The sequence below is a fragment of the Anaerobacillus alkalidiazotrophicus genome (genome assembly GCF_001866055.1).
In genome coordinates, this window is the sequence record NZ_MLQS01000017.1 from 1 (window position 1) to 57,671 (window position 57,671).

Annotated in this window: 54 protein-coding genes, 1 other RNA gene and 4 pseudogenes (1 of these 59 running past the window's edge); 51 read left to right on the top strand and 8 right to left on the bottom strand. The window is 33.8% G+C overall.

The window, feature by feature from the left end; translation table 11 throughout:
* Positions 1–165: 165 nt before the first annotated feature.
* Together BKP45_RS10475 and BKP45_RS21580 are read left to right on the top strand one after the other, a co-directional pair.
* A complete protein-coding gene (locus tag BKP45_RS10475) occupies positions 166–1,380 on the top strand; it encodes an ISL3 family transposase (protein WP_071389646.1) in 1,215 nt (404 codons plus the stop codon).
* 119 nt (positions 1,381–1,499) lie between these two features.
* Positions 1,500–1,625, top strand: a pseudogene (locus BKP45_RS21580) (transposase); the annotation flags it as partial.
* A gap of 425 nt (positions 1,626–2,050) precedes the next feature.
* Here BKP45_RS21580 and secG read toward each other — a convergent pair.
* Positions 2,051–2,281 (bottom strand): preprotein translocase subunit SecG, encoded by a 231-nt coding sequence (secG, locus tag BKP45_RS10480; RefSeq protein WP_071389647.1) that lies wholly within the window; start codon positions 2,279–2,281, stop codon positions 2,051–2,053.
* Between the two features lie 276 nt (positions 2,282–2,557).
* Between secG and BKP45_RS10485 the strand changes: the two genes are divergently transcribed.
* The 5 genes from BKP45_RS10485 to ssrA all read left to right on the top strand — a co-directional run bounded on the left by BKP45_RS10485 (position 2,558) and on the right by ssrA (position 7,758).
* Positions 2,558–3,247, top strand: coding sequence for an alpha/beta hydrolase (locus tag BKP45_RS10485; protein WP_071389648.1), 690 nt, complete (start codon positions 2,558–2,560; stop codon positions 3,245–3,247).
* Between the two features lie 75 nt (positions 3,248–3,322).
* Entirely contained in the window at positions 3,323–4,069 is a 747-nt protein-coding gene (locus BKP45_RS10490) for an alpha/beta hydrolase (RefSeq protein ID WP_071389649.1), read from the top strand.
* Between the two features lie 62 nt (positions 4,070–4,131).
* A complete protein-coding gene (rnr, locus tag BKP45_RS10495) occupies positions 4,132–6,486 on the top strand; it encodes a ribonuclease R (RefSeq protein WP_071389650.1) in 2,355 nt (784 codons plus the stop codon).
* A 294-nt stretch (positions 6,487–6,780) separates the two neighbouring features.
* Positions 6,781–7,248 carry an SsrA-binding protein SmpB gene (gene smpB, locus BKP45_RS10500; protein ID WP_071389651.1) on the top strand — a complete coding sequence of 156 codons (468 nt, stop codon included), beginning with the start codon at positions 6,781–6,783 and terminating at the stop codon, positions 7,246–7,248.
* 157 nt (positions 7,249–7,405) lie between these two features.
* Positions 7,406–7,758: a transfer-messenger RNA gene (ssrA, locus tag BKP45_RS10505) on the top strand.
* Between the two features lie 88 nt (positions 7,759–7,846).
* Here ssrA and BKP45_RS10510 read toward each other — a convergent pair.
* Positions 7,847–8,110, bottom strand: a pseudogene (locus tag BKP45_RS10510) (recombinase family protein); the annotation flags it as partial.
* 665 nt (positions 8,111–8,775) lie between these two features.
* On the opposite strand from BKP45_RS10510, the pseudogene BKP45_RS10515 reads away from it, so the two are divergent.
* The 6 genes and pseudogenes from BKP45_RS10515 to BKP45_RS23555 form a co-directional block, all read left to right on the top strand.
* Positions 8,776–8,990 (top strand): annotated as a pseudogene (locus tag BKP45_RS10515) (nitroreductase family protein); the annotation flags it as partial.
* 203 nt (positions 8,991–9,193) lie between these two features.
* Positions 9,194–10,216 carry an ATP-binding cassette domain-containing protein gene (locus BKP45_RS10520; RefSeq protein WP_071389652.1) on the top strand — a complete coding sequence of 341 codons (1,023 nt, stop codon included), beginning with the start codon at positions 9,194–9,196 and terminating at the stop codon, positions 10,214–10,216.
* Positions 10,217–10,248: 32 nt separating this feature from the next.
* Complete coding sequence (locus tag BKP45_RS10525) at positions 10,249–11,055, top strand: ABC transporter permease (protein ID WP_071390129.1); 807 nt, start codon at positions 10,249–10,251, stop codon at positions 11,053–11,055.
* 375 nt (positions 11,056–11,430) lie between these two features.
* Complete coding sequence (locus BKP45_RS10530; RefSeq protein ID WP_084787828.1) at positions 11,431–13,677, top strand: glycoside hydrolase family 97 catalytic domain-containing protein; 2,247 nt, start codon at positions 11,431–11,433, stop codon at positions 13,675–13,677.
* A gap of 10 nt (positions 13,678–13,687) precedes the next feature.
* Positions 13,688–13,933, top strand: coding sequence for a substrate-binding domain-containing protein (locus BKP45_RS10535; RefSeq protein WP_071389653.1), 246 nt, complete (start codon positions 13,688–13,690; stop codon positions 13,931–13,933).
* Between the two features lie 209 nt (positions 13,934–14,142).
* A pseudogene (locus BKP45_RS23555) lies at positions 14,143–14,328 on the top strand (substrate-binding domain-containing protein); the annotation flags it as partial.
* A gap of 127 nt (positions 14,329–14,455) precedes the next feature.
* Here the strand turns inward: BKP45_RS23555 and modA are convergent.
* Positions 14,456–15,256 (bottom strand): molybdate ABC transporter substrate-binding protein, encoded by an 801-nt coding sequence (modA, locus tag BKP45_RS10540; RefSeq protein WP_071389654.1) that lies wholly within the window; start codon positions 15,254–15,256, stop codon positions 14,456–14,458.
* A 161-nt stretch (positions 15,257–15,417) separates the two neighbouring features.
* On the opposite strand from modA, the gene BKP45_RS10545 reads away from it, so the two are divergent.
* The 10 genes from BKP45_RS10545 to BKP45_RS10585 all read left to right on the top strand — a co-directional run bounded on the left by BKP45_RS10545 (position 15,418) and on the right by BKP45_RS10585 (position 26,078).
* Positions 15,418–16,380: a substrate-binding domain-containing protein gene (locus BKP45_RS10545; RefSeq protein ID WP_071389655.1), complete on the top strand. Its 963-nt coding sequence runs from the start codon at positions 15,418–15,420 to the stop codon at positions 16,378–16,380.
* A gap of 264 nt (positions 16,381–16,644) precedes the next feature.
* The gene (locus BKP45_RS10550) at positions 16,645–17,610 is read left to right on the top strand and encodes a C40 family peptidase (protein ID WP_245747431.1); all 966 of its coding nucleotides are present in this window, start codon (positions 16,645–16,647) and stop codon (positions 17,608–17,610) included.
* 194 nt (positions 17,611–17,804) lie between these two features.
* Positions 17,805–18,755, top strand: coding sequence for a cysteine synthase A (cysK, locus tag BKP45_RS10555; protein ID WP_071389656.1), 951 nt, complete (start codon positions 17,805–17,807; stop codon positions 18,753–18,755).
* A gap of 535 nt (positions 18,756–19,290) precedes the next feature.
* Positions 19,291–20,787 carry a multicopper oxidase family protein gene (locus BKP45_RS10560; RefSeq protein ID WP_071389657.1) on the top strand — a complete coding sequence of 499 codons (1,497 nt, stop codon included), beginning with the start codon at positions 19,291–19,293 and terminating at the stop codon, positions 20,785–20,787.
* A gap of 398 nt (positions 20,788–21,185) precedes the next feature.
* A complete protein-coding gene (mdh, locus tag BKP45_RS10565; protein WP_071389658.1) occupies positions 21,186–22,124 on the top strand; it encodes a malate dehydrogenase in 939 nt (312 codons plus the stop codon).
* Positions 22,125–22,200: 76 nt separating this feature from the next.
* Positions 22,201–23,910, top strand: a complete 1,710-nt coding sequence (locus BKP45_RS10570; protein ID WP_071389659.1) for an FAD-binding protein — start codon at positions 22,201–22,203, stop codon at positions 23,908–23,910.
* Positions 23,910–24,110 (top strand): 2Fe-2S iron-sulfur cluster-binding protein, encoded by a 201-nt coding sequence (locus BKP45_RS22990; protein ID WP_245747433.1) that lies wholly within the window; start codon positions 23,910–23,912, stop codon positions 24,108–24,110. Before BKP45_RS10570 ends, BKP45_RS22990 begins: the two co-directional genes overlap by 1 nt.
* An 80-nt stretch (positions 24,111–24,190) precedes the next feature.
* The gene (locus BKP45_RS10575; protein ID WP_245747463.1) at positions 24,191–24,835 is read left to right on the top strand and encodes a 4Fe-4S dicluster domain-containing protein; all 645 of its coding nucleotides are present in this window, start codon (positions 24,191–24,193) and stop codon (positions 24,833–24,835) included.
* Positions 24,835–25,713 (top strand): CoB--CoM heterodisulfide reductase iron-sulfur subunit B family protein, encoded by an 879-nt coding sequence (locus BKP45_RS10580; protein WP_071389660.1) that lies wholly within the window; start codon positions 24,835–24,837, stop codon positions 25,711–25,713. The genes BKP45_RS10575 and BKP45_RS10580 overlap by 1 nt, the downstream gene beginning before the upstream one ends.
* Positions 25,714–25,736: 23 nt before the next feature.
* A complete protein-coding gene (locus BKP45_RS10585; protein WP_071389661.1) occupies positions 25,737–26,078 on the top strand; it encodes a hypothetical protein in 342 nt (113 codons plus the stop codon).
* A gap of 196 nt (positions 26,079–26,274) precedes the next feature.
* Here the strand turns inward: BKP45_RS10585 and BKP45_RS10590 are convergent, their stop codons facing one another.
* Positions 26,275–27,273: a Gfo/Idh/MocA family protein gene (locus BKP45_RS10590; protein ID WP_071389662.1), complete on the bottom strand. Its 999-nt coding sequence runs from the start codon at positions 27,271–27,273 to the stop codon at positions 26,275–26,277.
* A gap of 241 nt (positions 27,274–27,514) precedes the next feature.
* On the opposite strand from BKP45_RS10590, the gene BKP45_RS10595 reads away from it, so the two are divergent.
* The 19 genes from BKP45_RS10595 to BKP45_RS10675 all read left to right on the top strand — a co-directional run bounded on the left by BKP45_RS10595 (position 27,515) and on the right by BKP45_RS10675 (position 43,689).
* On the top strand, positions 27,515–28,408 hold the full coding sequence (locus BKP45_RS10595; RefSeq protein WP_071389663.1) for a polyprenyl synthetase family protein: 894 nt from the start codon (positions 27,515–27,517) through the stop codon (positions 28,406–28,408).
* A gap of 30 nt (positions 28,409–28,438) precedes the next feature.
* A complete protein-coding gene (gene comX, locus BKP45_RS21590) occupies positions 28,439–28,597 on the top strand; it encodes a competence pheromone ComX (RefSeq protein ID WP_084787834.1) in 159 nt (52 codons plus the stop codon).
* Positions 28,598–28,606: 9 nt separating this feature from the next.
* Positions 28,607–30,925 (top strand): ATP-binding protein, encoded by a 2,319-nt coding sequence (locus BKP45_RS10600; protein WP_071389664.1) that lies wholly within the window; start codon positions 28,607–28,609, stop codon positions 30,923–30,925.
* 22 nt (positions 30,926–30,947) lie between these two features.
* Positions 30,948–31,592, top strand: a complete 645-nt coding sequence (locus tag BKP45_RS10605; protein ID WP_071389665.1) for a response regulator transcription factor — start codon at positions 30,948–30,950, stop codon at positions 31,590–31,592.
* 532 nt (positions 31,593–32,124) lie between these two features.
* Entirely contained in the window at positions 32,125–32,934 is an 810-nt protein-coding gene (locus tag BKP45_RS10610; RefSeq protein WP_071389666.1) for a hypothetical protein, read from the top strand.
* 57 nt (positions 32,935–32,991) lie between these two features.
* Entirely contained in the window at positions 32,992–34,335 is a 1,344-nt protein-coding gene (locus tag BKP45_RS10615; protein WP_071389667.1) for a radical SAM/SPASM domain-containing protein, read from the top strand.
* Positions 34,325–35,368: a zinc metalloprotease gene (locus BKP45_RS10620; protein ID WP_071389668.1), complete on the top strand. Its 1,044-nt coding sequence runs from the start codon at positions 34,325–34,327 to the stop codon at positions 35,366–35,368. Before BKP45_RS10615 ends, BKP45_RS10620 begins: the two co-directional genes overlap by 11 nt.
* A 3-nt stretch (positions 35,369–35,371) precedes the next feature.
* Positions 35,372–37,279, top strand: coding sequence for an ABC transporter ATP-binding protein/permease (locus BKP45_RS10625; protein WP_071389669.1), 1,908 nt, complete (start codon positions 35,372–35,374; stop codon positions 37,277–37,279).
* Positions 37,280–37,335: 56 nt separating this feature from the next.
* Positions 37,336–37,470: a hypothetical protein gene (locus tag BKP45_RS23310; RefSeq protein ID WP_281243153.1), complete on the top strand. Its 135-nt coding sequence runs from the start codon at positions 37,336–37,338 to the stop codon at positions 37,468–37,470.
* Between the two features lie 1,372 nt (positions 37,471–38,842).
* Entirely contained in the window at positions 38,843–39,601 is a 759-nt protein-coding gene (locus BKP45_RS10630; RefSeq protein ID WP_071389670.1) for a hypothetical protein, read from the top strand.
* A 10-nt stretch (positions 39,602–39,611) separates the two neighbouring features.
* Positions 39,612–39,926 (top strand): hypothetical protein, encoded by a 315-nt coding sequence (locus tag BKP45_RS10635; RefSeq protein ID WP_139193808.1) that lies wholly within the window; start codon positions 39,612–39,614, stop codon positions 39,924–39,926.
* A gap of 229 nt (positions 39,927–40,155) precedes the next feature.
* Complete coding sequence (locus BKP45_RS10640; protein WP_071389672.1) at positions 40,156–40,464, top strand: DUF1700 domain-containing protein; 309 nt, start codon at positions 40,156–40,158, stop codon at positions 40,462–40,464.
* A gap of 198 nt (positions 40,465–40,662) precedes the next feature.
* Complete coding sequence (locus tag BKP45_RS10645; RefSeq protein WP_071389673.1) at positions 40,663–40,920, top strand: hypothetical protein; 258 nt, start codon at positions 40,663–40,665, stop codon at positions 40,918–40,920.
* Between the two features lie 189 nt (positions 40,921–41,109).
* Positions 41,110–41,355: a hypothetical protein gene (locus tag BKP45_RS10650; protein WP_071389674.1), complete on the top strand. Its 246-nt coding sequence runs from the start codon at positions 41,110–41,112 to the stop codon at positions 41,353–41,355.
* A 211-nt stretch (positions 41,356–41,566) separates the two neighbouring features.
* Positions 41,567–42,235, top strand: coding sequence for a YIP1 family protein (locus tag BKP45_RS10655; protein ID WP_071389675.1), 669 nt, complete (start codon positions 41,567–41,569; stop codon positions 42,233–42,235).
* Positions 42,236–42,336: 101 nt separating this feature from the next.
* Positions 42,337–42,846 carry an HlyD family secretion protein gene (locus BKP45_RS10660; RefSeq protein ID WP_071389676.1) on the top strand — a complete coding sequence of 170 codons (510 nt, stop codon included), beginning with the start codon at positions 42,337–42,339 and terminating at the stop codon, positions 42,844–42,846.
* Positions 42,816–43,037, top strand: a complete 222-nt coding sequence (locus BKP45_RS10665) for a hypothetical protein (protein WP_071389677.1) — start codon at positions 42,816–42,818, stop codon at positions 43,035–43,037. The genes BKP45_RS10660 and BKP45_RS10665 overlap by 31 nt, the downstream gene beginning before the upstream one ends.
* Before the next feature lie 69 nt (positions 43,038–43,106).
* Positions 43,107–43,316, top strand: coding sequence for a hypothetical protein (locus tag BKP45_RS10670; RefSeq protein WP_071389678.1), 210 nt, complete (start codon positions 43,107–43,109; stop codon positions 43,314–43,316).
* Between the two features lie 109 nt (positions 43,317–43,425).
* The gene (locus BKP45_RS10675; RefSeq protein ID WP_071389679.1) at positions 43,426–43,689 is read left to right on the top strand and encodes a hypothetical protein; all 264 of its coding nucleotides are present in this window, start codon (positions 43,426–43,428) and stop codon (positions 43,687–43,689) included.
* Positions 43,690–44,241: 552 nt separating this feature from the next.
* Here BKP45_RS10675 and BKP45_RS10680 read toward each other — a convergent pair.
* A complete protein-coding gene (locus tag BKP45_RS10680; protein WP_071389680.1) occupies positions 44,242–44,868 on the bottom strand; it encodes a hypothetical protein in 627 nt (208 codons plus the stop codon).
* Positions 44,869–45,182: 314 nt separating this feature from the next.
* Between BKP45_RS10680 and BKP45_RS10685 the strand changes: the two genes are divergently transcribed.
* The 5 genes from BKP45_RS10685 to hepT all read left to right on the top strand — a co-directional run bounded on the left by BKP45_RS10685 (position 45,183) and on the right by hepT (position 47,959).
* Positions 45,183–46,106, top strand: a complete 924-nt coding sequence (locus tag BKP45_RS10685; RefSeq protein WP_084787836.1) for a TraB/GumN family protein — start codon at positions 45,183–45,185, stop codon at positions 46,104–46,106.
* Positions 46,107–46,347: 241 nt separating this feature from the next.
* Entirely contained in the window at positions 46,348–46,746 is a 399-nt protein-coding gene (locus BKP45_RS10690; protein ID WP_071389681.1) for a nucleotidyltransferase substrate binding protein, read from the top strand.
* Positions 46,747–46,750: 4 nt separating this feature from the next.
* Positions 46,751–47,065, top strand: a complete 315-nt coding sequence (locus BKP45_RS10695; RefSeq protein ID WP_071389682.1) for a nucleotidyltransferase family protein — start codon at positions 46,751–46,753, stop codon at positions 47,063–47,065.
* A gap of 95 nt (positions 47,066–47,160) precedes the next feature.
* A complete protein-coding gene (gene mntA, locus BKP45_RS10700) occupies positions 47,161–47,565 on the top strand; it encodes a type VII toxin-antitoxin system MntA family adenylyltransferase antitoxin (RefSeq protein WP_211272966.1) in 405 nt (134 codons plus the stop codon).
* Positions 47,555–47,959, top strand: a complete 405-nt coding sequence (hepT, locus tag BKP45_RS10705; RefSeq protein ID WP_071389684.1) for a type VII toxin-antitoxin system HepT family RNase toxin — start codon at positions 47,555–47,557, stop codon at positions 47,957–47,959. Before mntA ends, hepT begins: the two co-directional genes overlap by 11 nt.
* 175 nt (positions 47,960–48,134) lie before the next feature.
* On the opposite strand, the gene BKP45_RS10710 is transcribed toward hepT, so the two are convergent.
* Complete coding sequence (locus tag BKP45_RS10710) at positions 48,135–49,472, bottom strand: 6-phospho-beta-glucosidase (protein ID WP_071389685.1); 1,338 nt, start codon at positions 49,470–49,472, stop codon at positions 48,135–48,137.
* A 211-nt stretch (positions 49,473–49,683) separates the two neighbouring features.
* Between BKP45_RS10710 and BKP45_RS10715 the strand changes: the two genes are divergently transcribed.
* The 4 genes from BKP45_RS10715 to BKP45_RS10730 all read left to right on the top strand — a co-directional run bounded on the left by BKP45_RS10715 (position 49,684) and on the right by BKP45_RS10730 (position 54,840).
* Complete coding sequence (locus BKP45_RS10715) at positions 49,684–50,406, top strand: MurR/RpiR family transcriptional regulator (RefSeq protein ID WP_071389686.1); 723 nt, start codon at positions 49,684–49,686, stop codon at positions 50,404–50,406.
* A gap of 78 nt (positions 50,407–50,484) precedes the next feature.
* Positions 50,485–51,480 (top strand): LacI family DNA-binding transcriptional regulator, encoded by a 996-nt coding sequence (locus tag BKP45_RS10720; RefSeq protein ID WP_071389687.1) that lies wholly within the window; start codon positions 50,485–50,487, stop codon positions 51,478–51,480.
* Between the two features lie 171 nt (positions 51,481–51,651).
* Complete coding sequence (locus tag BKP45_RS10725; RefSeq protein ID WP_071389688.1) at positions 51,652–53,103, top strand: sucrose-specific PTS transporter subunit IIBC; 1,452 nt, start codon at positions 51,652–51,654, stop codon at positions 53,101–53,103.
* 252 nt (positions 53,104–53,355) lie between these two features.
* Positions 53,356–54,840: a glycoside hydrolase family 32 protein gene (locus BKP45_RS10730; RefSeq protein WP_071389689.1), complete on the top strand. Its 1,485-nt coding sequence runs from the start codon at positions 53,356–53,358 to the stop codon at positions 54,838–54,840.
* A 331-nt stretch (positions 54,841–55,171) separates the two neighbouring features.
* Here BKP45_RS10730 and BKP45_RS10735 read toward each other — a convergent pair whose 3' ends face one another.
* Both BKP45_RS10735 and BKP45_RS10740 read right to left on the bottom strand, forming a co-directional pair.
* The gene (locus BKP45_RS10735; RefSeq protein ID WP_071389690.1) at positions 55,172–56,845 is read right to left on the bottom strand and encodes a PAS domain S-box protein; all 1,674 of its coding nucleotides are present in this window, start codon (positions 56,843–56,845) and stop codon (positions 55,172–55,174) included.
* Between the two features lie 498 nt (positions 56,846–57,343).
* Positions 57,344–57,671, bottom strand: the final stretch of a protein-coding gene (locus tag BKP45_RS10740; protein WP_071389691.1) for a PucR family transcriptional regulator. It continues 1,322 nt past the right edge of the window; only the last 328 of its 1,650 coding nucleotides appear in the window; its start codon lies beyond the right edge, outside the window; its stop codon occupies positions 57,344–57,346.

Below are 57,671 nucleotides of genomic sequence, written 5' to 3' on the forward strand. Positions count from 1 at the left end.
GGCTCTATAATAATTGTTGGGGTATCCAAACAATTAGGTTAGTGGTGATATTCTTCTTTTTTGCTTCATGGGCGTAGCCCATGAAGCAAAAAAGAACACGCAACCTACCAATTCTTTTATACTTGAATTGACGAGAAACAAGTAAAAGATTGGGGTTGCGTGTGAGTGAATTTTATCATAGATTTGCCAGGATTGAAAGATGTGCTCATTAAGAAGGTTGAAGAGGTTGATCATGTCATACGATTTTTTGTGGAGGTGGAGCGTAAAGCTCAAAGGTGTCCTAGATGTAGGTCTATCACAAAACGAGTACATGATTATCGAATTCAACGTGTACAACACTTAAAGATGTTTGAGCGTTTAACACAGTTGTATTATAGGAAGCGCAGATATGTTTGTCGTTGTGGTAAGCGATTTGTAGAAAAAAACTCCATTGTAGAGCGTTATCAAAGAACATCGATCGAATGGAATCAAGCTGTTTCTATTCGGGCTATTAAAGGAAAAACGTTTAAAGAAACAAGTGAGATTTACGGTACTTCAGCTACGACAATCGTACGACGTTTTGATCGGATTTCAAAGAATGAGATTCGAAAGATAGAAGAGCTACCAGCGGTCATAGCTATTGATGAATATAAGGGAGATACAAAAGAAGGCAAATACCAATTAATCATCGCTAATGGTGAAACTCGTGAACCACTGGATATTCTACCAAACCGTTCGAAAAAAACANTTAAAGAGTACCTTAGAAAGCATGGTTCACAGGTAAAGATCGTCATTATGGATATGAGTTATTCATTTAAAGCAGCGGTTCAAGAAGCTCTTGGTCGCCCTGTTATCGTGGCAGATCGTTTTCACTTTTGTAGATATGTGTATTGGGCGTTAGATGGAGTAAGGAGACGTGTCCAAAAAACATTTCATGCCTATGATCGCAAGAAGTGTAAACGAATGAGGTATGTCTTTCATAAAGCAAATGATNTATTAACAGACGATGAAAGGTGGCACTTACACAGATATTTAGATATGTCAGATGAGCTAAGAAGCGCCTATGAATTAAAAGAAGCTTACCGTTTATGGTTTGATCGAGCAAAAAAGTTAGGTCCCGAAGACCTTAATCAAGTGAAAAATGAATTGTTTCAATTATACGAGAAGTTTCAAAAAGAGGGTATTTCGGAGTTGTCAAAGGTTGTACAGACGTTTAAAAATTGGCAGATCGAAATCTTAAATAGTTTTGTATACAAGTATTCAAATGGATTTTTGGAAGGGATAAATAATTCTACAAAAGTCTTAAAAAGAAATGCTTTTGGCTTTAGAAATTTTGATCGGTTCCGAGCGAAAATATTATTGTCACATCAGTATAAAAGAATAGGGTCTCATGTCGGATAGTAGGCTTTAGTATAAAACCCTTATCATTTTTCGAGGGAATTCCCTCGAAAAATGATAAGGCCACCAAGCGTAGCGCGGTAGCCTAAGATCTATCTACCCCAACATTTGACGTAGAACCNGAAGGGATAAATAATTCTACAAAAGTCTTAAAAAGAAATGCTTTTGGCTTTAGAAATTTTGATCGGTTCCGAGCGAAAATATTATTGTCACATCAGTATAAAAGAATAGGGTCTCATGTCGGATAGTAGGCTTTAGTATAAAACCCTTATCATTTTTCGAGGGAATTCCCTCGAAAAATGATAAGGCCACCAAGCGTAGCGCGGTAGCCTAAGATCTATCTACCCCAACATTTGACGTAGAACCAAAATTTCTAACTTGGAAACTGTCTAGCTTCAGCGCCCTATCGACTAGAAAGCTTCCTTCGTCTCGTCTACGATAAGTCGAGAACGAAAGTCTAACGACTTTCGACTCTCCTATATCTCACTCGACTCAGTCCAGCTTATTACGTCTAGAGCTGCGGCGCTTGCGCTTTTCTTACGGTGTTATACACTTTTCATGATTTATGTGGAGTTTTCCGATACAGTAGAAAAAGCATCTACATAGTGCAATTGGGTCCGTATCAAAAAAAGCCATACCACTTATCAATGCGTGGTACAGCTTTAAAGGTTTATTATGAAAAATAAGCAACCAAAATTGTGAAAATAAAAAACAAAACGGCCAAAATAACGGTAGACTTTTGAAGAACTGCATCAATTCCACGTGCTTTTTGCTTACCAATTAATTGCTCAGCTCCACCTGAAATAGCACCTGCTAAACCTGCACTGCGACCAGATTGTAGTAAAACAACAATGATAAGTAAAAGAGAAACAATTACTAATAACACTGTAAAAAACGCTTGCACGACATACACCTCCAACGTAAGTTCACATTATTTTAAATTTACCACAATAATTACGAATGTACAAGTCTGTCCCAGTAATATTATATATTAATGAAACAAAAACGGTGACACATACGTAGAACTAGAGTAAGATTGTTACAATTGCCAATATATTCTTAAACTATTTTTTGACCTACACAATCATCATTAAACTTCTTACATAGTAGACTCCGTAACGTATCTATTAAAAAGGTGAATGATCAAAGTATGCTACACTTATAAATAGTGGGTGATAAAATGATCGGTTGCTTATGTATTCATGGATTTACTGGAGAAGCTAAAGAAGTAGAACCCCTCACTAACTTTTTGAAAAAGAAAAGAAATTGGCTTGTTTACTCACCAACGTTACCGGGTCACGGTAGCAGGGATGGCTTAAAAAAAGCGACATTTAAGCAATGGCTCTATGCTGCAGAAGTTGCGGTTGAGGAGCTATTAAATCGTTGCCACAAAGTCTATGTACTTGGATTTTCTATGGGCAGTATGATTGCCACACATATAGCATCGAAATATCCGATTCATAAGCTAGTACTTTTAAGCGCCTCTGCCTATTACTTAAACCCGAAGCAAATAGTCGAAGATATGAAAGGCTGGATTATTGAAGGATGGCGAGGTGAGTTAAGAAGTGATGCCTTGTATAGGCTTTATCGGAAAAAAGTAAAAAACACACCATTGAAAGCTACTATAGAATTTGCCAAAATCGTGTATAATACTAGACCGATTTTAAAAAAAGTAATAGTTCCAACACTAATTGTTCAAGGCGAATGTGATGGACTTGTCCCAGCTAAAAAAAGTGCTGAATATATTTATGAAACAATAAGTTCGACTAATAAACAGCTATATTACTTTAAAAATTCAAAGCACTATATTTGGCTAGGAGAAGAGCGTGAAAAGTTATTATCAATCATTAATAATTTTCTTGAACAGTAGAACATACACGCGGACGGTAAGTCTGAAATAATCGAAGTTTCTACTAAAGCAAAGGTATGATGGAGGTTACATGAAATGAAAGCAATTGCGCCAAAACCATTCACTTTCACAGGAGGGGATCGTGCCGTCTTATTACTTCATGGGTTTACTGGGAGTTCCGCTGACGTTCGAATGTTAGGGAGACATCTTCAAAAAAAGGGCTATACGTGTCACGCCCCTCAATATAAAGGTCATGGTGTACCGCCAGAAGAACTTGTTCACACTGGGCCAGAGGATTGGTGGAATGATGTTGTTGACGGCTATCATTACCTAAAAGATAGAGGTCATGAGGAAATTGCTGTAGCAGGTCTATCTCTAGGAGGGGTATTTTCCCTTAAATTGGGTTACACTTTACCTATAAAGGGAATTATCCCAATGTGTGCGCCGATGCATATTAAGAGTGAAGAAGTCATGTATAGAGGTGTACTTGCTTATGCTGAGGAGTACAAAAGACGTGAACAAAAAAGCAATGAAGAAATTAGAGTTGAAATGGAACAGTTTCAAAAGACTCCGATGACTACTCTTAAATCCTTACAAGGTTTGTTGCAAGAGGTTCGTGACAATGTAGATATGATTTATACCCCAACATTTGTCGTACAAGCCCGACATGATGAAATGATTAATACTGAAAGTGCTACTATTATATTTGAAGAGGTCGAAGCTGAGTTAAAAGAATTAAAATGGTATGAAGAATCTACCCACGTTATTACGTTAGGGAAAGAAAAGGAACAACTACACGAAGATGTGTATAATTTCTTAGAAAAATTAGATTGGGGGGTCTGACCCCCACTGGTTTAAAGCTTTAAAGCGATGGGGGTCAGACCCCCAAAAAGGAGGTTAGAAACATGGATTATAAAAAAAGAACAGAACAGTTGCTAGCATTTATGCGAGAAGAGGCTTACAAGCCACTATCTGTCACAGAGCTAGAAGAAGCGTTCGGGATTGAAGATTCTAGTGAATTTAAAAATTTCGTTAAAGCATTAAACGAAATGGAACAAAAAGGTATGATTGTAAGAACGCGAAGTAACCGATACGGTTTACCAGAGAAAATGAATCTCGTTCGTGGTAAAGTACAAGCAAATGCAAAAGGCTTTGCTTTTGTTATCCCGGAAGATAATATGACAGAAAAAGATATTTATGTGACAAGTGCAGATATGAATAGCGCGATGAATGGTGATGTCGTTTTAGTACGACTTCATCCAAAATCTACAGGGGCTCGTCCGGAAGGGCAAGTTATTCGTATTTTAGAACGAGGGCTTACTCAAGTAGTAGGTACATATTCTGAAAACAAGCACTTTGGTTTTGTCATTGCTGATGACAAGCGGATCCCTAACGATATTTTTATCTCTAGGGAAGCTAACGGTGGAGCCGTTGACGGTCATAAAGTGGTTGTGAAAATCGTAAAGTACCCAGAAGGAAGAATGAGTGCAGAAGGGGAAGTTGTCACGATATTAGGTCACAAAAATGACCCTGGTGTTGATATTCTTTCAATCATTCACAAACATGGGTTACCGCAAGAGTTTCCAGAAGAAGTTATAGAACAAGCGAATGCCGTGCCTGATGAAATTGACCCTGAAGAAATTAAAGGTCGCCGTGATCTTCGGGAACAAACGATTGTTACGATTGACGGTGCAGACGCAAAAGATTTAGATGACGCTGTTAACGTAGAACGTCTTGATAACGGTAATTATAAGCTTGGTGTTCATATAGCCGATGTTAGTTATTATGTAAAAGAAGATTCACCAATTGATAAAGAAGCATTTGAGAGAGCTACTAGTTGTTATTTAGTAGACCGAGTAATTCCGATGATCCCACATCGTTTATCAAACGGTATTTGTAGTTTAAATCCAAAGGTGGATCGTTTAACCCTATCATGCGAAATGGAGATTGCACCTGATGGACAAGTGGTCGCACATGAAATTTTTCAAAGTGTAATCAGGACAACAGAGCGAATGACGTATACGGATGTACGAAAAATTTTACAAGATGAGGACGACGAAGTAACAAAACGTTATGAGCCACTAATTCCATTTTTTAAACAAATGGGTGAATTAGCTGATATTTTACGTAAAAAGCGTATGGAAAGAGGCGCAATTGATTTTGACTTTAAAGAATCAAAAGTGCTTGTCGACGAAGAAGGAAAACCAACAGACGTTGTTATTCGTGAGCGTTCAATTGCAGAACGCTTAATTGAGGAATTTATGTTAGCGGCCAATGAAACGATTGCTGAGCATTTTCATTGGATGAAAGTACCGTTCATGTACCGAATCCATGAAGACCCTGATGCTGAGAAGCTAACGAGGTTTTTAGAGTTTATTACGAATTTTGGCTATGTTGTTCGTGGAACTGCAAACACACTCCATCCAAGAGCGTTGCAAATGTTACTCGAAGAAGTACGAGGTGAGCCAGAAGAAACGGTCATTAATACTGTCATGCTACGTTCAATGAAGCAGGCAAAATATGATCCAGAGAGCTTAGGTCACTTCGGTCTTTCGACGGAATTTTATACACATTTCACATCGCCAATTCGTCGTTATCCTGACTTAATCGTTCATCGTTTAATTCGTAAATATTTAATCGAAGGAAGAACAGATGAATTTACAACAAGCCACTGGGCTGAAAAGCTGCCAGTAATTGCGAGTCATTCTTCTGAAATGGAAAGACGTGCGGTGGAAGCAGAACGTGACACAGACACATTAAAGAAAGTTCAATTTATGGAAGATAAAATTGGTGAACAATTTGAGGGAATGATCTCAGGTGTTACTAACTTTGGTATCTTTGTTGAATTACCAAATACGATCGAAGGGCTTGTTCATGTTAGCTACTTAACAGATGATTATTATCATTATGATGAAAAACAATATGCTATGATTGGTGAACGTACTGGAAACGTGTTCCGTATCGGTGATGAAATCGAAATTAAAGTTATTGGGGTCAATACTGAAGAAGCATCTATTGATTTCGAAGTTGTCGGTATGAAAGCAAGAAAAGAACGTGCACCAAAGTCAAAACCAAAAGTTATCGTAGGTGCTGGCAAACGTAAAGAGCGTGGCAAAGGTAATAGATCTGAAACAAAAAAACCAGATACAAATAAGTCTGCCGAAGACAAATCAAAACGCGGTAAAAACAAAAAGAAGAAAAAGTTTTATGAAAATGCTCCAAAAAACAAACGTAACAAAGGTAAGAAACGCAGTAGGTAAAAAACAAAGCCCCTTGTGGAATTCCAATTCCACAAAGGGCTTTGTTTAGTAAGGTTAACTCCTGTGAGAAACATAATAGAATGGATGGACTTGAGGTGGGTTTATTTTAATGATATTTTAAATCCAAATTGTATTACATAGTAGTCAATGTTCTACTCTTTTTTAATTTGATCCCTTATTAACCCCATCGATCCCTTGATATGTCAAAAGAAAAATGGTATTATTTCATTCTAGGACAACAAAGCTTAAAGCTTGTGTTTTCCTAGTCAAAGGTGTTGTAGAGGAGGTTCTAGTATGGCTAAGCTTGAGGGCAAAGTTGTTGCACAAAATAAAAAAGCTAACCACGATTACTTTATTGAAGAAACGTACGAAACGGGCATAGTGCTTACAGGTACGGAAATAAAGTCAATTCGAGCTGGGAAAGCTAATATTAAAGATTCTTTTGCTCGTATTAAAAATGGTGAAGTATTTTTATGGAATGCTCATATTAGTCCATACGAACAAGGAAATCGTTACAATCACGATCCTTTGCGAACACGCAAACTTTTAATGAAGAAAAAAGAAATTAGTAAACTGATCGGTACGACAAAAGAACAAGGATACACACTTGTCCCGTTAAAAATTTACTTAAAAAATGGTTTTGCGAAAGTATTAATTGGCTTAGGTAAAGGTAAGAAAAACTATGATAAGCGTGAATCTCTTAAAGAAAAAGATGCTAAGCGCCAAATCGAAAAAGCATTTCGCGAAAGGCAAAAACAATAATTACCATTTATGTCGAATGATCTTTGTGCTATAATTGTTTTTGTAAGAGAGAAACACCAACAATTAAATAAAGTTAGTTAAGCATACTTTGCACAAACTTTCTTATAAACAGTTGTCCAACAACTGTCTTACTCAGAGAATTATCTCTGAATCAAAAGGGGACGTTTTGGATTCGACAGGGATAGTTTGAGCTTAAGTTGCGAGTCGAGGGGGTCGGCCTCGTTAAAACGCCAACGCCTATAACTGGCAAAGATAATTACGCTTTAGCTGCTTAATATAAAGTAGCTGCTCCTCCCTCCATCGCCCATGTGGTAGGGGTCGGGGCTCAACTTAGTGGGATACGCCGGCTGTCCACCGTCTGAGGACGAAGGAAGAGATGAACCAGACTAGCATCAAGAACGCCTGTCACTAGGCAGATTTGATTGCGAAACTCGAATATAGTGACTACACTCGTAGAAGCTTAAGTGCCAATATTTCTGGACGTGGGTTCGATTCCCACCGTCTCCACCATACATACGAACATCAACCGAGTAGCCGTGTTAGGCTACTCGGTTGTTTTTATATTTTAAAGAAGTTTTCTGGCTCTATTTTCTTTTCAGGATACAAACTGAATCCCCATCTCTCCAAAGTGTTGAATAATAGTTAGGATATCTAATCTTTTACGTCCAAGATGAGAGATACTTTCAACAACAACCGTATCGCCTTTCTTACCACCTCAAACAACTGATATAAACCACTACGATCTTTAATGGTACCGGTGAACTTTTCCTTTATAATTTTTTCACAGCCGTATTCTGAAAGCATACTAATTTGTCGATCTAAAATTTGTTCGACAGTGTACACGAGTGTAACCAATAATCATATGCCACCCTCCAGAAAGTATGTTTATTTTACATAATAAGAATTTATAAATTTCTAACTTGGAAACTGTCTAGCTTCAGCGCCTACGAGCTCGGTCACTTCAGGCCCTTTCGGAAGCCAAAGAGCGACTTCTGTCAAAGGCCGCCCCAGTGAAGCTACTACTTGGATTACTTCGAAGCGGCTTTGCGACGAGCAAACGGAGTGGCACAGGAGCAGCTGCTCGTGACCAAGGCGCTTGCGCTTTTCTTGTTTTACTTCAGGTTTAATTGTTATAAAGGTATTTGGTAATATTTTTGGTAATCACTTTTGGTAATGAAGAAACTTAATAAAATCAGAGACTAGTAGCATGATAAGAGATTGTTACAAAAAATATGGTTTTTGGTAATGATATGTATTTAAATGACATAAATGTTATTCAGCAAACGGACCATATTCTTGAATAAGAGAAGGAATTATTCGTAAGTAAAATCGATCTATAAGTTATTCAATAACAGGGAGTTTAGTAAATAAGCTAGTTAATGAGAAGGGATTTTAATGGACATCAATCCAAAAATTGGTTATCCTAACAGCGGATCTGTTATCAAACAGAGGAATTATAAATCCGGTGATTGTCTGAAAAATCTGTTTACAAAATACAGAAAAGGAAGGTTCATTCACATGATGGGAATGGAGAGTAAAAAACAAGAAATTATAAAAACTTACCAGTTCGGTCATGCTTGCAAGGCATTTGATATCAACAAAAAGATTTCGGATGGAGATTTTCACTTTATTTTGGAAACAGGAAGATTGTCTCCAAGTTCATTTGGCTTCGAGCCGTGGAAGTTGTCGTGATCCAGGATGCAGCGCTTCGCGAAAAATTAGAACCTGTATCCGGAGGTGCCTAGGGACATCTACCCACTGCGAGCCATTTTGTAGTTATATTGGCAAGATGTAGTCTGGCTTAAAGAAGGTACTACTCCAGAAAAGGAATTAGAAAATGTTGATGACTAGGTTATGCTCTATATGAATAAATATATTAGGTTGTGATTGAACAGAAAAACAAGCAGGATTAAAAAGGAATGGAATTTAAGAAGGAGTGAAAAGCTTGAACAAAACATTTAATAAGTCACAAGAATTAGCAATTGAAGTAAAGAATCTTGTCAAAGAATTTGGTGAAAATCGTGCCGTAGATGGTGTAAACTTAACGATACCTAAAGGGACTGTATATGGTTTCTTAGGGCCGAACGGTGCTGGTAAAACAACTACAGTCAGAATGCTTGCTACACTACTTCCGCCAGATGGCGGCAGTGCAAGTATACTTGGTTATGATCTTGTAAAAGAAGCAGATGAAATTCGCAGTCGGGTAAGCTTGACGGGACAATATGCTTCAGTAGATGAGGTTTTAACTGGGTTAGAAAACCTTATCTTAATTGGTCGGCTCTTAGGTTTTTCAAGAAAGCAAGCAAAGGAGAGAGCGATGGAATTGTTGAATGCCTTCGGGTTGGAGGAGGCTGCAAATCGCCAAGTGAAGAAATATTCTGGTGGTATGCGGCGCAGATTAGATATCGCGGCAAGTATTGTCGTTACACCGGAATTGTTATTCCTTGATGAGCCAACGACAGGGCTGGATCCACGCAGCCGAAATCAAGTGTGGGATATCGTTCGAGCATTAGTTAACTCAGGAACTACTGTATTATTGACTACGCAATATTTAGAAGAAGCAGATCAACTTGCTGACAGGATTGCTGTCATTGATCAAGGTAAAATTATTGCGGAAGGAACGAGTGGGGAGCTTAAATCATCTGTCGGTTCAAGTACGCTACATGTTCGTTTACTAGACCCAAAAGAAAGACAAAAGGCAGAAAAAATACTTGCTCAAAAGCTAAATGTGCCTATTCTTTTTGCCTCTGATCCGACTGCACTTTCAGCACAAGTTTCGGACACGGAGAAGGCAACAGACGCATTAGGAGAATTGATTCGTTCTAATATTACGGTTACTGATTTTTCACTTGGTCAACCTAGCCTTGATGAAGTATTTCTTACATTGACAGGACAACCTCCTTTAGAAGAAGTTGATAAGGAGAATAAAACGGATAAAAATAAAAAAGTCAAGGAGGCAGTACAGTGAAAACATCCAATCAAACGACAGTAGACCAATCGATGACGGATAAAATCCAAAAAGTATTATCCGTACGTACACGTCCGCAAAGACCTAATGGTTTAAGATCTTCTATGACAATAGGCTGGCGTGCTCTTCTTAAAATAAAATACGTCCCTGAACAGCTTTTAGATGTTACTGCATTTCCAATCATGTTCCTGTTAATGTTCACCTACTTATTCGGCGGTGCTATAGCTGGCTCAACAAGTGAATATTTGCAGTTTCTTCTTCCGGGTATTCTAGTAATGACCGTTGTACAGATTACGATGTACACGGGGGTGGAATTAAACAATGATATTTCAAAAGGGATTTTCGATCGTTTCCGTTCCTTGCCTATTTGGCGTCCTTCTATTTTAGTCGGGATGCTCCTTGTGGATTCTGTCCGCTATACGTTAGCATCTGCGGTTATGATTTCCCTCGGTCTTATCATGGGCTTTCGGCCAGAAGGAGGAGCACTTGGTGTAGTTGCTACAGTGGCGCTTCTCATCTTATTTTCATTTAGCTTGTCTTGGATTTGGACGACACTTGGGTTAATTTTACGATCAGAGAAATCCCTCATGGGTGTAAGTATGTTAGTCATGTTCCCATTAACTTTCATCAGCAACGTTTTTGTCGATCCACGGACACTACCTTCCTGGTTACAGGCTTTCGTTGATGTGAACCCAATCTCACTGCTTGTAACAGCATCACGAGGTTTGATGCACGGTACGGCCACATTTGAACAAATTGGATGGGTAATTATAGCATCCGTAATCATTATGGCGATATTTGCACCTATTACGATGTATTTATATAAAAATAAAAAATAATGTGTTCGAGTAATTGGTAAATATGACTGGTATTACCGAAAAAACCTAGTGAGTTAATTCTCGCTAGGTTTTTTCGATTTAGTATTTAAAGTATTCTTATTATACAACTTCACTTAAAAAGGATCTTAATTCGTTCGGTCTTCCTCATTTATCTGAAAAGCATGCTCGATATAGGAGCGCTAGTTTGCACGAAGTTAGGAGCAATTTCTGCAATTCCGACTATAGATGAAGTTTCTGATTCAAAGGAACATAAACCGATGTCATCAAGTTAGGGTTACAAATAGTTACCGTAGTGTATATTATCGTTTTATAAGAATATATATTAATGTTGAAAAAGAAAAAGCGTGAAGGTTTAAAGGAGGTATTTGGAATAGGATGAATAATGATGGTATGATCATGTATCAAGTTCAGCCAGGAGAAACGATTTATTCAATCGCATGGAAATATAATGCCTCGGTTTTTGATATTATGACTTTGAACAGGTTATTATATCCTATTTTAGTTCCAGGTCAACTACTTCAAATACCTATTCGTTTTGTAAAACATGAAAGTCACCCATATCGTACAACAACGAGTTTTCCTGTTTCAAAGACAGAATCTTCATGTGAAGAAACTATATATGATCAATCTATCGATGGTACCTATTGTATATCTTCACCAGATGGAAAAGTTCAAGTTACTTTTATGCTACAGCAAGGTATTCCTTATTATCATGTACGATATTTCGATAAAGATATTATTAATCCTTCCGCACTTGGGCTTACTTTTAAAGATACTGAACCGCTCGATCATAACTTTCGCAGCGTAAATGTTACGTATGGCAGTTTTGATCAAAGTTGGACACAGCCTTGGGGGGAAGTGAAGGAAATTCGTAATCAATATAACGAACTTCGAGTCGCTCTTGAAAAGACCACTGAAACTCGCCTTAGAATGACCATAGCTTTTCGGGTGTATAATTGTGGGCTTGGTTTTCGCTATGAACTGCCTAAGCAAGAGGAACTTATTAATTTTAAACTAATAAACGAGGAAACTGAATTTGCACTTACTGATGATCATCAGGCATGGTGGATTCCAGCATACCAACCAGAACGTTATGAATACCTATATAGAAATACTCCCATTAGCTCTATCTCCAAGTCTTTCCGTGCTGTTCACACACCGTTCACCATGAAAACAGCAGACGGATTATATCTCAGTATTCACGAGGCTGATCTAAATGATTATGCCTCTATGACATTAATGCCTTATCAGAATCATACCCTAAAAGCTGATCTTGTTCCTTGGTCAGACAGTGTAAAAGTAAGAGGATCTTCTCCTTTAACAACCCCTTGGCGTACGATCCAGATTGCAGAAAAACCAGGTGATTTACTGACATGTTATTTGAATTTAAATCTTAACAAACCTAATAAGTTAGGAAATGTTTCGTGGGTAAAACCAGGTAAATATATTGGGATATGGTGGGGTATGCATCTTGGGAAATATACTTGGAGCTCGGGTCCTAAACATGGTGCAACCACTGAAAATGCAAAGAGATATATCGATTTTGCAGCTAAATATGGCATTCCAATGGTGCTCATTGAGGGGTGGAATATAGGTTGGGATGGTGATTGGCTAAAGCATGGAGAACAATTTGATTTTACAACCCCACATGAGGACTTTGATTTAGAAGAAGTAGCATCATATGCAGCGAAAAAAGGCGTAAAAATTATGGGGCATCACGAAACTTCTTCAGTTATTCAAAATTATGAACAGCAAATGGAAGATGCTTTTGCGCTTTATAAAGAATTAGGAATTGATTCTGTAAAAACAGGTTATGTAGGTCAGGATCCCGCGATTGAACGCCGAGATAATCAAGGAAACTTAATAGGGATGGAGTGGCATCATGGACAATATATGGTAAATCATTACAAAAAAGTAATAGAGACTGCAGCCAAATATCAAATCATGTTGAATGTCCATGAACCAATTAAGGATACCGGAGAAAGACGTACTTATCCAAATATGATGACACGTGAGGGGGCACGAGGGCAGGAATATAATGCCGGGAGTCCTGATGGAGGGAATCCACCAGACCACACGACGATCCTTCCATTTACGAGAATGCTTGCGGGTCCTTTTGACTACACACCTGGAATTTTTGATTTATTTTTTGACGAATATAGACCATATAATAGAGTGAAACATACTTTAGCAAAAGAACTAGCTTTATATGTTGTACTCTATAGCCCGTTGCAGATGTTAGCGGATCTCCCTGAAAATTATGAGAAAAACCTTCCAGCATTCAAATTTCTTTTAGATGTACCTGTAGATTGGCAAGATACGAAAGTATTAAATGGAGAAATAGGTGAATATATTACGGTTGCTCGTAAGGATAGAAATAGTGAGGATTGGTATTTAGGCAGCATCACGAATGAAATAGGGCGTATACTTGAGGTACCTCTCACCTTTCTTACCCCATCTAAAAAGTATATGGCTGAAATTTATGCTGATGGTGCTAATGCGGATTGGATCACAAATCCATATTCCCTTCATATTCATCAGTTACTAGTAGATAGCAATACCGTACTAAACATAAGGCTAGCTAACGGTGGTGGTCAAGCGATACGTTTTCAAGGTGTCTGAGACCCACCGAGTGAGAAATGAAAAGCTAAGTTTTAAGAACACCAATTCGGTGTTCTTTTCTTTTGAATCGCATATTGAAACTAGTAACTCAACAGAAGCAACTATTTCAAATGGAAAAAAAGAAGCATTAAAATTGCTCAACTTAAAAGATCCTCCAACGGCTATCTTTGCTTGTAATGTTTTATTGGCAATTGGAGTTATAGAAGCAGCAAGTGAAATGGGACTTCATATTCCAGCGGATTTATCCCACTCTTAAGGGGCAAGTAAGACCCCCACCTCAAAACTTAAGAAAATCGAGAAGTTTAGGTGGGGGATAAACTGCCCCTAAAGGTCCGATATAGAATAACTTTCATCAGCAAATGCTGATGATTAGTTATTCTTATGCCCGTGGTATAAGTTGAACTAACAATCAGTGGGGGATGAAGGAAAACCCCCACTGATTGAAGTTCAGCTTTAACTGTTGTTGGTTTTGATGATACTATACTTTCTAGAATTATTACTCCACGTATGACGACTATTTCACAACCGATTCAAGAAATGGGTAAGAAGGTTTTTGACATGTTACTAGATAAAGATTTTCAAAATCAGAAGGTACTTTTTTTACCAGAATTAGTTGTTAGGAATTCTACAGGAGAAATACGAAATAGATAATTACCCAGATTACCAAACGACCAAGATCTGTAAAGAGGAAAAGGTGCGTTGTGTATAACAGCGCCTCTTTGTCTTTTGTGAAAAAAGAGAGTTACGAAAAAGTAACTCTCAAAATGCATACTGTTGCTTATTTGTCGCCTGGAACAATAAAACCATAGTCTTCCATAATAGGTTTACCAATTGGTCCTTTAATAAAATTAATAAATTCTATTGCTAAATCTACTTCATTTGTGCGATTAATAACGGCGATGGATTGTTCAAGAGGAGCATGAAGAGCATCATCAATTAGATGAAAATTGACTTCACCTTCTTTATAGAGCGATAAAGCGATAATCCCTGCTTCAGCATTTTTTGTTTCAATAAAAGTAAGCGTTTCGGATATATTTCTACCAAAAACAAGTTTATGTTCTACTTGATCCCAGAGACCTGCAGTTTCTAGTGCTTGTTTGGCAGCTAGCCCATAAGGAGCATGTTCAGGATTAGCAATTGCAATCTTTACAACCTCTGGCTTTAACAAATCTTCTAATGTTTCGATTTCGATCGTCGTACTATCTGGTACAGTTGTAACACCAATTCTGCCGAATGCATATGTTGTTTGAGTGTCAGGAATAATTAAGTTTTTTTCGCGTAGGTTGTCCACAAAATCAATGTTTGCTGCCGCAAATATGTCAAATGGTGCACCGTGTTCAATTTGATCGGCTAATTGACCTGTTGATCCAAACGAAAAGGTAATTTTCGAATTTGTTTCTTCCTCAAATAATTTCCCTACTTCCGTGAAGGCTAATGTTAAGTCTGAAGCTGCAGCAACTGTTAACTCACGGACTTCATCATTTATTTCTTCTGATAATTGTTTTTCATTACAACCACTACTAAATAAAACAAGTAGGATGGTAAATGATATAATAAAATAAAAATTTATATTTTTCATTAATAGATTCCCTTCATTTATAATTAGTTATATCTAGTTATAATTATATATATCTAGTTATAATTATATATATCTAGTTAATGCTAGGCAATGGAAGGTGTCATAATATATTACCTTAAATATATCTATTAATCGTTCACGACTAAAAGGAGGTTTTTTAGTTGGAGAAAAAGTCATATACTACTGAAGAGGTTGCCCAAATATTAAAAGTTTCGAAACTAACGATTTATGATTTGGTTAAAAAAGGATTATTGCCGACTTATCGTGTTGGAAGACAGATGAGAATTGATCCTGAAGATTTAGAAGCTTATATTAATCGTTCTAAAAAAGGTGCCTCTACTATTTCTATTAAAGAAAACGAATTTCCAGAAAGCCCAGTTAGTAACGGTAAGGGGCAACGACAAGGATTTAATAATACTAGGCAAATCGTGATTAGTGGTCAAGATTTTAGTTTAGATATTTTAGCGAATCATATTGAAAACTCTTTAAATGGCATTCGACCACTTCGTTCTTATGTAGGAAGTCTCGAAGGATTAATCTCCATGTATCAAGGCTACTCTGATATCGTGAGTACACATCTGATTGAGGCTGAAAGTAGAGAATATAATTTACCGTACATAAATAAAATTTTAGTTAACTTTGAATATGTAGTTATTAACCTTTTATCAAGAAAGGCTGGCTTTTTTGTTCAAAAAGGAAACCCTAAAAAAATAAAAAACTGGCTTGATTTGAAATCCCCAAATATAAAAATAATCAATCGGGAAAAAGGGTCTGGCGCACGGGTTTTAATAGATGAAAGCCTAAAAAAACATCAAATTTCAATTCATGAAGTTAATGGTTATGGATATGAGGAAACAAACCATTTAAGTGTAGCGAGTGCGGTCGCAAAAGGGGTCGCAGATGTTGGTGTCGGAATAGAAAAAACGAGCAACCTTGTTCATGGTGTAGAGTTTATTCCTCTAATTAATGAAAGATACGACTTAGTGATTTTAAAGACTCCTGAAAATAAAGCACTAATTCCACAAATTCAATCAATATTAAATTCAAATAGTTTTAAAAGTGATCTAGACGCATTAGGCGGTTATGATCTGTCAAAAACAGGACAAATCATCTATGAAACGTAGGAATCCCCCTCAAGTTGAGGGGGATTATTACATGATGAATGGTTTTGGCAATTATGATTTGACTCAATTAATAAATTCAACACTTATCACCACTGAAAGAAAAACTTCATCGACATCGTAAGCGTCGTATAAGCTACTACTTTGACAATCTTCGACTTTTGTAATGTAATTTTAATAATACCTACATAATCTCTTCAAATGTTGTTGATAGATTCATCATGTAAAAAATTTATTTAAATAACAGCATTTAAGGAGTGAGTTGTTTTGAAGAAAGTAAGAGCAATAAAAGGGTTTATTTTGACTTCGGTCATTACGGGTGCATTAATGACAAATGCATCGTATAGTGAAGCTGCATTAGGAGACCAAATACTTCGAAAAGGAATGGTTCATTCAGATGTGATTGAATTACAGGAGAAGTTAAATATTAAATCCTACTATAACTATAGTATTGATGGAATTTATGGTCCAATCACAGCTCAGGCAGTTAGGGATTTTCAACGGAATAATAGTCTGATCGTTGATGGGATTGTTGGGCCACAAACAGTTTCCGCACTAAAGGAAAAAAGGATAGATGCTCCCGTAACAATGATAAAGTCAGCAGTTGCTTCAGCAGATTCATCCGTTATACTAAGACAAGGTGACAGAGGGAAGCACGTGTCTGAGTTACAAAAAATGCTACAGGCTCATGGTTACTACAATTATTCAATAGATGGGATTTTTGGGCCGATTACAGAGCAAGCGGTAAGAAACTTTCAACAACAAAAAAATATACAAGTCGATGGAATCGTAGGCGCACAAACGTTTCGTGTTTTAAAAGCTGCTGCATCAAATAATACATCAACTTCTAATAATAGTGAAAAAGGTTCATCGTTTAATATAAATAACTTAATAAATGATGCGAAAAGTTTACTAGGTTCACCTTATGTTTGGGGAGGAACAACTCCTAGTGGATTTGATAGTAGTGGTTTTATTACCTATGTATTTAATAAAAATGGGGTATCATTACCACGTACTCACAGCGAGTATTGGAAGTTAGGTATCGCCGTAAGTCAACCTAAAAAAGGAGACATTGTTTTCTTTGAAACATATAAAACTGGTCCTTCACATGCAGGTATATACCTAGGGGGTGGCGAGTTTATTCATAATAGTTCATCACAAGGGGTTATTATTTCAAGAATGGACAACCCATATTGGAATCCACGTTTTATTGGTGCTAAAAGATATTCATAATATTGTTGTTGAAAAACAGATTCTATACAAAAGGATCTGTTTTTTCATTTGAGCGGGAGAAATTTCTAAGAGTTAAGCAATCAACATATTTTCTTTATATCACCACCATACTTTTCACATAAATTACAGGTATGCTAAAAAATGAGAATTATTTCACTTACAAAATTCTGGGTATAAATTAAGGAGGATGTTTGATGACTGATGTATTAAAACGACCTAAAATTGCTAGAAATATTACGGAGTTAATTGGAAGAACTCCATTGGTACGACTTAACACCATAAGTGATGCTACTGGTGCCGAAGTTCTTGCAAAACTAGAGTATTTCAATCCGTTATCAAGCGTTAAAGACAGAATTGGGGATGCTATGATTCAATCTGCCGAGGTGCAAGGATTGATTACAAAGGAAACTGTAATTATTGAACCAACAAGTGGTAATACAGGGATTGCCTTAGCCTTCGTTTGCGCTGCGAAAGGTTATCGGTGCATTCTTGTTATGCCTGAAACAATGAGTATCGAACGACGAAATCTTCTAAAAGCACTAGGGGCAGAGCTAGTATTAACAGAAGGAGCAAAAGGGATGAAGGGAGCGATTGAAACAGCAGAAAAACTACTTGAAGAAACACCTAATGGTTTTATGCTACAACAATTTAGTAATCCTGCAAATCCACAAATACATCGCGAAACAACAGCAGAAGAAATTTGGTATGACACTGATGGACAGGTAGATATATTTATTAGTGGAATTGGTACTGGTGGAACGATCACAGGTGTGTCAGAAGTGTTAAAAGAAAGAAAACCTTCTATTCGTTCAGTTGCTGTTGAACCATATGATTCTCCTGTTTTATCAGGTGGAACTCCAGGTCCACATAAAATTCAAGGTATCGGAGCGGGGTTTGTTCCTGAAGTGTTAAATGTTTTAATCTTTGATGAAATCATTCAAGTGAAAAACAAAGAAGCATTTCAAGCAGCCCGTAGCCTTGGAAAGGAAGAAGGAATTTTAGTGGGTATTTCTTCTGGAGCAGCGGTTCATGCTGCAACGGTTGTTGCAAAGCGACCTGAAAGCAAAGGGAAGACAATTGTTGTTACTTTACCTGATACTGGTGAAAGATATTTGTCGACCGCATTATTTCAAGAGGAAGAATAAAACTAATTTTTTTTTCAAGAAAAGACCAATTTACTAAGTTGGTCTTTTTTACTTGCGTTCCTAGCAAGCCGTATTGGAGGAATAAGAGATGGAGAAGCAATTCGTAGGGAAGTTGGTGCAGAAATCTTATGGTTACATAATCTAGAAGCTGCAACAAAAGAGGATATCGACAATGGCGAAGACTATTTTAGTTTAATGAGAAAAAATATTGAAACATTAAAAATCGCCTTAAATTAAAAACGAAAAGCAACTTGGGATTCCCAGGTTGCTTTTCGTTTTATGGATTATATCAAAATCTCAGAAGATTTGTAAAAGCTTTATATAGCTTTAGTTAAAGTAAAGAAATAAGCCTAAATTCCGATTAATTTTCTCAATTTTCTTAGGGGAAATTCAGTAATGGTAACCGACAATAAATATTAAAAGTACTGTATTTACTGTTACCAATATATTTATGTTACTTTTGTCGAACTTTCAACAAACTTTCTTCGAATTTTAATGTTAATTTATATTTAATGAATCAAAAGGAGGAATTAGTGTGAAAAAATTAAAAATCGTGTTAATAATTTTGTTTTTAGGAGTACTATTTTCAGCATGTAGTAACCAATCTTCAAATGAGGAAGAAAGTATTGGGGAAACGACAGACATAGAAGAAACAGTTACACCAATAGAAACAGCATCAGATGATATAAAAATATTTACGATTGAAGCAGTAGAAGAGAATTGGCAATATACAACCGATAAAGTGACTAAAGCTTGGATGTATAATGGAATGCTTCCAGGTGAAGAAATTAGAGTAAATGAAGGTGACGAAGTGGAACTCCGCTTTTTAAATTCATTACCAGTATCGACGGCATTACACTTGCACGGATTACCCATTGTAAATGAAATGGATGGAGTTCCAGGAGTTACACAAAACGTTATACAACCAGGAGAAGAGTTTATTTATTCCTTCAAGGCAACTTTACCAGGGACGTATTGGTATCACTCACATGAAAATAGTGCAGAACAATTGTTTAGAGGTATGTACGGGGCAATTGTAGTTGAAGAAAGTACAAATAAAAATCATAAGATTGATCAGGTTGTATTTATTAGTGAATGGTCAGCGATGGTAGAAGAAATGTATGACGAGAGTGAAAAAGATGGTGGGGAGCATGGAAGTACTGGTGGTGCTCATGGTGCTCATGGAAACGGAAATGGCGTTGAATTACCTCACAATGAGATGATGAATGATGTATACAATACGGTTGTTATAAATGGAAAAGCAGGAGCAGATATTAGTGGATTTGTAGTGAAGGAAGGGGAATCTAATCGCTTAAGATTTATTAATTCAGGCTTATATACACAGACAATCGTTATTCCAAATCACGAATTTAAGGTAACACATTATGACGGTCAGCCTGTGAACGAACCAACAGTAATTAAAAATGAAAAACTTTTAATTGCACCTGGAGAAAGATATGATATTGAGATTATTTTAAACAATGCTGGAGCATGGGGCATAGAAATATTTGCTGAAGCAAATAAAGAAAAATTAAATAGTATCCTGCCTCTTGTTTATGAAGGCTATGAAAATGAACGTCTTCAGATTAACAATGAAAAATTGTCTACCTTTGATATGACTAAATATGGACAGAGTCAACAAATTGAAAGAATTAATAGTGTAACAAAGGAATTTGAGATGGTCTTAGCTTCAAATGATGGAGATGAGACATTCACTATTAATGGTAAGAAAGCCCCTGATTTAGAGGTATATGAAGTTAACGAAGGGGATGTAATCAAGATGACTATTACGAATATTAGTGGTGTTGATCACCCGATGCATAGTCATGGACACTTCTTTTATGTGATTTCAAAAAATGGAGTATCCGTTCAAGGTTCACCAATCTTAAAAGATACGTTAAATGTTAGGCCTGGTGAAACGTATGAAATAGTATTGATTGCAGATAATGCTGGAAAATGGTTTTTTCATTGTCATGAGCTTCATCATGCGGAAAGTGGAATGATCTCATTAATTGATTATGCAGGTAACTAATCAATATTGGAATAATAAAAACTTCTACATGACATGTTTCTGTAGGAGTTTTTGTTTTTACTAGTTAAATTTTTGAAATACGTAATTTTTTTAGGAGTTTGAAATTATACAAACTTTCTTTGTTGTTTTTTCAATAATTTATTTTTTAAGCAATAAAAATTTAAATATTTCGTGAATACATAATTTCTTTATAAAATAACCATATTTCTCACAAAACTTGTAGTTATTTTAAAAATTAAGTTTTATTTTTTTATCTAAAACCTACGTTTAAGAAAGAGGAAAGTCATCTTGGTAGAGATTAGAGTATATGGGCATCTGTTTCAGGACTAATAGATATTAGCTAAGAAACATGCAGTGGTAGAAAAAAGATTCGAAGAAAAATGGAGGTAACAAAAGATATGTCAATTAAGCGAAGAAAAATTTCCGTTATTGGTAGTGGATTTACTGGTGCAACAACTGCACTCATGGTAGCTCAAAAAGAACTTGGGGATGTAGTTTTACTAGATATTCCTCAATTGGATGGTCCTACGAAGGGTAAGGCGTTAGATATGTTAGAAGCAAGTCCAGTTTTAGGATTTGATGCAAATATTGTTGGTACTTCAAACTATGAGGACACCACTAGTTCTGACGTAGTTGTGATTACAGCAGGGATTGCTAGAAAACCAGGTATGAGTAGAGATGATCTCGTTAATATCAATTCTGAAATTATGAAAGCTGTTACGAAAGAAGTTGTAAAGTATTCGCCTAACTGCTTAATTTTAGTGTTAACAAATCCAGTAGACGCTATGACTTATATTGTTTCCAAAGAATCAGGGTTTCCAAAGAACCGTGTTATTGGTCAATCAGGAATATTGGACACTGCTCGGTTTCGTACATTTGTTGCTCAGGAATTGAATGTATCGGTTGAAGATGTTATAGGACTTGTTCTAGGTGGCCATGGGGATGATATGGTGCCATTAGTTAGATATTCCTATGCTGGTGGGATACCGATTGAGAACCTATTACCGAAAGATCGCCTAGATGATATTGTTGAACGTACACGTAAAGGTGGTGAAGAGATCGTTAATTTGCTAGGGAACGGAAGTGCCTACTTTGCACCATCTGCTTCAATTACACAAATAGTTGAAGCAATCATAAAGGATAAAAAGCGAATTATTCCTACAATTGCGTACCTTCAGGGTGAATATGGCTATCAGGACCTTTACTTAGGTGTTCCAACAATTATAGGTGGGGACGGTATAGAAAAAATTATTGAGTTAGAATTAACTAATGATGAAAAAGCAGCATTAAAAAAGTCGGTTCAATCTGTATATAGTGATAAAGAGTTTTTAAAATAGAGAAGATATAGGCGATGAGCAAAAGGAGACGTACAATACAAACCAAGAGATAAAGATGAGTTTAGGAGGAGAACCGATGCTAGCTTATGATGTAGTAGTAGTTGGAGCAGGTGGAGCTGGAATGATGGCAGCACTTTCTGCGAGTGAAGATAAAAGTTTAAAAGTTGCATGTATATCTAAAGTATTTCCGACAAGGTCACATACCGGTGCAGCTCAGGGTGGAATTAATGCAGCGATGGGGTACCGTGATTCAACGGACTCTCCTGAAAAGCATTTTATGGATACAGTAAAAGGGAGCGACTTTTTAGCTGACCAAGATGCAGTTGAATTTTTCACTTCAAAAATGCCAGAAATTATTTCTGAATTAGATTATTATGGTGTACCTTTCTCACGAGATGGAAATGGTAACATCGCACAACGTCCATTCGGTGGTGCATCAAGCCCTAGAACTTGTTATTCGGCAGATAAAACAGGGCATGTCATTCTTCATTCGATTTATGAACAGTGTTTAAAAAATGAAGTAGAGTTTTTTGATGAGTGGTTAATTCTTTCTTTAACTGTGGAAGAAGGAAACTGTACTGGATTAGTAGTGATGGACCTAAAAACGGGTGATATTGTTCCGATGAAAGCAAAAACAGTCGTCATTGCTACTGGTGGTTTTGGAAGAGTTTACTGGAATAGAACGACAAATGCGATCAATATGACAGGTGATGGTACAGCGGCTTGTTTTAACGCGGGAATTCCATTAAAAGATCCTGAGTTTGTACAGTTCCACCCAACAGGATTAGCTTCTACAGGAATCTTATTATCTGAAGCCTGTCGCGGTGAAGGTGGATATCTATTAAATAAAGATGGCGAACGCTTTATGGCTAGATACGCACCAGAAAAAATGGAATTAGGACCACGTGACTTAGTTTCTAGAACAATCGAAACAGAGATCAAAGAAGGCCGTGGTTTCGGTGAAGGAATGAATGCCTATGTGTTAATGGATTTAAGACACCTAGGTAAAAAGAAAATTATGGAGCGTCTACCACAGGTACGTGAGCTGGCGATGGAGTTTGAAGGAATCGATATGCTAGAAGCACCTGTACCAATTCGACCAAGCTGTCACTATATGATGGGTGGTATTCATGTAGTAGATCCACAAACTCTAAGCACAACGATTGATGGCGTACATGCTGCTGGTGAATGTGCTTGTGTATCGCTTCATGGTGCCAATCGTTTAGGTGGAAATTCAGTAGCAGATGTTGTGTTATTTGGAAAATATGTAGGGATTGGTGCGAAAGAATCAGCTCACCGTCGCTCATTTGGTTCAGAAGTTAAACTAGAACAAGAAACAGAAACATGGAAAGAGAAATTTAAAATGATTCGTAATAAAAAGAGCGGATCAAATATTGTTGAGATTCGAAATAAAATGGCTCAAACGATGTGGGATAATGTTGGAATCTTCCGTGAAGAAAGCGAAATGAAACAAGCTTTAGCGGATATTGAACACTTGCTCGTTGATTATCAAGATACGTATATCGGTGACCCGGCAGTTCGTTATAATATGGCATTTGTAAACTATGTTGAGATTGGCAACTGTTTAACGTTAGCAAAAGCCATCGTAATGGCTGCGCTCAATCGAAAAGAGAGTAGAGGCTCGCACACGAGAAAAGATTTCCCGACGCGTGATGATGCGAACTTCTTAGCACACACACTTGTTCATAAAAAGGGAGATCAGTATGAACTAGAATATATCCCTGTTAAGATTACAAAGTATAAACCAGAGGAGCGAAAATACTAATGGAAAAATTTATTTTTAGAATTCATCGCTATGACGGGACAACCAAGTGGGTTCAAGAATATCAATTCCCTTATGAAAAAAATAAAACTGTCCTTTGGGCATTAACAAAAATTAAAGATGAAATGGATCCGACATTAAACTTTACTTCTGCCTGTCGTCACGCTATTTGTGGGAGCTGTGGAGTAAGAATTAACGACTAGATGAAATCATCGAAACGTTCGAAACAAATGTTTTAACATTTGAACCGTTACAAAATTATGAAGTAATTAGAGATTTAGTTATTGATTGGAAGCCAAAAGTGGAGAAGCTTAAGCTTGTTAAGCCATGGTTAATCCCTTCTGAGGACGGAAGTGTAGAGAAAGGCTTTAAGCAAAGTGAAGCAGAATTTGCGAAAATTGCTTCACCAACTGACTGTATTCTTTGTGGAGTATGTACATCAGAGTGTGGACAGCTAAATGTAAATGATGGTGGGTATCTTGATCCGTTCGTTTTAAATAAAGCATACCGTTTTGCTGTTGATTCAAGAGATGCTGATCCATTGCAACGTATTCAGCCAGTGCTAGAAAATGAATTATGGAAATGTATTCACTGTATGCAGTGTGTAACGAACTGTCCAAAAGGTATTCCGTTAACAGACCAAATTGCCTACTTACGAAAAGTTTCGATGAAAATGGGTGCTAAAGATAACCAAGGTGCTCGCCATGCTTATGCATTCTATGATGATGTTCACAAGACTGGTAGATTAAATGAAATGATGTTACCAATTAAGACCGATGGAATGGTGAAAACAATTGGAAAACGAGTTCCGATGGCTACACGAATGATCTTAAAAGGAAAAATTAATCCACTACACATGCCAAAGAAAGTAAAAGGTATAGAGGGAATAAGAAAAATTTATCAATATGCCCAGGAGGTGAGCAAATAATGAGATACGGATTTTTTCCAGGTTGTACATTAGAATCTGCTGCTGGAGAATTAATGATTTCTACAAAAAAGGTAGCAAGTGCTTTAGGTATCGAACTCATTGAGCTTGAGGGGTGGACTTGTTGCGGTGCGAGTCACATTCAAGATGTTGATGACTTTTTAGCAACGAGCGTTAATGCTAGAAACTTAGCGTTAGCCGAAGAATTAAATGCTCCATTAATGACTGTTTGTAACACCTGTACGTTAATGCTTCGAACAGCAAAAAAAGATTTAGATGAAGACCAAGAATTAAAGGAAAAAGTAAACACGGGTTTACAACAATCTGGTTTAGAGTATAAAGGTACGAGCGAAGTAACTCATTTACTTTGGGCAATTATTCAAGACTATGGAATTGAAAATTTAAAGAAGCTAGTAAAAAGGCCACTAAAAGGTTTAAAAGTAGCTAACTTTTATGGGTGTCATATTGTAAGACCACCTCAAATCATGGGGTTTGAAAATCATAGAAATCCACGTTCAATGGAAATCGTTGCAGAAGCATTAGGTGCTGAATGTGTTGATTTTGATCAAAGATTAGCTTGTTGCGGATTCCATGCTGTTTTTCCAGCAGAGAAAGAAGTGTTAAAACTAACGGCGATCAATTGTATATCCCCTAAGATGGCAGGCGCTCATTGTATCGTTACACCATGTCCATTATGTCAAATGCAATTAGATATGTATCAACCAGATGCACAAAAAGGGTACAGTGAAGATATTGAAATGCCAATTTTACACTTACCACAGTTAATTGGTTTAGCATTAGGATTTAGTCCAGAAGAGCTTGCAATTAACCGTCATATTGTTGATGCAGTACCGTTTTTAAAAGAGAGTTTAGGAGTTTAATATTTTTAAGGGAGTAGCTTTATATGAAATACGTGCTTAAAAGACATGAGAAAAAAGCGAAACTTGTAGGAATGGCCAATTCAAACCAACTTTGGCTGCAAAATATGAGAGAAGAGTGGATCCATGATATCTATGAAGAAAGTGATATTCACTACGGTATGATTTATTCTATTCATAAATCTTTCCACCGTCTATCAACGTCGATTACTGGTTTCTTTCAAGATGAAGACACGCAAAAATGGATTTATGTTGAAAATGGTGTAGCTTATAAAGAGGCACCAGAAAACAGTGACAAACCATATGGTTGGGAAGACGATTTGCAAAAGTTAATGGTTAAGGAAATTGAGTATAATAAACAAATGTAGTAGATTAAATATTTAAATTAAAAAACACCTAATAAACTTTTTGTTTATTAGGTGTTTTTTATAAATAAAATATTAACTTTCACTGTTGTTTACCCTGTAAATAAGATTGATGTAGGTTAATTCACTTTCGTGGGTGTCTGACACCGAAAATGGACAAATCGTTAAAATGTCCGTGTGGGGTGGACGTAACTAGTTATTATGATGATTTAATCTCTAGTAAGTCAGCATCAAACGTAATACCAGCATCTTTTCTAGCGGCTTCCAGAACTTGAATAACTGAATGACTGTAATCAAGTAATTCGTAACACTTCTTTAAATCTTTTGATTGATAAATCTTGTTAAAAGCAAGCATTTCATAATACAATGCGTTCATTTCTGTTTGTGCATTTAATTCTACTTCTTTATCTTCTAAATGAAGGATGACTTTTCTACAACCGTTTGCCCCATGTTCAACATGAAGGTATCCTTTTTCTCCTTGGATAAGAACAAAGTTCAGACTATTCGTATCTTTGCACCCAACACATTCGCCAATAAAATTCGGATATTCTAATAATAAAATTCCGGAAGTATCAATTCCGTTTGGATGTTTGTTTGCTTTATATTGGACTGTTTGAGGTGTCCCAAACAAATTCATGACAAAGTGTAGGTTATAAATATTAATATCTGTTAGAGCGCCACCTGAAAATTTAGGATTGAAAACATTTGGAGTTTCTCCACGCAGAAGGGCGTTGTATTTACTCGAATACTGACTATAATTACATTGGATAAATTTAATTTGTCCAAGTTTATTGATGTTTTCTTTTATTAATTGATAGTTTGGCAGGTGGATCGTTGTGATAGCTTCAAATAACAGTAAATTTTTTTGTTTAGCAAGAGATATTAAACTCTCAAGTTCCTGTACAGTTGAAGTAAATGGCTTTTCACATATTACATTTTTCCCGTTTTGAAGTGCTTGATATGCTTGATCATAATGTAAGCTATTTGGCGATGCGATATAAACAAAGTTAACATTCGGATCAGCATACAGCTTATCTAAATCAGTATAAATCGTTTGTACATTGAATTTTTCAGCAAGTGGCTTAGCTGTTTCTTCTTTTCTAGAATATATCGCTTCACACGTAGCTTCCTCGATTTCGTTTAAGGCTGATAAAAACTTATCTACGATAGGTCCTGTTCCAATTGTTGCAATCTTCATTTCAAACACTCCAATCGACATATTATTTTAACTTCTATTTTATAAAGTGTATGTAGTCTTGGTTCTTCTGATTATTATACAATTTTTTCCGAATATATCCCAACCATAGCATCTAATTTTATGTAATTGTATGAATAAGTGGTTAATATGAGTATGTAAAATTATGAATGTTTATGTAGAAAATACCTATTTTCTATTGTAAAATGAATAGTAAAAATGACCCGGGTCAAAAGGAGATTGGATGAAAGCGTACATTAAAGAAAAAATGGACCGTTTAATAATTGATACTTTTATAAATGATGATATTCAAACGATCGTACTTGAATTTGTTCATGACCAAACAATTAGTAGAGATCTATTTTTTGGTGAACTTACAATCCTCCACTATGAAATGTTCAATGGAAAAAATATTGATATTTATTCAGCAGCAGCGGCAGTAGAAATACTAATTTTAGCTGCTGATATTTTGGATGATTTACAAGATATTGATAATCATTCTGCACCTTGGCAGAAATATGAAAGTTCAATCGTTCTTAATATAACAACAGGACTACTTTTATTAAGTAAAAAAATACTTGATGATTTGAATTGTTCAAACAGAAATTTGCTTGATAATATTTATTATTCAACTATCTTTCAAGCGATTACTGGACAACATATGGATTTACATAACTCTATTAATAGCGAAAAACAATATCTAGCTTTAATTGAAAAAAAATCAGGATCTTTAACAGCCCTTGCTTGTCTAGTTGGTGCAGTATTAGCTAATAGTAGTGCACTTGAGGAAGTAAGAAGCTATAGCAAAAAGATAGGGATGATTGCTCAAATTAATAACGATATAAAATCAATTTATAACTTCGATAAAAAAAGCGATATCTTTTTAAAAAAGAAAACATTACCAATTCTTTATATGCTTTCTTTAAGAGATAACATAGTATCAGAGTATTATACAAGTAAAAAGACCTATCAAGAGCTATTAATGATTAAAGAAGAAGTAATAAAGCAAATGTGCGATAGAGGTGCATTTCATTATGCTAGTGTCTTTATAGAGTTAAATAAGCAAGAGGCACTCGCGATTATCCGTAGTCTGAACATCTCTAATTTTTATGAAAAGAAATTAGAACTTTATACATGAATAAACAAATGAATATTGGGAGGGTTTATTATGCAAGAAATCATTCAGTTTTTAATTAAAAATCCAGATGTGTTAGAGAGAGTGAAAAATGGTTTAGCGAGTTTGGTTGGAGTAAGTTATGAAGAAGTGGCAGCGATATTGAATGTTTTTACTAATAGTGGAATTACCAGGGTGGAGCTTTGGAGGTGATTTTAACAGGTGTTAAATATAAGTAGTAATTATAAAAAGGTAATATTTATTATGATAGTGGCGTCTATTGTTGCTGTATATTTATTTTTTACTAACTTTACTCCTTATATTGGAATTAAGCTAAAAATAGAGGAGAATAATTTCTATGTGCAATCAGTAAATGAAATGGGGTGGGGGGCACAAACTGATATTCAGGTTGGAGACCAAGTTATTTTAATTAATGATTTACCACTAGAAAATCATTATACAGTAAGAAACTTTTTAAGAATTGAACAAGCAGAAACAATTACTGTATTAAAAGATAGTAGTCATAAAACCTATTTAATTAGTAATTCTTTAGAACTAACAAGGCAATATTTGTATTACCTAGTATTTCCTTTTCTTTACTTTCTTTGTAACACCCTAGTAAGTATTTTTATATTAAAAAGTCAAATACAAAAAAAGAGCTCTATATTATTAATTTGTTTCTTAAAGAATTTAGGTCTTTGCTTCATAAGTGCTAGTTCATCAGGAAAGCTAGATATAGTAGGAGGAGTTATTTTAAATTTTAGCTTTTTAGTTGCGCCGGTATTATTTTTACATTTTATTTATCATTATCTAATAGAAAAAGGGAGATCATGGATTGATAAGAAGATAATTCTTTGGATATATTTTATAAGTTTATCAGCTTTTTTTGTAGACACACTTAATTATTTAGAGATAATAGATTATTTTTTTAGTGAGAAATATATCTTATTAATTTCGTTTCTAATTTTAAATTATGTAGTTACGATAACTCTAGTAAAATGCTATCGATTATCCAAAAAGGATGAAATAAGAGAGCCGATTAGGTGGATGCTAATGGCATTTGTGCTTGCACTTGCTCCATTTATCTTTTTGTATACAATTCCATTTATTCTTATAGGAGATACGATTATATCGGGTGTAGTCGCCTCATTATTTATCTTTTTTATACCTACAATTATTTTTTATTTATTGTTGTCAAATAAGCTTTTTCCTATCAAAGTATATGTAGATCAATTTAAATATTATTCTTCTATTTTATTGTTTCCGACAATTGCTTTTACATACATCATTAAAGCTTATTATTCCAATGGTTATACACTTATTACAATTACCCGTACATTTTTACTAATATACGTTTTGTTGTTTTTATTTTTGGTGTTAAAGAATTACATAGATAGAAAATTACGGGCAGTATTATTTGTAGAAAGAGAACAATATCAAAAAAGCATTTACCGTTATAGTGAGTCAATTAAACGAGAAAATAAGGTGAGTGGTGTATTAAACAGTATTGAAAGAGAAGTGAAAGAAGTATTAAAAGTAAAGTTTATCAGTTACATTCAAGTTTCTAAAAAAGGAAATTTTATTTGTGCTGACACTGAAAATCAATTTATAGAAGGTGCTTTTGCTAAAAAAATCAATTCTCAAGTTTTAAATGTTGGGAAAATCATTGAACATAAAGAGTATTTCTTTCTTGTTATTGGTGAGCGCCAAAATTATTATTACTGTTTAATAGTAAAAAAATTAATCAACATACCTTTAAGTAAAGAGCAACAAGATTGGTTAGAGGTACTAGCCTATTACACGAGTATTTCAATAGAAAACATGATTAAAATTGAAGAACTACTAAAAAAATTAGAAAGTGTAGAAGCTGATCAAATGGTCGCAAATAAATCAAACTGGCTAAATCGATTAATGGTTAACTGGTCAGAAAAAGAAAGAAAGCAATTAGCTATGGATATCCATGATACGATCCTTCAAGATCTGATTGTTCATAAGAGGAAAGTTGAAGAGATAAAACGATTAGCTAAGGATAAGCCACTTATTCTAGAAAGTAGAATAGAAGAATTGGAAGAAGATGTTTTAGATATGATGTACACTATTCGCGAGACATGCCACGAGTTATCACCGCCACTTTTGGCAAAGTTAGGTCTCAAACACGCCTTGCAGGATTTAGAAGTGAAATTTAATTTGCTTTCTACTAGTAAATTAGTTTTCAAGATTGAAGGAGATAACCAAAGTCTTCAGTTAAAAAATGATTACGAGTTAGCTGTTTTTCGTAGCGTTCAAGAATTATTAAATAACGCTATTAAGCATGCTAAAGCAACTGAAGTAACTATTTTGGTTAAAATAAGTGATCAAACTTTGGAAATATACTATCAAGATAATGGAATAGGTACAGATCTTTCTACCCAAAATAAAAATCAAAAAAATATGGGGCTAATAGGTATGAAAGGTCGTGTTCATAGTTTTGGCGGAGAAATAAAGCTTACATCGAATCCAGGTAAGGGGATGAAAGTTCAAATCGTTATACCATTAAAATAAGTAGCTAAAAGCAGGTGATAGTTTGATTAATATTCTTATTGTAGATGATCATTCCATAGTGGGAGAAGGTACAAAAACTATATTATCAAGTGAAACCGACTTTAATGTCGAGTTCCATGGTTCAAGTTTAGAAATAATGAGTTTATTGAAAGTAAAAAAACATGATGTTTATTTAATAGATTTTGAAATGCCTGAATTAAATGGTTTAGAATTAACAAAGGAAATTTTGAACGTTCATCAAGATGCGAAGATTATTATTTTTACAGGTTATGAAATTACTTGTTATTTTAACCATCTAGTTGAAGTCGGCGTTTCTGCCTTTATAAGCAAGTCATCCTCTAAAGAACAGCTTATTCGTACAATCAGAGATGTGATCAATCATCAATCCGTTATTCCTACTGAGATATTACATCAACTTCGAAGGACCGAATCTAAACTTTGCTTCGAAAACGGTACCAAAATTTCATTTTCTCTAAAAGAAGAAGAAATTGTGATAAAGATCTCCAAAGGACTAACAAACGAACAAATAGCGAAGGAATTATTTACGAGTAGTAGGACTGTAGAAAGACATTTAAGAGAGATTTTCAAGAAATTAAATGTTAGTTCCAGAGTTGATGTTGTTGAAAAAGGACGTAAGCTAGGGTTAATACCAGAGGTTTTGATTTGATCATAGGATGCTCTCGATTTGAGGGCATCTTTTTGACGTCCATCAAAAATTTCATTTTCTATACAATTAACTTAGCATTCCAATTAGTCTAGTAAAAATAAAGTTAGTGACCGACAAAACTTGGTGAAACTCCGCCAAAAATGGCGGAACCGCGCCACATTTTGTCGGTTACTTTTTTACCAAGATATAGTAGGATAATTGGTAAGAGTTAGGAATTGATAATCTGTTAAATTAGACAAAGTTGGAACGAAATTCAAATGCTATTTTATAAAAAGTACCCTTATGTAAAACAACACGATGCTTCTGACTATGACGCTTAGTTACAGTAAAAACAGTAATTGTGTGAACAAGAAAAAATCGGTACCGTTACGTTTGGTGTATAGTTAAGTGGATATTCGAAGAATTCAAAAAAAACGCTCCTGTTAATAAATAATTTCAATATAATGTAAAATGAAATCAAAGAATTTATGATAAAGACTAATAAATTGATTTAGTGACTATTTAACTACTACAAAAATGGGGGTAGGTTTAAATGAATATGAAAACTAAAGAAATACTTGAATACAAGAAAAACATTGAATCTAAAATAGAAAAAAAATATAAGAGTTTAAGCAAGATGCTGAATATAGAAATTAAACAAAGAATTGATGGTAGGTATTTATTATTGCCTTACGCAATTAATGAAATATTCGAAGTTACAGATGAGCAATTAACTATATTAGAAGAAATAGCAGGTTTGTTTTTAGATCATATTAGTTCAATTGATATGGTAATAGATAGAGAAAGTAATGATATGACTTTCCTATCTGTAAAATACTTTTTAATATATGAAATAATAAATTCGTTCAGAAAGTTAAATCTGTCACAATCATTTTTTGAGGAATTAGTACAAGACGCTGCAGAATACATTTTTTCAATTAACAGAGTAAATTTTCCTATCGGAAGTGATAGTCTATATGAAAGAGTGGCAAGAGGAAAACTGAAAATGGTGAATTGTATTATACGTGCTATGAATGAATTAACCAGCAATATAACATCATATTCATTATTCGAAATAAGCCAATATTTCTCAAATATTTGTTTACTGGAGCAATTATTTGATGACTTACGTGACATTGATGAAGATTTAAAAAGTAAACAATATAATTATTTTAATTCTCAAACAGATGACAGAGATAATATTGCGTATAAATTGTGCGAAAAAATAATTAGTTTGTCGGAAGTTATTAATAAAAATAGCTCTAGTGAGTTTGAATTACTAAATAAAATTTTCTTAGATGATAATTTAATTAAGGTTAAAACCATTAGAGATAAGATAGAAGAAAAGAAAGTAATGATATAAAAAATCTAATTTTAATTACTATATAAATACTTTTTTGTATGTTAGGGAGATAAAATTATGTTAATTGTTTCAAATTATACTATATTTTCAACAATGAATTGTAAAAATAAATATATTGTGCATGGATATACGGGAAGTGTTGATTTATTAGAGGAAAATGTCTATAGCAAACTATTACAAATTTCAAAAATGAAGAAAGAAAAACAAGAAACGCTTCTGAGTTCGCTAAAGGATATTGATACCTTAATTGAAAGGGGCTATGTTGTTTCAAGTTATAAAGATGAAGAAAAATATTATAGGATAGCAAACCATTTATATGAAAGTAGATCAATGATTACATCAATTGTGATTGTACCGTCAATGGGGTGTAATTTTAGGTGCTCTTACTGTTTTGAACTAACAGACTTAGATATGGCCCCGATGAAAAAAATGGAATTAAGTGTAATTGATTCTACTTTTAAATATATTGACAAACTAGAAACAATTAAACAAATAACACTATTCGGTGGAGAGCCACTAGAAAAAGATAACTATAGTATTGTTGATTATATAGTGAATGAAGGCAAAAAAAGAAATATACAAGTTAATGCGGTAACTAATGGATATGATTTAGATAGCTACATAGAAATATTTAAAAATAATGTGAATTTTGATTCCATCCAAGTTACTTTAGATGGAACTAGAGAAAGACATGATTTATTAAGGTATTTGAAAAATGGGTCAGGAACGTTTAACAAGATAATTAAAAATATTCAAATGCTAATTAAAGAAATACCTAAACTAAATATTACAATTAGAGTAAATCTATCAATAGAAAACGAAAGCGATTATATAGCTTTAAAAGAATATTTAAAAGCCAAAGAAATTCTATCTGATTGTACCAATGTAAGTATTTACAATAAATGTCTACATACAGCTTACATTAATACTAAAAAAAAGTATATGGATAAAGATATTACAAAGAATGATGATATAAAACACGATAATCTAACATATAAGTTGCATAGATCACAAATAAAAGATTTACTAGGTAGAAATAGCATTCCATTTCGAACATCAGTCTGTGGTGCAACTGGAAATATGTTAGTCGTCACACCTAATAAGAATTTGTTTGCATGTTGGGAACAAATCCAAAATAATAACAAATCAATAGGTAAGATAAGTTTAGAAAAAGATAATAGGATACAGTTTAATGAAAAATATTTAAACTGGAAAAAAAGACATGTTCATATGTTGAAAAATTGTAGCAAGTGTAAATATAGTTTGTTCTGTGGTGGAGGTTGTCCGAATCATTCTGAAATAGTAAATAATGATATGTTTCAAAGTTACTGTCAAGATTCAAAGATTATGATTCATAAAAGTTTTGACGAAGCTATTGGAGAAAAAATTAATGAATGTTAATACGTTAGTAACTGATAAAAATCCCTCAATAAAAATAGCAGAATTTGATTATAACGGAAAGCAAAAAAAAATTGTTGCATACTCTAAGAAGTACAACAATGCAATATTATTAAATAAAGAGATTCCTATAGAAGTACTATTACAAAAAGAGGATAAATACTTTAATTTTAAAAAAGAAAAAACAATCTTTTTTAAAAAAATAATAGGGAGCAGTTGGGATTTTAGTTTTTTAAAATACTTTGAGTTTCTTTTAACTAAAACAGGAAAAATATTTTGTTTTTTTCTCTTATTTCCTTGTATTTTGACGTTTTCACTTATTAAATTTATTTCTCAACAAAGTAAATTATATAGTAATTTTTTTGATACAAATAGCCTTTTAGTGATTATTCTATTTTGCATATGTTTACTAATACAAACTATTTTTCATGAATTTGGACATTTAACTGCAATGAAAAAAAACAAACTTAGTTTGAGTGGGGTAGGTGTAGGAATATATTTAACATCGGTAGTATTATTTGTTCCAATGTATGAAAGTTGGTTATTAAAAAGAAAACAAAGACTGGAAATAGATATAGCGGGAATTATTTTTCAACTTTATTTTATCTTTATAGTATTAATGGTTAATTTATTTATTAAAAGTGAACTGGTTAACATATATATATTATTTTCTACTATGATACTATTAAATAACTTTAATCCATTCTTAAAATATGATGGTTATTGGATATTATCTGACCACCTTGGTGTTTACAATTTACACAAATGGATAAGAATATCTATCAAAAATATGTTCACTAATAGTGAAGAATTAACAGCAGTATTTTATAAGCATACAATCATAAAAATTAAATGTTACTCTTTAATTACAAGTATTTTTTTAGTGTTTTTCCTATTTATGCTATTTAGGATTAATGTTACAAATATAACAGAATTAATAGTTGAAGCAAATATTTTCAGGCTTTTTTACACTGTTTTTATCGCCTATTTTACATTGCTTGCATTTAAGTCAATTATTCGTGTTTTATGGAGGTAGATTATGAGGATAAAGGTACATAATTTAAAAGAAATAAAAGATAAAAGAGAAGTTTTTTCTAATGTGGATTTTGAAATAAAAGAAAACTCCCTATTTTGTATTACTGGACGATCGGGAGTAGGTAAAACTACATTATTTTTTTCAATGATGGGTTTAAGTAAAACTACAAGTGGTGAAATATATTATGGTAATTATTCGTTCCACGAGTTATCTGATAAAGAAAAGGAGGCATTTAGACAAAAGTTTTTCGGTTTTGTACCACAGCAGCACTTATTAATAGAAGAATTTAGTGTTTATCAAAATGTCACTATACCATTAAGGTTTTCTGATATGTCAAAGAAAGAAAAACAAAATAAAGTTAAAGAAGTATTAATTCAAGTAGGTTTAGAAGGATATGAAACAAAAAAAGTATCAAAATTATCAATTGGAGAAAAGCAGAGGGTTGCTATAGCAAGAGCAATTATCCATAGTCCTAAGATAATATTTGCTGACGAACCAACTGCATCTGTAGATAGACATAATCGTGAAAAAATATTAAATATTTTTAAAGAACTAGTGAATAAAGGTACAACAGTAATTATTATTACCCATGACCGTTATGTTGAAGAACAATGCAATATAATCTATAACTTAGAAACAAGAGAAATAACTCAAAATGATAATAATGGATTCACATCACTTATAAAGGAGATTAGTCGTCCAAATAAGAAAAAAAATAACTATTTTTCAGGTTTGATTTACTCGTTTCACCATTTTCAAAATAGTAAAGCACGAAACATACTTTTGATCTTTACCATTTTAATTTCATTAGTATTAACATTCTTCATTCAAGCGGTGAATAGAGGTTTGTTAAATAATTATTCAGAGTTTATCAATGAAACAAGTAATAGAACCTTAGTTATAATTGATCAACAAAATAGAGATATAGATGATATAAAGAATATTACTAATGAAACATTACATAAAGCGGGAAATAAGATAGAAAAAATTGAGGAAATTGGTGTATCCCAACAGTTTATTAAAATAGAGTTTAATGGCAAAACACATAACCCTCTTAATTTTTATAATAATTATTTACAAGAATACCCAGAAACTGTAACTTCATTACCTTATAATAACCCTAACAACGTAATTTTAGGTACTGAGAAAATAAATAGAAACGGAGTTATTATTCCAGAAACACTTGCAAAACAACTAACTGAACAAGGGGATTTAACAAATATAATTGGTGAAAGTATTACCCTTAAAATTCCTACTAATGTTGAGTTAAAATCAATAACTTTTGAGATTCAGGGTATTTTAGAATCGGATGGAAATTCAACTAATTATCCAATTTTCATTTCAAAACAGCGATATAACTCACTCAGTGATGAACTTAAAAGGGATAAGATTTACTTGGTGGACATGTTTGAAGAGGTAACTCAAGAAGATGTATTTAGTCTTGCAGTTGAAGCAAATATAACTGCCAATAATCCAGCTATTTCCCTTTCGAACTTTCTAAATACTGTAAATGCTGTAAAAATGTTAATGGTGTTTTTAACTTCCGCATTTATATTGGTTACTCTTACATTTACTTCTCTCTTATCTTATATAAATGTAGTTCAAAGGAAATCAGAATTTGCTATTTTTTCAATTTTTGGATTCAGTAAATTTAAAAATGCACAAATCTTTTTATTTGAATACTTTTTAGTTTTTTTAGTTGCAGGCCTAACTTCAGTTTTATTATTTAACTTCCTAATAGATCCAATAAATATATTATTTGAACAACAAAGCAATTTAAAAGAAGTTTTAAAAATGAATAGTTTAGATTACTTAATAGGTTTATCAACGTTTTTATTGTTCTTTGCTATAGTTTTAATAATACCTCTATACAAAATAGTAACAAATAGTGTATATAAAAATTTGCAATAAAATAGAACCCTCAAAAGGAAAGGTTATTTCAAAAACTGCTGAAAGGAGAATCTACAATGTTACCATTGAATGAACTCAGTGAAGTATTAGATGAATTAGAGAATAAAGAACTTTTATCGTGTAGTTGGAATGCTTGTCCAATAAATCATGGGAACTGCTTTGTTGTAACATGTAGTTTTGACATATCATGAGATCGTTAAATTCCGTCATTGATATAGAAGAACTAGAAGACAGAGAAGAGTTGGGCTGTTGGGTTAATATTTGCGGTATTAATCGTAGTGTATTACCTATCATGATTTGCAAAATCAATTTTATTTAATTGATAGGATAACTATGTTTTTTTAGGAAGATTAATTTCTTCTAAATTTCCCCATGTAGGTCAACTCAAATTTAATATGTTTTAAACTATATTAGCGCCTTTTGAGGAAGAGAAATAACCTGCTAAGAAAGAAAGGGGGAAATCTGAGGCCGATCAGCTAATTGTAAGTGTAGTGGAATTAGAAGAAAAATTAGAATTTGGTTGTGGTTAGAATAATTGCAGAGTTAATCTAATAGCATAATAAGCTTTAAAGATGGAGAGGAGAGCAAAAAAATATGAAAAATTTAAATCAGACTGATGAACTAATTAAGTGTGTAGAAGAACTTGAAGAAAAATTAGAATTTGGTTGCGGTTGGAATACTTGCGGAGCTAATTTAACATTATAATAAGCTTTAAAAAGTGAGAGGGGAGGAAATAAATATGAAAAACTTAAATCAGACTGATGAACTAATTAAGTGTGTAGAAGAACTTGAAGAAAAATTAGAATTTGGTTGCGGTTGGAATACTTGTGGACTTAATGGCTCCGCCTAGTTAATGTAAACAAGATTCTATTAAGACGCTTTTAAGATTTTTCATACATATATTACTTCTATAATAAAGCGTAATAAGAGATAAGGTTTACTTGGATGAGGGATCATGGAGTCGAAGTAATTTCAATCAAAGCATGAGCAATTTTACTAGAAGATATGGTAGTCGTGCTTTTGCATTTTCTGGTGGTGCATTATTAGCGCAAGTAGGTTGAGGGTATTGGACAACACTTATTAAAGTTGGTGGAAAAGTAGCAGCAGTAGTAGCTAAGATTGGAGCTGCATTTGGTGGAGCAAAAGGTGGGGCACTTGGAGCCTTGTTAGCTTTAGGAACTGATGCTCTTATAGTTATTTATTTGGGAAGAGCGGTAAGAACTTTTTAGTTAAGATTTAATCATTAAGGTCTAAGTGCAAGAATCGATAGACTAATCGATTTTTGCACTTATTCTATATTGGAGGAGTTATGTTTCGTAAAAAAATTCATGATGTCTGACACCCTAAATTCAAAAAGTTCAACTCGTTTAAACCAGTAGAGTTTAACTGTTTTTGTTTACCATGCAATTCATTTTTCAAAGCGAGGTGAGGACCAAATGATAAAAAGTTTATACTTTAAATATATTAAATCGGAATTTAACATTTTATTATTGAATAATTTGTTCAATAGTTATAGCGGACAGCTATTATTCAACAAATAAAGACTTCCAAATGTGGTTTGCTATGGTTGAATTAACAATGCAAGAAATGAAAGGTACTCATAAAGATCATTTCCTGGAATTTTTAAATAATTATAATGGGTTAACGTATTTTGATAACCTGTTATATTCTGCTAATCAATATCTTATGCTTTTGTTTGTTTTGTTGATTGGGTTTGGTATGCATTTGGTAGGAAATACTGTTACTTTTCAACAGAGGGATTTTCATAAAGGGCTTGTTGAAAATATCGTTTCAAAAACCCACATAAAAAATGTAATTGTCGCACAGGCACTTTATATTATGACATTTGTTGCATCTATTCTATTAATAGCAATAGGGGCTGCCATGTTATTGTGGGGCGGAAATATATTTCAACCATTCATTAATTCCTTTGTAGGTGAATTCTATGGCTGGAGTTATATATTAGTTATGATCGGTCATGTGTTATTACTAATTACATTCTTAGTTTTAGTAATAACAATTTCTTCACTTATTGTCCCGAATGTTAAAAATAAATTTGTCGTTAAAATGGTTCCGTTTATTCTTTGCTTGTTGACATTTTTAGTTGTTTTAACAATAGGGAATCTTCACTGGATATTAGATAAGATAACCTATTATCTCAGAGTAGATACGTATTTATTTAGCTTATATAATTTTATCAGTCAGGAATCATGGTCAACTAAGCACTTAGTATTAGAAATGTTGACGTTATTTATTAGTTTGCTAGTCTTGACCCTATACTTAATTAGAGTAAATAAGAGAAAATTCGAAACGATTGCTTAGCTAGCTCATATTGGAGATTAAACAGTTTTATTTAGTCGGCATCTTGTATATTCTTGTGACTGTTCGAGCTTTTAGTGGATTACGTATTAATCCATTTTATTTTATTGACTTTTTCTATCGGAAATTTACGAAAAATAATATGTTAGAACTTTTGGCTGCTAGTCTAGCAATTCTTTTTTACTATGTGATAAACGGGTATATTTATAGCTTTCCTGAGATTATTACGTTTCCGTTTATGACAATCTTTTTTTATAGTAGGTGCTTTATTGATGTGGAGGAAGTGTTAATGAAAAAAGGGAAGTCGGATATGGAGTCAAAAGTATAAGTTAAAAAAGCAGTTTCAGTGGAGAGCGCGATTCTTATCAACTGGTGCCAGATAGTGCATCTTGGTGCCAAACACTTAACTTATTGATAATGCCATGTATATGAAGACAAAAAGCCACCCTGGGTTAGTGTTTTAGATAGTGAAGTTAAAGACTGGTTTAAAGTTCAGCAAGATAAATATAAATGTTTAAAAAAAATGCCTTAGAGGAATAAAACGAGGGAGGGTTTTAATGAATGAGATTAAATTAACAAAAAAGGAAAATCAGTTTTTAGAAGTTGTATTAGATAAACTTATTATGAATGGAGTAAAAGAAAAGATAATAAACGATGCTCGGAACAATATATATGAACAAGTTAGAGAATCTAGAGTTAAAAATGAGGATCCCCTAATCGAATTAGGTGATCCAGAAGAAATGGCAAATGAATACTTGAAGATTACAAGTACGAATAAATCGAATAACAGGTGGTTACCTACATTAATATTTATAGCAATAATGCTCGTATTTTCTTTTTTAATTAGATGGTTTTTTATAATATGAAGGCAATAAGCTGGTTACGCAACCAACTTTCTCAATTTTCTAGTTTATAAATTAAGGCTTATTGTTACCATAAGATTATTAATTATAGAGAGAAGGCAATTATAATAGAGTTTATTCTTTATCATAAAATTGGTTATATAAAATTAAGAACCCGTTATTATCATTATTTCAGCCTTGGAATTTATACCAGAAGATTTTTTGGGCGGCTTTGGAGTTTTCCTGATTAGTATCCTTATTATTGTTATGCTTCTTATTGGTACGACATTATTCCTTGAAAAAATACTAAAGGCGTATAAGACGCCAGATTCTGAAATAAGAGAGCAGCTTTTGCATTTTTGTAAACAAGCAGAATTAGAACGTAAAGCTTTATATATGGTCAATGAAAAAAACAAAGTGACGAATGCTTTAGTAACTGGGATTACTCGAAAAAAACATATCTATATCACAGATTATTGAATTGAAAATATGACGTTAAAATAAAGTGAAGCGATCCTTGCTCATGAAATTGGACATATTAAAAAACTATTATAATGTGTGCAAGGTCTGTTACTTTTATACTCTAAGTCTAGTAGCTGTTTTTGTAAATCTGTTATTTTTGTAATATATAATTAAGAATATGATGTTGTAAAGCGAGGTGATTTCATAATGAAATATATGCCATATTATATGTCTTTACTTGGTTTCTTTCTAACTCTTATATTTTTAGCTATTATTGGCAAAGTCTTAAATATTGATTGGTTGATACTGCTCTATGATTTCAGAGAAATATCAAATGGTGGAATAGTCGAAGCGAGAATTTCTTGGATAACGATAATTTTAGCAACAATTGTTAGTTATTTGAGTTGGAAATTAGGTAAGAAAAAATTTCAGGACGATAAGCTGAGTTCATAAATAGCAAGTTTAAAATACTTTAGTAAAGCCGTTTATAAAATAGACGATGTCTTTACTAAAGTTTTTTTATTTAAAAGATTAGAACACCACGCCAAAATTGGCGGTATACCGCCAAAACTTGTCGGTTCGAAATCGAAGCTTTTATTGTATGATTAATTGTAGCTTTATGAACTTATATTATTTTAATCATATGTTTGAGAGGGTGGAGTAAATGTCAGAATTACATGAGAAAAGTAAAGAAATTATTGTGAAACTAGGGAAGCCGTCGGTATTTGGAATGTTTTTAAATCCAAGTGAGCAGTTTCAAAAGCTGAAAGCTAATCCGCTAGTGTTTGTACCGTTATTGTTAGTAACACTTTTATACACGATTGCAATGGCAATTATCGCTTTTGGAACGGATAGCTCGTGGTTGCTTGCAGAAATCGGTCCAGAGGATATAGAGATTTTTGCTGAAATGGAAATGTTCATGCGGATTATGATGTTAGTAACTGGGGTGTTTATTCCAGTTATGGGTGCACTAATTTTTGCTGTTGTTATCATAATCGTTGCAAAAATTAGTAAGAGTGAGGTTACTTTTAGGCAGCTATTTTCTTTAGCGGTATTTGTATCCGTCATTGGTGGAGTAGGAGTTTTATTTAATGCGATCATGACGACATTACTCGGAACAAATCCAGATATACCATTTACTAGTTTAGCTAGTTTATTTGGAGAAGAAAATGTGAGTCCATTATTCATAAGTATAGAGGTATTCTCGATTTGGCAACTTATTGTTGCTGTAGTCGGTTTAAGAAAAGTAGCGAATTTTGGTGCAGCGTTAGCATGGATCGTAATGATTTTATTTACTATCTTTAGTATCTTTTTAGCATTATTAGTTAGCTAAGAAAATATTCGTTAAATAAATAGGGCTTGCGCAAGTGAATCTGCGTTAACCCTTTTTATTACTATAAAATTATATGGATATAGCGACAAGCCTCATATCGAATGATAAAACAAAGGAGCTTTTATGGAAAAAAGAAAAAATGGATCATCGTAGGTGTAATAGTATTAATTGGGGTTATGACAACGGTAGGGGTTGCCCGTTCCATTGAAGAAACGATTTATGAGGTTGAAACAGTTAGTCCTGAGCTGACACTCCTAGTTTTGGCGGTAATGCTGCCAGGAACTCTATATGTCAAAAATGAACAAATCGTATATTATTCCCCTGAAATAGGACAACAATATGAGCTGTTAGTTGAAGAAGGAGATTTCGTAGAGAAGGGCACAGCGCTTATTAAATATAAGAGTCAACATTTGGAAATTGAAAAAGAGCAATATGCGTTATCGATACAGGCTATTGATTTACGTTTGTCAGAAATAAACAGACAGAAAGACGATGTAATAAAGCAAAAAGCTGAGCTTAACAAAAAGAAAGAAGATTTAAAGAAAAGAGATTGCGCTTTTCTTGAAAGGGAGAGGGTTTTTTGGAGCTTTATAAAATTTTATCAATATTAGCAGCAGTTTTTTCTATATTAGCAGCATTCCAGTTTTATCAGTTAGGGAGACGATTTAAAAAACTTCAAATAGGAGATACGCTTTCAAATGAACTTGTAGCTGAAGCTAGGTGGAAAATAAAGGTTTCTATAGTGCTATTTGTAATAGGATCTCTTTTAGCTATCATCGTTATTTTTATAAGACCTTATTAGTTAAAACGATTGATCTGAATTAATAGTATATTTTACAGGAATGAATATTTTATATGAGGTGGTAGCAAATTGTTAGCTCAATATTTATGGTCTAGGTCAGGTGAAATATTAATAAGATTGATTATTAATATATCCGTTGTGCTAGGATTTTTCTTTATAATTGGAAAGCTTTTTAATAAGGAGTTTTTCTATGGTAGTATCGCTATAGGGGTAGTTATTTCCTTCTCGATAATAGAAATATTCACATATAAAAAGTGGTTGCGCGAAAATACTGAATAATGTTGTATGCCATTAAAACAGTTCTATTTACTTAATGACTTGTGAGGATAACCAGAATTAATATAGAGGAAAATGTTTTAAACAGAAGGAACTTAATACGAGGTGAAAAATGAAGAAGTATGAAATAAGGTATTTATTATATTTTGTAGCCGTATTGTGGTTTATTTCTTTAATATTCATACCTTTAATGTCAGAAGTGACAATTAGCGTATCCCTTACGAAAGTATTAGTCAGTATACCTTTTTTGTTGGTGATTATAGGAAAAATTTTGGCTATCATAGAAAAGAGAAACAAGAATAAAAGTCTTGCTGGAGATGTAGGTATCAATATTGGTTTAACAATAGCGTTGTTAATGTATTTACTTAGTGTTTAAGTTTCCCATAATGTGATTATACATTTAGGCATATAGAATTTTTTATACGAAACAAAATGACCATAAGAATATCACATGTACTTACTCTTTAGTTTATACTTATGGTCAACACGAATTACTAAAGTGAAAAATCATTGGAACAACTTTCGTCTAGTTTTATCCCACTCTTAAGGGGCAAGTAAGACCCCCACCTCAAAACTTAAGAAAATCGAGAAGTTTAGATGGGGGATAAACTGCCCCTAAAGGTCCGATATAGAATAACTTTCATCAGTGATAGCTGATGATTAGTTATTCTTATGCCTGTGGTATAAGTTGAACTAACAATCAGTGGGGGATGAAGGAAAACCCCCACTGATTGAAGTTCAGCTTTATTTTCATTAGTGTGTAGATGGTTGTAAACGTCTAGAGAGCGGCTTCCGTCAAAGGTCGCCCCAGTGAAGCTGCTACTTGGATTACTTCGAAGCGGCTTTGCTCTTGAGCAAACGGAGTGGCACAGGAGCAGCTGCTCGTGACCAAGGCGCTTGAGCTTTTCTGGTGTGCTTTAATTGGATGTTAATATAAAAAGAAACCTAATACAACAATGATGCCAACACCCAGTCCGCAATTTGTCAATATTTGTTTCCAAAAGATTTTATCTCTGTTTTGTGCCTGATATGCTTCAATTAAACTTAGCTGTAGCTCTTCAATACGATAGGATCTCCCTTCACTTTTGAAGGAAATCCGATAGTCTTTCGTTTCATCACCTAAGATCCCGCCATCAATGCTAATTTTTGTTGCCTCTTCAGTTATAGAATAAATAGCTTCTTCATCATGAAAGCCGTCTTTTTCCTCAAATGAAAAGCCCATATCTCTAAGCTTTGTTTTTAAAATAGGAAAAATGATTTCCGAACGTGCTTCATAAATGACAATCGTTTTATTCCCTTTAAAAACTCTAATAAGTATGATGATGATAAAAAAACTAAATAAGATCGTAAATGAAATCATTGGATTTATATCAAAATTCGCAATTACGAATAATTGAAAAAACGAAACAAAAGTCATTGTATGATAGAATAGCTTAGTTTCAGTAATAACTCCGTTTTGCTTATAAATTCTGTAAGCTTCATAGAATAATAATAATGCACCGAATGTCCCAATCAACATCCAAGAGGTAGTTTCTTGGAAAAGTAGATTATTCATATAACATCTCCTAAATTTTATCATTTTTATTTCCTTTGAGAATTGTATCATATAAGACTTTTGAAGTATAAGAATATTATAAATATTTTGTTAGGTGTAAGGTATTGTCTTTTAAATTTATTTTCCACTGTATAAGGAAAATATCGTAGCTTCACGATAAACATTCAAATCAACTTACACCGCCAAAAGTTGGCGGAACTCCGCCATATTATGGCGGTTATTTTTTTATTAGGATATAGTAGAATGTTTAGTAAGAGTTGGAAAATTATGAGGAATTCTAGAACTTAAAAAAAAATGAAGAATGGAGCGGTATAATGAAACGAGTATTTTTAGGTATTTTTATGGTTTGGGCTTTATTTGTATTAGGAGCGTGTAATTCTGAAAGTGTAAATGAAGATGTTGAAAGTTCAGAAAGACCAGGTGGTTTTTTATGGAAAGTGGAAGATGGAGAGACAACTGTTTATCTACAAGGGACTGTTCATGCTGGTACCGAAGACTTTTATCCTTTTCATGAAACGATTGAGCAAGCTTATGAGGAAGCTGATGTTGTAGTACCTGAAATTGATATAACAGATTTGGATTTAATGGCTGTACAAACATTAATTGTCGAGTTAGGTCTTTTTCAAGATGGTAGTAAACTAGAAGATCACCTCCCTCAAGAAGTATATTCTAAAATATCGGATACACTAGATGATTTGGGTTTACCATTAGAAATGTTTGAGAGCTATCAACCATGGTTATTAGCTATAACGATTCAACAATTAATTTTGGAAAAATTAGATTATATTCATGGTGTTGATGAATATTTTCTAATCCGGGCAAATGATGATGGGAAAGAAATTATAGAGTTAGAATCAATGGAATCACAGTTTCAAATCTTCGCTGATATGTCACTAGATTTACAAATTGAATTTTTAGAAGATTCATTGTCGAATATAGAAGAGTACGAAGAAGAGATGATTGAGCTGTTCACTTATTATAAGAACGGTGATATAGATGGACTTTTAGAATTGTTAATTGAAGTGGAAGGGTTAAATGAAAGCGAAGAAGCACAAAAGTTTACGGAAGCACTTAATGATAAAAGAAACTATGAAATGGCCGAAAAGATTATCGAGTTCCTCCAGGAAGACAGTGACAAAACCTATTTTGTCATAGTCGGAAGCCTACATTTAATCATGGAGCCACATATTGTCTCTATTTTAGAGGCAGAAGGGTATGAAGTAGAGCATATTCATTAAATAAATGGTAGAACTAGTTTAAACTCAAAAACAAGTCATAACCGACAAAAATTGGCGAAACTCAATCATATTTTGTCGGTTATTTTTTACCAAAGTATTTCTTACTTTTTACTGTTAACTTTGAAAAAAAGGATTTAGCATTATTCATATTCGGAGAAATCCTTTAATAATTAAGAGGAAATGGGGATATAATGATAGAATAAAAGACAAAAAGAGCGTTTGTAGAGGATGGGGGTTTATAATGGATTCATTGAAGGATATCAGATGGAAGCAAAGGTTTGAAAATTTTGAGAAATCCTATTTGCGACTTGAAAAATATTCTAATCAGCCAATAAGTACAGAATTAGAACGGGCGGGGATTATTCAATTTTTTGAAATGACATTTGAATTGGCATGGAAGGTTTTAAAGGATTACTTAGAAGCACAAGGTTATGTGGTCAAAAGTCCGAGGGAAACAATAAAACAAGCATATCAAATAGAGTTAATAAATGATGGGCACGTATGGTTAGATGCTTTAGCTAAGCGAAACTTAACGACACACACTTATGATGATGCATTAGCAGAAAAACTAGTTAATGAAATTAAAACAGAATTCTTACCAGAATTAAAAAAATTATATGAAAAACTACTAGAGGAATGATTCGATGTTTGGGTTATTAGATAAAGATTTGCATTATATAACTAAGGCGATAAAAAAGTATGCTGAAATAGAGAGAGTAAAGGTTTTTGGTAGTCGAGCACTGGGAAACTATAAAAAAGGTTCAGATGTTGATATGGCAATTTTTGGTGAAAGTATTAACGGAAAAATAGTGGCAGGCTTGAGTGACATTTTAAATGAAGAGTATCCACTTCCTTATTTTTTTGACGTTATCCATTACGAGAGTATTTCTAATCAAAAATTAGCAGAACACATAGATAATTCAGGGATTGAAATTTTTCCCACTCTTAAGGGGCGGTAAGACACCCACCTCAAAAGATAAGGAAATCGAAAAGTTTAGGTATCTAAATCACAACAGAATAGATGATTTATTATAAGAATTTGGAGGTTTTCAAAGTGTATAAAGATAAACAGAAAATAATTATTGAACATTTAGTTGAAAACTTATCTCCATTTTTTATTATTTTGTTTGGATCAACAGTAAAAGGAACTGCAAATAAACATAGTGATTTTGATGTTGCATTCTTAAATAATCAAAAGATAGATAGTTATCACTTATTCATGATTTCCCAAGAACTTGCCTCTAAACTAAATCGTGATGTAGACTTAATCGATTTGAATCAGGCAAGCACAGTTTTTCAAGCACAAGTCATATATACTGGTAAAGTTATATATTGTTCGGATGAACAAAAGAAAGCTGAATTTGAATTAAAGGCTCTAAAAATGTATACGAAATTAAATGAGGAGCGTTTACCTATATTGAAAAGGATAGATGAAAGTGGGTCTATTTATGAAAAATGATGTTATTTTAAATAAAATAAGTATGATTGAAAGATGTATTAGACGGATTCATGAGGAATATGCCGATACACCTTCTAATTTAAAAAACTATACAAAACAAGATTCTGTCGTTTTAAATTTACAACGTGCTTGCGAAGCTAGTATAGATCTTGCTATGCATATTGTTGCAGAGAAAAAATTAGGTTTGCCGCAGAACAGTAGAGACGCGTTTTCCTTTTTAGAAAACGAAGGGATTATTTCTTCTTCCCTTTCAAATAAAATGAAAGCAATGGTGGGGTTTAGAAATATTGCTGTCCATGATTATCAAGAACTTAATTTAGAGATCTTGCAAAAAATTCTCGACAATCATTTAGTTGATTTTGCAGAGTATACAAAAACGATACTTCGTTATTAATCTTATAGATGATTGTAAGGAGCGTAAGTGCGTAATAGTTGAAGTATAGGTACAATTTGAAATGATCTGAAGTAAGAAGTCTTACAAGTAGCAAGAATATAATATGAAGAAACGCTAACTATAAAAAAGCTGAACTTAAGTATTCTTCTTAAGCTCAGCTACTGTGATTACGATATTATGCTTTTACAACTTCTTTTTTACCAAAAAACTGTGGTAAATGCTCTTTGTGAGCTTCCATCATTTCATCTACGATTTGTTTTGCGATCGTATCAGATGGGCTAAGTGGATTAATTGTCATTGCTAGAACAGCAGTATTGTAGTCTCCTGTTACGGCAGCTTCTGCACCAATACGCTCAAACGATTTAATTTGTTGAACAAGTCCGCGTACTGGAACTGGAAGGTCACCAATTGCAATTGGCTTTGGACCATCTTTTGTGATCACACAGCTAATTTCAACTGCAGAATCTGCTGGAATACTAGCAATAGCGCCATTGTTCATTGTATTTACTGGTTGAATATCGCGTTTGTCCGTGTAAATCGAAGTGATTAAACGGACTGCAGCATCTGAATAGTATGCTCCACCACGTTTTTCTAATTGAGGTGGTTTGATCGCTAAGTTTGGATCTTTGTATAGCTCGAATAATTCAGTTTCTAGCTTCTGTACCACTTCGGCACGTGTTCCTTCGCCATCAGCATTTTTCATGTCTTTTTCAAGCATTTGTCTCGTTTTATAGTAGTACATGTGGTAAGGACAAGTTAGAACACCTAATGATTTAATAAACTCTGGCTCCCAACCAATACCTTCAATATTTTTAACAAAACTGCTATTTGCAGGATCTGTTAACTTTTCAATTACTTCTTCTCTTACACTTACGCCATCAACATAAACATCTAACCCATAAACCATATGGTTTAATCCAGCAAAATCAATACGGATACGAGAATGGTCAACATCTAATAATTTTGCAATCCCCATCTCAATGCCGATTGGAACATTACATAACCCTACCACTTTTTTAATGTTTGAGTAACGTAGGACTGCTTCCGTTACCATACCTGCTGGATTTGTGAAGTTAATTAACCATGCATTCGGACATAACTCTTCCATGTCTTTACAAATATCTAGAATTACTGGGATCGTACGTAATCCTTTAAATAAACCACCAGGGCCATTAGTCTCTTGACCAAGAACACCATACTTAAGAGGAATTCTTTCGTCTTTAGCACGAGCTTCTAATAACCCAACACGGAATTGTGTAGTAACGAAGTCTGCATCTTTTAAAGCTGCGCGACGATCTAGTGTTAAGTGTACATCAATTGGTAAACCAGCTTTTTCAATCATACGTTTTGCTAAGTTTCCAACGATCTCCATTTTTTCTTTCCCTGCTTCAATATCTACTAACCAAAGCTCACGAATTGGTAGTTCATCATAACGTTTAATAAAACCTTCTACTAATTCTGGTGTGTAACTAGATCCCCCACCAATTGTTGCGATTTTTAATCCTTTTGTCATAACTTGCACCTCCGGATATTTTTAAACAAGAAATTGTTATTTACTAATCTACAAACTAATTGTATGGAAGAAAAGACGGAAAGTATATACGCTTTCATCATCTTGTTCTTTATTACAGATACAGTTATTTGTTTCATAGATGTTACAGCATGTTTTCTCTTCGGTGTTATGGTAAAATAAAGAAGAACATTTTAGGGAAGGGGAAAGTGATATGTTTACCAATGAAGAAATTGCTTCATTTAATGAACTTGATATGACCTTGTACAACTATATCACTCAACATGCTGATAAAGTTGCTTATATGCGAATAAGAGAATTAGCAGATGAAACCCATGTTTCAACAGCTACCATATTGCGTTTTTGCCGGAAAATTGGTTGTGAAGGTTTTTCAGAATTTAAAGTAAAGCTGAAACTGTATGTAGAAAATAATGAAAAATCAGTGATTAAGACCGGCGAACAATCGATTACAGAATTTTTTGAACGTACGTTATCAGGTAATTTATCTGAAATTATTAAACAAGCGGCTGCTTTAGTAGCAAAAGCAGATACGGTCATTTTTATTGGAATAGGTAGTTCGGGAATTTTAGCTGAATATGGTGCGAGGTATTTTTCGAGTTTAGGGAAGTTTTCGATGTATATTAAAGATCCTCATTTTCCAATTCATTCAAATATATTACATAATAGTGTTACAATTGCTTTATCTGTATCAGGGGAAAATCCTTATACGGTTAATCATATTCATCAATTAAACCAAGAAGGAAGTAAGGTTATTAGTATAACAAATAGTAAACATTCAACGATTGCGAAAATTTCTCATTTAAATATCCCCTACTATGTTACAGAAGAACGATTTGAAGGTTCGAATATTACGACGCAGATCCCAGTCGTATATATTCTAGAAATATTAGCCCGTGAAACGTATAATCTTAGATAAGGAGTTAAGACCTCCTCAGGGTGACTAAAAATTTCTAAAACAAGATCTGAAAGAAAAGATGAATTCGGAGTTGAGAGCATGAATACAATTGCAGATATCGCTAAAATAGCTGGAGTAGCTAAAAGTACGGTTTCCAGGTATTTAAACGGTGGTTCGATCAGTGATAAAACGAAAAAAAAGATTGAAAAAGTAATGGAAGAAACGGGATATATGCCTAACACTTTCGCTCAAAGCCTTAAAGCGAAAAAAACTAATATCATTGGAATTATTGTACCGCGCCTAGATTCTTATGCAACAGCTAGAACGTTAATTGGTATTGACGAGTATTTACGAGAATGTAACTATCAAATGTTTGTTTCGAATACGAGTCTAGATTTAGAACGTGAAATCGAAAGTATTCTAACATTAACAAAGCAAAAGGTTGCAGGGATTATTTTACTTGCAACTGAGATTACTGAAAGACACATAGAAATAATTAAGACGATCCAGATACCAGTTATAGTTGTTGGTCAAGAACATCAACAGTTGTATAGTATCGTTCATAATGATTATGAAGCAGCTTATGAATTAGGGAAATATGTTCTTGAGCAAGGCCATCGAAAGATAGCATATTTAGGTGTAAGTGAAAAAGATATTGCTGTTGGAGTAAAACGAAAAGAAGGTTTTAAAAAGGCTATGCAAGAAATAAAAGGTTGTGAAGTGAAATATTTTGAAACAAGCTTTAAAATTGCTGAAGCTTTAATAAAGGTGCCTTCCATCATTAAAGAATACCAACCGTCAATGATTGTATGTGCAACGGATAATATTGCAATCGGAGCTCTTAAGGCGGCTTACATGAATGGGTTAACAATTCCAAAAGATCTGTCAATCACTGGTTTTGGAGGGTATGAAGTGACTGAAATGATGAATCCAGGCTTGACGACGGCTAAATTTTTTTATCAGGATGCAGGGAGAATGGCGGCAAATAGTATCGTAAAGTTAGTGAATGGAGAAAAAATTTCAAAAAAAACTTTGTCTAAATTTGAAATTATTATTCGTGAAAGCGTTGACAAGTTAAATGTAAATCAGCTATAATTAAATTAAGAAATCGGATCTACAAAAAAGGAACCGGTTCCAAATTCATTTTATGAACTTATTGTTTTTTATTTTTAAAAGAGAACCGGTTCTTGATTGTGTGCTTTTTTATGCTACAAAAAGGAACCGGTTCCAAAGAAATCGAAAATTTTAAATCAGGAGGTATTTTTCATGAATTACAAGGAAACCGCACAAGAATTATTACAGGCACTTGGTGGTAAGGAAAATGTTTCAGCAGCTACTCATTGTGCTACAAGGTTGCGTTTAGTTTTACATGATGAGTCAAAAGTAGATCAAGAAAAGTTAGACAATATGGAGGCAGTGAAAGGGACATTTTCAACTGGAGGGCAATACCAAGTAATCTTGGGTGCAGGAATTGTGAATAACGTTCATAAAGAATTCTCAAAAATGGTAGGGCTTTCGGAAATGTCTACGCAGGATGTGAAAAATGCTGGTGCGAAAAAACTCAATGCCTTGCAACGTTTTGTAAAGATGCTTTCTGATATATTTGTACCAATTATACCAGCGATCGTAGCCGGCGGTTTATTAATGGGTATCAATAACTTGTTGACGGCAGAAGACTTATTTATTAAAGGCGAATCACTAGTAAGTGCCAATCCTGGAATTGCGGATTTAGCAGCGTTAATTAATACGTTTTCGAACGCAGCGTTTGTATTTTTACCAATTTTAATTGGATTTTCCGCAACTCAGCGGTTCGGTGGTAACGCTTACCTAGGTGCAGCGCTAGCGATGATCATGGTTCATCCAGACTTATTAAATGGCTGGGGATATGGTGGTGCTGTAGTTAGTGGGGAAATTCCTGTTTGGAATATTTTTGGTTACGAAATTGAAAAAGTAGGATATCAAGGTTCGGTGTTACCAGTATTAGCAGCGTCATTTATTTTAGCAAAAGTAGAAACGTATTTAAGAAGAGTTATTCCTTCAGCATTAGATAATCTTTTAACACCATTATTTACAATTTTTATTACAGGAATCTTAACATTTACATTTGTAGGACCAATTACTCGTAACGCAGGTCACTTATTATCTGATGGATTAATTTGGTTATATGATACTACAGGATTTCTTGGAGCAGCTGTATTAGGGCTAGCTTATGCACCAATTGTTATTACAGGGATGCATCACAGTTTTATTGCGGTAGAAACACAATTATTAGCAGATATTGCAAGAACAGGTGGAACATTTATCTTTGTAATCGCAGCAATGTCTAACGTAGCCCAAGGTGCAGCAACTTTAGCAGTATTATCTACTACTAAAGACAAAAAAATGAAAAGTATTGCCTCTGCATCAGGTATTTCAGCACTATTAGGAATAACAGAGCCAGCAATGTTTGGTGTTAACTTGAAACTTCGTTACCCGTTTATCGGTGCGATTATTGGAGCAGCAATTGCTTCTGCATTTGTAACGATCTTTAAAGTAAAAGCAGTCGCTTTAGGCGCAGCTGGTTTACCAGGTGTTATTGCTATTATTCCAGATGTATTAATTTACTTCATCATCGGTATGGCGATTTCATTTGCCATTGCATTTAGTATCACATGGGTTTTAGCGAAAAAAGAAATGAAAAAGACTGATATCGTTGAAAATCAAAAAAATATTGCTTAAGTTTAGCAAATAAGAGGAGAATCGTATGATTCTCCTTTAATTATTTAATTAGTGTGAATTTCATCATTCATCAAACTGATTTGAACTTAAGGGTCATAGCCCCCCCACCTCTAAGCGTAGCGTAGGTGGGAACTTCCATTCAGGTGAAGTTGAGACTCCATCTGAATTTCCGATGTTCGAGCGTTGCTAGAACGAGTTCTCTTTAGGGGAAAATGAAATTCACGATATTATGGAGAGGAGTTTTTGATAAACATGTGGACTGTAGAAAAAAGGTACCGTCGAATAGAGGAAGTAGAAATAGAGGAAATCAGTAACTTAATGGCAAAAGTTAAAAATTGTCCATGGAGACAAACGTTTCATATTCAACCGGAGATTGGACTTCTTAATGATCCAAATGGATTTTCTTTTTACAATGGTGAATACCATTTGTTCTATCAATGGTTTCCACTCGGGCCAGTACATGGTTTGAAATATTGGTACCATAAAAAATCTAAAGATCTTGTAAATTGGGAAAATGTTGGAATAGCCATAAGGCCGAATGATTATTTTGATAGTCATGGGGCTTATTCTGGAAGTGCAATTGAGCACAATGGAAATTTATACTTCTTCTATACGGGTAACACTCGAGATGAAAATTGGAAACGCCACCCATACCAATGCATAGCTGTCATGGATACAAATGGTCATATTACAAAAATGGAAAAACCAGTTATTTCTGAAATTCCAAAAGGGTATACTGATCATTTCCGTGATCCGAAAGTATGGAAAGAAAATGACACATTTTATGCTGTATTTGGGGCGCAGCGAACAGAGGAAACAGGTTGTATATTGCTCTATAGTTCTCTGGATCTTATAGAATGGACATTTGAAGGTGAAGTTGGTACGAATTTAGAAAAGTTTGGTTTCATGTGGGAGTGTCCAGATTACTTTGAACTTCAAAATCAAGGAGTACTCGTTTTTTCACCACAAGGAATTGAACCAGAGGGAGATAAGTTTCAAAACATTTACCAATCTGGTTATGTACTTGGTGAGAGGCTAGATTTAGAAAAAAAGGTATTAGAGCATGGTCAATTCATAGAATTGGATCGTGGATTTGATTTTTATGCACCACAAACGATGCTCGACCCAAAAGGTCGTCGAATATTAGTTGGATGGATGGGCTTACCTGAGATTGACTACCCAACGGATAAAAATGAATGGGCCCATTGCTTAACAATTCCTAGAGAATTATCAATTCACGAAGGGAAACTATTACAAAAACCTATTAAAGAACTTGAAAAACTTCGTAAAGAAAAAGTGGAAATAGATACTGAGATTGATAATGAAACAAGAAGATTTAAAGGTTTTTACGGGGAAAGTTATGAACTAAGCGCAGAGTTTACTAACTTTACTGCTGAAGAGTTTGGTATCGAACTTCGAGTCGGTGAAAATGAAAAAACAACGATAAAATATGATTCAAGGACAAAACAGGTTATCTTTGATCGGTCCTTATCAGGAGAGCCGGTCGGTGAAGCATTTGGAACAGAGAGAAAATGCACAATCGGATCTAGTACATTGACATTTCGTATTTTTGTAGATACTTCCTCGATCGAATTATTTATTAATGATGGAGAAGAAGTATTTACAGGAAGAATTTTTCCTTCCAAGGAAAGCCAAGGGATTCAATTTTATGCTAAAGGTGGTGCTGTCAATTTAGAAACATCTTTGTGGCAGTTAGATAATTCCCTAAATGAGTGAATTTCATAATTACCGAAAACGAGCCACGTAAACCTATATACAGTATCTAAGTAGTTAGGATATTAAATCAGTGGGGTTTTCCTTCATCCCCCACTGATTGTTAGTTTAACTTATACCACAGGCATAATAATAACTAATCATCAGCTTTCACTGATGAAAGTTATTCTATATCGGACCTTAAGGGGCAGTTAATCCCCCACCTAAACTTTTCGATTTTCTTAAGTTTTGAGGTGGGGGTCTTACTGCCCCTTAAGAGTGGGATAAAAGAAAAAGTATAACTCTCAATGAGTGGCGTATTTCTCTTTTCCACTAATTGAAAGTTAAATGTAGTCTAATAATAAAGGGGTGGCCAGATGTTGTGAATTTTCGTTCCTAATGCATCAGCAATCAAACGAGCAGTTTCAATGTTAGGTTTTTTGACTTTTCCGGTTCGTAAATTAGAGATTGTAGCAACGGTTAGACCAGTTAATTCGGCTAACTCTGAAGAATTAATATCCATTTGGGCCATAAGTACTCTTAGGTTTTTTCCAGGATCATCACTCACATATGCGGTTAGGTGATCGGTAGAAGTGTTTTCGAAAGAGTAATTGGCAATAGTTAAGAAAACCTTTTCGTTATTAAATGTCGAAATACACGTTCGTAATTCAACAGGAAGTTTCTTACCTTTTTTGTCTATATGCATGGATTTTAGTATAGTAACCCTTTCTTCTTGTAGATTATTAAGACTTTTCATTCTTAGTGAAAGGTATTCTTTTGCGATAATGTCTTTAAAAGACTTCTTTATTAATTCGGACCTACAATACCCCAGTATCTCACATGCCTTATTGTTTACCTCTAGAAATCTCCCTTTTTCCTGATTAGTTGTAATTTCTGAAATGAATATTGGAAAAGTAACCTCATTAAATAGCTTATGAAAAGTATCTTCCTCTGAGGTTAAGTTTTCAATAAGTGTATCTTCTTCGGTTGTATCTTTAAATACACCAAAAACACTTTCAACTTTACCATTCATAAAAATGGGTATTGTTGTTAAATTACCATAGATATGTTTCCCGTTTTTATGAATTAAAGTTAATTTTTCTGTAGGTGGTTGATCTTTCATTTCAGAGATCTCTCGAAAGCGTTCAGACCCCCACTTAATTTCTTTTGGATGTAACAAATTCATAAAGTTCATGTTAAGAATTTCCTCTTTTGAATATCCAACAATTTTATGTCCAGTAGGATTAATCTCAATAAATTGTCCGAATGAATTTACTTGGAATATCCCATAAGGGTAATTATCTAACAAGTTATGATACTTAATATTTAACCATTGTAATTGAAGTTCTGTATTTTTGTATTGAGTTATATTCTTTGAAATACCATAGATCTTTTGAACTTGATTGTTAACGATAGCTGGAATTAAGGATACGTGTACATGGATAAGCTTTTTTGACTTATGATAAAAAGTAGTGTCAAAGTTTTGAATATACCCTTGTTTAGCAAGATCTATTTTGTGTAACACTTTAGGTAACTCAATAATTGGTATAAAAGGTATGTAGCTCTTTCCAATTAATTCTTCTTTTGTATAACCAGATAAACGTTCTCCGGCAAGGTTTATATCTTTAATGATTCCGTTTGGAGAAATAGAAAAGATAGTATCTTCAAGATGGTTATATAGTGTGTTATCTGAATTTAATGATTGATTAATAACTTTTTTATCAATGGGTGGTAATGCTTCAATTGTTATACTAATGATTTTGTTTTCATGATTGATGTTAGGGATAAGTTTTGCTTTTACAAGTGTTGATTTATTTTCCTGATTAAGTAAACGTATTGAAATTGAAGATTTTGTCTTCTTTTGTGTAACTTGGTAAAGCATTTCTTGAGTATTTTTTCGATCATCCTCATGTATGTAATGGATGAACATTTTTTTACCGTGTGATATTTTGGACTCCATTGTTGGAAACTGTTGTTGAGGTGACGTATATAGGACAGTTCCATCAAGATCAATAACAATAATGAACAATTTGAATTCATTCCCTTCTTAGAAAATGTCCAAATTTAACTTTGGCCACACGCTGATGTTGTTATGCCAGTTTAAACTATATAGCCTTTTATATTAGATCAATTGTAACATATTGTAAAAAGAATGTGTTTTTTTCAAATATATTTATATGTATTTTACAGAAAAAACTTTATCCCACTCTTAAGGGGCAAGTAAGACCCCCACCTCAAAACTTAAGAAAATCGAGAAGTTTAGGTGGGGGATAAACTGCCCCTAAAGGTCCGATAAGTTGAACTAACAATCAGTGGGGGATGAAGGAAAACCCCCCACTGATTGAAGTTCAGCTTTATATACGAAAAAGTTTTTATGTTTTTGGTAATTATGAAATTTACTCAGTTATATAGAAATAAGGAAATAATGGAGGTGTTCTTAGTATATTTACGGAGACAAAGATGAGTTTGAATTAACTTTCATAGTAAGGGATAAAGTGACCTATCCTACTATGAAAGTTAAATTTTACTAAACTAAAATCGACTTTAATAAAAATGAAATCCTTAACCTCAACGTTTCATCTGCACTTTTTAAATCTCTTCCTATTATGTCTTCACACTTCTTAATTCGGTAAATGACGGTATTTCGATGTATATACATACTTTTTGCTGTCTCAGAAATTTGGCAGTTATTATTAAGAAAACAAGAGAGGGTTTGTACAAGATCTTGTTTTTCTTTATCTTCTGGATAGGCTAATTCCTTTAAAGTAGATTTGTAAAACTCCTTTAATTTTTGTGACGGTATTGTTTTCAATAACTCTGTTAGTTCTTTTGTTCGATATGTCTTAATAAAGCCT

Coding starts and splice junctions, on each gene's coding strand:
- BKP45_RS10610 (WP_071389666.1), top strand. CDS start 32,125: ATGAATATGAAAACTAAAGAAATACTTGAATACAAGAAAAACATTGAA.
- BKP45_RS10490 (WP_071389649.1), top strand. CDS start 3,323: ATGAAAGCAATTGCGCCAAAACCATTCACTTTCACAGGAGGGGATCGT.
- BKP45_RS10710 (WP_071389685.1), bottom strand. CDS start 49,472: ATGACAAAAGGATTAAAAATCGCAACAATTGGTGGGGGATCTAGTTAC.
- BKP45_RS10485 (WP_071389648.1), top strand. CDS start 2,558: ATGATCGGTTGCTTATGTATTCATGGATTTACTGGAGAAGCTAAAGAA.
- BKP45_RS10620 (WP_071389668.1), top strand. CDS start 34,325: ATGAATGTTAATACGTTAGTAACTGATAAAAATCCCTCAATAAAAATA.
- BKP45_RS10570 (WP_071389659.1), top strand. CDS start 22,201: ATGCTAGCTTATGATGTAGTAGTAGTTGGAGCAGGTGGAGCTGGAATG.
- BKP45_RS10680 (WP_071389680.1), bottom strand. CDS start 44,868: ATGAATAATCTACTTTTCCAAGAAACTACCTCTTGGATGTTGATTGGG.
- BKP45_RS10590 (WP_071389662.1), bottom strand. CDS start 27,273: ATGAAGATTGCAACAATTGGAACAGGACCTATCGTAGATAAGTTTTTA.
- BKP45_RS10615 (WP_071389667.1), top strand. CDS start 32,992: ATGTTAATTGTTTCAAATTATACTATATTTTCAACAATGAATTGTAAA.
- BKP45_RS10655 (WP_071389675.1), top strand. CDS start 41,567: ATGTCAGAATTACATGAGAAAAGTAAAGAAATTATTGTGAAACTAGGG.
- BKP45_RS10580 (WP_071389660.1), top strand. CDS start 24,835: ATGAGATACGGATTTTTTCCAGGTTGTACATTAGAATCTGCTGCTGGA.
- BKP45_RS10725 (WP_071389688.1), top strand. CDS start 51,652: ATGAATTACAAGGAAACCGCACAAGAATTATTACAGGCACTTGGTGGT.
- BKP45_RS10685 (WP_084787836.1), top strand. CDS start 45,183: ATGAAACGAGTATTTTTAGGTATTTTTATGGTTTGGGCTTTATTTGTA.
- rnr (WP_071389650.1), top strand. CDS start 4,132: ATGGATTATAAAAAAAGAACAGAACAGTTGCTAGCATTTATGCGAGAA.
- BKP45_RS22990 (WP_245747433.1), top strand. CDS start 23,910: ATGGAAAAATTTATTTTTAGAATTCATCGCTATGACGGGACAACCAAG.
- BKP45_RS10640 (WP_071389672.1), top strand. CDS start 40,156: ATGAATGAGATTAAATTAACAAAAAAGGAAAATCAGTTTTTAGAAGTT.
- comX (WP_084787834.1), top strand. CDS start 28,439: ATGCAAGAAATCATTCAGTTTTTAATTAAAAATCCAGATGTGTTAGAG.
- BKP45_RS10630 (WP_071389670.1), top strand. CDS start 38,843: ATGGTTGAATTAACAATGCAAGAAATGAAAGGTACTCATAAAGATCAT.
- BKP45_RS10695 (WP_071389682.1), top strand. CDS start 46,751: ATGTTTGGGTTATTAGATAAAGATTTGCATTATATAACTAAGGCGATA.
- cysK (WP_071389656.1), top strand. CDS start 17,805: ATGACTGATGTATTAAAACGACCTAAAATTGCTAGAAATATTACGGAG.
- BKP45_RS10650 (WP_071389674.1), top strand. CDS start 41,110: ATGAAATATATGCCATATTATATGTCTTTACTTGGTTTCTTTCTAACT.
- mdh (WP_071389658.1), top strand. CDS start 21,186: ATGTCAATTAAGCGAAGAAAAATTTCCGTTATTGGTAGTGGATTTACT.
- BKP45_RS10585 (WP_071389661.1), top strand. CDS start 25,737: ATGAAATACGTGCTTAAAAGACATGAGAAAAAAGCGAAACTTGTAGGA.
- BKP45_RS10690 (WP_071389681.1), top strand. CDS start 46,348: ATGGATTCATTGAAGGATATCAGATGGAAGCAAAGGTTTGAAAATTTT.
- BKP45_RS10525 (WP_071390129.1), top strand. CDS start 10,249: ATGACGGATAAAATCCAAAAAGTATTATCCGTACGTACACGTCCGCAA.
- BKP45_RS10715 (WP_071389686.1), top strand. CDS start 49,684: ATGTTTACCAATGAAGAAATTGCTTCATTTAATGAACTTGATATGACC.
- BKP45_RS10730 (WP_071389689.1), top strand. CDS start 53,356: ATGTGGACTGTAGAAAAAAGGTACCGTCGAATAGAGGAAGTAGAAATA.
- BKP45_RS23310 (WP_281243153.1), top strand. CDS start 37,336: ATGTTACCATTGAATGAACTCAGTGAAGTATTAGATGAATTAGAGAAT.
- BKP45_RS10530 (WP_084787828.1), top strand. CDS start 11,431: ATGAATAATGATGGTATGATCATGTATCAAGTTCAGCCAGGAGAAACG.
- BKP45_RS10660 (WP_071389676.1), top strand. CDS start 42,337: ATGATAAAACAAAGGAGCTTTTATGGAAAAAAGAAAAAATGGATCATC.
- BKP45_RS10625 (WP_071389669.1), top strand. CDS start 35,372: ATGAGGATAAAGGTACATAATTTAAAAGAAATAAAAGATAAAAGAGAA.
- modA (WP_071389654.1), bottom strand. CDS start 15,256: ATGAAAAATATAAATTTTTATTTTATTATATCATTTACCATCCTACTT.
- hepT (WP_071389684.1), top strand. CDS start 47,555: ATGAAAAATGATGTTATTTTAAATAAAATAAGTATGATTGAAAGATGT.
- BKP45_RS10720 (WP_071389687.1), top strand. CDS start 50,485: ATGAATACAATTGCAGATATCGCTAAAATAGCTGGAGTAGCTAAAAGT.
- BKP45_RS10675 (WP_071389679.1), top strand. CDS start 43,426: ATGAAGAAGTATGAAATAAGGTATTTATTATATTTTGTAGCCGTATTG.
- smpB (WP_071389651.1), top strand. CDS start 6,781: ATGGCTAAGCTTGAGGGCAAAGTTGTTGCACAAAATAAAAAAGCTAAC.
- BKP45_RS10595 (WP_071389663.1), top strand. CDS start 27,515: ATGAAAGCGTACATTAAAGAAAAAATGGACCGTTTAATAATTGATACT.